Origin of the sequence: Duganella sp. LjRoot269 (genome assembly GCF_964254095.1) — a bacterium.
Lineage (GTDB): Bacteria > Pseudomonadota > Gammaproteobacteria > Burkholderiales > Burkholderiaceae_D > Rugamonas > Rugamonas hordei.
The window spans coordinates 4,155,439-4,211,589 of record NZ_CAXUSL020000001.1 but is presented as its reverse complement, the minus strand read 5'-3'; the positions used below and the strand labels follow the sequence as shown (position 1 = coordinate 4,211,589).

Genomic DNA, 56,151 nt, shown 5'->3' with positions numbered 1-56,151 from the left:
GATGTGCGTAACGGGCCTTTCAAATTTCGCTTCTGACTGGCTTGTTAAGCTACTGCGTTTTGTTGCGAAAGACATGGCCCATCTTGATGAGTTTGTTGAGCCAGTTTTGCGACAATTGTGGGGCGCTTATGCGGATGCCGAAGGCATCACTTCAACGGTCTATCACTTTGGGTATTCGCTAGAGGAGAAGCGTTACGTAGCATTTGCTTATCGTTCAGAAAATGATTTCGTGTCGGAGCGATTGGGCGATGGGTTGAGAACAAAGCCGGGATGTGAATTTATGATCGAATCGTTGCAAGACTTCGCTCGTGCAGTACGCCGGCAGCGGCAGGAACAAGAGGGGTTCCCCCTCGAAAAACGCGTCTTTATCGGCGGAGAAATCCAGATGACGATACTGGAAAATCGGCAAGTCACCATCGCTACTGTAGATCGGTTTGAGGATTACGACGAGATGTATGAAACAATCTGCGAGCAATTTCCTCTGAACTGATGATTGGCAGTGGCCGATAACAACCATGAAACAGAGATATTTCGTCCATAAGTGCCGTCGTTGTGGCGTTGAGAAGCTAGTGTTGGCGACCAAGACTGCTGTTGTTCCTTCTTGCTGTCCCGGTGCCGGTCGCATGGCCTACGTTGGCGTGCGAGAGTTGGTAGCGCAGGACTTCAACTCTATGTCCGCTGTGTCCGATAGTCACCCGGTAGCGGCGCCGAGTTGATCTGGTCGGTGCTAGGAAGTTTCTGCATCAAGTAAATGCAGGGACGTGGTGGTATGTAGATGTCGCCGGCACCACAAGGCTAGAGTCAAACGTCGTAGTTGGACTATTTGACTTTTAGACCCCGCAGCACCGCCGCGTTGTGAGCAGCATCGATGGCGGCTACCAGAGTTTCACAATCCGGCTCAACAAGGCCGCCAGTGTCGGGTGAGAAAAACAAGCAGCCGAGCTTTTGCGCCAGCTTGCAAAGGAGAGCTGGGAACTGAATGCCATCGTTGCGCGCGTCGAAACGAACGACCACCGCCGCAGTGCTCGGTGTCTCAAACACTACGTCGACACGGCTACCATTCTCCGGGCCGAACACGAACCACTCATCAACCATTTGCCAGGGTGGACCGAGATAGTCGAGGAGTAGTTCTCTCGCTTGCAGCAGCTTGTCACCGGCTAAGAGCGGAGGTATCCATCCGTCGTTGGCCGTATCCGGCAAATCGTCTGCGGTTTGAATCAGGTGTAAATCAACCTGCCAAATGGCCATTGTGGGGCTAACGCCTTATCGAGAAATGTCTGAACGGTATAGTTGATCTCCGACTATTTTTCACCAAACCAATTGGCATGTCAAACATTAGGGAGTGCGTGTTTGGGGAAGTGATTACCTCCCCCCAACAGCAATTGATTCGTTGCCTGGCTTACCGACAAGACGGCTCAAGAATCAAACGGTCTCGCAAAGTCTGGTTCAGAAAGCGAACCAGCTTTTCTGCCTTCGCTATTCTGGCCCCCTCACGCAGCGCCACGTAACTCATCGGCAGTAGCGTCGCGCAACCAAGTGCAACTGCGGCGATAGGATCGACGTCACCGAAGGCGCCGGTTCTTGGAACGAACAGCGGCATGAAGGTCGATATGAAGCAGGTCAAGTAACCCAAGGAGTAGAAGAGCTGCCACGAAAGCCGGACTCTCTTCTTTTTGTAGCTAGGTTTGAACAAGATTTCGACGCTCGTATCTGTGCCGATGCAGTCTAATACAGGCTTTCCGGCTGCGTAGTCTCGGAGTGCCTGACCAGTTGGGTCTGCTTCGATTAAGTACTTCACCTCACGGGCGGTCATGTTGCGATCGCCAGCAATCATTTGATACCCCAGCTCGCGAAGGGATGGCTGCAGTTCCGAATCCTTGAGGTCGTCAAAAAATCGCTTTCTCGATGCGTACTCATCAGCAATGCTCTTCCGCCGCCCTTGATCGGCATTCCAAAAAGCGACTCCCAGTGTGACGGCCGAGGCGGCTACTGGCGCTACTTTCAAAAGAAGTTCAAAGTTCATGCTGCCAGCCTTTCGGGGATGAGTTGCTCAATGGTGAGAAACTGACTGCCTATAGTGCCAGCCAGCTGATGGAGGAGCGGTGCGCTTTGTATTGAGCATTCAACAGGAAATGATTTTGCGCCAGCTGTCAGTAGCCAGATGGTTCGTGTAATTCCATTGGTGAAATGCAGGCTCAGCTCCTCTTGCTCCCGTGTGCCGACGTAGCGCTTGAAGAAGAGCAGCCAACGCTCGAAGACTGGATACGTCTCAATCGTTCTCCGGCAGTCCACTGTAGCGAGTGGAACTGGATTCAGCTCACCGCGCTGAAACCCATCTTCGGCGTCAGAGAATTTATAGTCAGAGGGCCAGGTACTTGGATCGCCAACCGCGATATCAAGATGGCTGCTGTTTGGTTGTCGCCACAAGTTGAGAAAGCGTTCCGAGTCTACAATGACTACCGCTCGCATATCGTTGCGGTAATTCGTCCGCGTCGCGCACATGAAGACCTGATCACGATGCGCGGTCGGGATTTTGAAGACCGCTCCGTGCGAATAATGAACCTTTTGGATTCCCTGCAATAGCTGCATTTTGCACTCCCATATGGCAACACATGTTGCACAATGGAACTTATCACAGCTACTAAAAATTTGTTCGAAAAAGATAATTTTTATGCAGTAGCAGCGTAGTGCCTAAACTCTCGCCGCCATTTTTGCTTTTTGCTCTCGAATTATCCGATGGGCATCGATCAGCGCGGTTCCGTACCAGTCCTGATATTTGCTTTTCGTCGAATTTTTGTAGTCGATGTCTCGGAGTGCATCCCACCAAGGCGAACCGGAACGTGGCTTCCCTAAAATCGAACCAGGGAAGTATTCGCCATCGAGGAGCTTGTCGAACTCAGCGGGCTCCAACGTTTGACCGATGCAATGGAATCTTGGATTTGCCCCCCAAAGCTCTTCGATTAAATTAAATAGGCTGAGTAGTTGTGCGCGACCCTCACCGCCGACATGGGCGCTGACATGGCAGAAGGTGTTTAGGTGGAGGTACCTCCAATCGCCGTACTGCAGAACAATGAGACATTCTCCATGATCAGAACTACTTCGTACGAAAAATATCCGCTCCGGGTTGGTGGAGCGAATCAGTTCTATGGCTTCGTACGCCTCCGGAAAGAAGGGATCGGAATGGTAAAAGGGCTGGCCCTTGCCGTGCAATAGCCACTCCAGGTTGATACAGAAAAGGTCGGCCATTTGCTTCAGCACTGCGATCGGTGGTTCGTCAGCACCGCTAAAATAGTCCTCAAGGTGGGATATTTTTTCTAGCCCAAGCTGTTCTGCGATCTCAGAAATGGTGAGCTCCTCTGAACCTGAATCGTCATTCAGCATAGACAGAAGCCGACGCAGTCTCGCGGAGCGTTGGTTGCTGGATGCGTAGCCCTTAGATTCGGGCGAAGCCTGGGCAACGAGACGGTCGTCAATAAAGAAATCAGGAAAGTAATGCTGGGCGATATCTTTGTGCTCGGCGAGAAGGGCGGATAAGTCGTCCCATCCCATAATCGTTACTGGGAATTTTCGTTCGGCCACGCGCTTCTGAGTCAGTGCTAGGACCTGGCCCTGCAGATTCGCATCCCGACGTGCGGTGGTTGCAACTATCAGATGATGAAGCGGAGTCGGCATCTGATCGGCCTTAACCACTTCGTCGAGCACTTCCGCGTAGGTGAGCCTACGGGTTGGGCCGGCTCGGACTTTGCACTGAACTGCGTGCAACTCGGTTCCTCCCCCGGGTCTACCCACGATGTCGATGCCGCTTTGCTTCTGACCCGGGACACCATAGAGCTGCGCGGTGTCGTCGTTCCAGTAACGTCTGAACAGCGCTAAGCACACGTATTCAAAGTCGTGCGATTGGGTTGGCGCTGGAATCGGTAGTTGATGAATAGTCATGGGATAGTTCGAGATTTAAGAGCAGGGATGTCGCCAGAAGCTTATCGTTGATCTAGCCCTTTGCCAAGGTTGCCGTTGTAGAGTTAATGTTGGTGCGCCTATGTTTTCGGAAGCTTTGCTTATTTTCGAAGTGAACAGTTATATATGCGAGTCATTGTTCTGTACGATTCCTAATTCTACGAGTAAGTTCGTCAAGCCTGTCGAGTCGATAATTTGGTGCAATCCTTCAGGAGGTTCAGAACCGTTTGGCAAAATAGGACAACACTGTTTTTTTGCGCTACTAATGACAACGCGCCCATCTCGTGTTAGCTGAGTATCAAACAGAAAGAATGGTTGGCGTCCGCTGCGGCGCCGATTGTCCAGGAGAGTTAAGTCTATCTTCTTCTTATATCGTTCGTCGCATCGAGGACCAAAAATCACACCAACAATATCATTAGTTTTATGATGCAAAATCCTGTCGCGCTGACTAGCTCTTTTTTCTTTAGTCATTGATTCTATGGCTGGATCGGACCTCTCTACTGAAAATAGTCGATGTTCAGACTCATACTGCCAAAAAGCGTTTTTCTGTAAAAACGCCTCTTGTACCTTCGCTTTGCCAAAAACAGCACACTCTAAAATTGGAATAAGTTTTTCATCATTAATGTAATTTAACTTTAAGAATTCAAAAGACGTCGCCGACGTGTCAAATAGGTTGTGGCGAAGCAGGATCGAGCTAGATTCTTGGCTCTGATATATCACGGCGCATCCTTTGAAACCATCTGCATAGTGCGCCCACATCATCGGATTCAGCGCCGAGTCAGAGAAAGAAACGCTATAAAACAAGTGATCAACTGCTCGAGCCAAGAGTGCTGATAACCAAAGAATACAGTACTCTGCTTTGTCTTTGGTTGGCATTTCGGCCATGAATTTTTGACTTTCTGGTCCGGCAAAGTCTGGTTTAACGTGGCTCGAAAATATGTCTAACAGGGATTCTTTATTTTTCTCAATTTCTTGGTGCAACGAGCCTGAAATTGAGTCAAATCTTAGATTTTTAAATAGATTATTTAATTCTGATGCTAGAGAGTGGCTAAAAATATCTAGAAAATAGGCAAGGTTCCAGCTAGACGGTTCAGGTTTTATAGATAATAAAGCCGCCCATAGCTCCTCGCTGTCCTCGAAATAAAAAGATGCCCTCAGATCATGTGGGTCGTTGAGTTCATTAGTTGCCGAGAAATAAAGTTCATTATATCTAATGGATTTTTCGAAATATATATTTGGTCTGTAGTATTTGAAAAAATACATCATTTTCCTAAATTGTCTTTGTAGTTCCGGGGGCGGCGGCTTTGGTTGCTTGCTGAGTTAGTGACTTGAGCGACTTCTAAATATCGCCCAAGTCAAGATAAAGGCAAAAATTGCTATTTGGACATTGGAGGCGAATTTGGTGCGGCGGTGTGTGATTGCATGTGGAATAGCTTCGGATTCAATCCAGCTCGGTCGAATCTATAACGCATGTAGCTAGCAATATCGTCTTCATGCGAAGAAATAATTAATTGCCGGTCCTTTAGCTCACATCGTAACAGGTCAGTGAGTGATGCAATGTTAATGTCATCCAGAGACTGCGCCGGATCGTCAATCAGAACAAAAGAGCTTTCGGAATACACTCGATTGAGCGAAAGGAAGAATGCCAAACTAAGTGCAGATAGTTGGCCTGTGCTCATTGATAAAGTCGCGTCGTGCTCTGATTGCTCTGCAGTTGAAAATTGAAGCTGCTTCCCGTCGCCGTCCAGAATAAACAGTCCCAAACCTCGTTGATAATTCTGTATTAAACGTCCGCTATAAATATGGAAAATTAATTCGATGTTGGAAATTGTTTTTGCCGCGTACTCTCGTTCAGCTTCGACAAGTGTGTTTCTCAAACGGTTTACGCGTTCTTTGGCATTTTCAGCAGCTTTGAATTTTTGAGTTCTTTCTAAAAGGTCTTTCTGATACGACTGAAGCGTAGAATTTTGTTTTTGCCTGTGTTTCGACGTGATATAGAGGCGTTTGCGCTGAACACTATCTTCTTCTATAGCGTAAAAATCATCATATTTCACAAAAAGCGAAACTAAAAAGTCATTCCATCCCGCCGCTGGCTCTTCACCCTCTGGCTTTTTCGTTGCTCGGATTTTTGACACCACATCTTCTTTTCTGGAAAGCAATTGAGCTGGATCTGTTGTAAATTCATTACTATAGTTGATGCTCGCTTTGGAAAGAGCATCATCGAGCGCTCGAATCTGCTCGAATCGGCTCACGTTTTTATGCAGTTCTAAATATAGATTAGGCGCAAATATGCTGGTTGTAGATTGAACCTCGGACGCAATGGTTATCTTTATGGGATCCAATTCTTGAGATATCTCTAAGTGAATATCTTGAATTTGTATCGCCAGTGCTCCTAATTCCTCATTCAACCTATCGGTGGTTTGCTTGACGGCGTCGGCAAGATTGCTGATGGTTTCCCAATCCGTTCCACAGAGAGCGCAATGAGTGTCGTCTTCTCCCATTACGTGTCGGTGGCTCTCAACCAAAGATGTTCGCAGACCGTTGAGCTTAACTATCTCTGCGGATCGACCGTTCATTTGTTTTGTCAATGAATCACGATCAATAACTTTACTTCCCAGTCGCTCACTTAGACTTACGCCTGCGGCTTGAATACTTTCAAGGTCCTCTGCTGAGATTGTCGTTGGCGATTTCTCAAGCGCTGACTGGGCTGTCCGGAGCAGTGTCAACCTCTGACTATAGGTATTTAAATTTTCATATCGGTCCAAATGCTGACCTATTGACATCGTAACCAACAGCAGTGAATCGTTTTGCGCAATATAATTTTCAATTCTTATGTTTTCTAAGCGTATCTGAATTTCCGCTTTCGTCGATACAAGGAGAGACAGTGTACTTAGCGTATTTAAATCGGCTGCGAACTGCTCTTCATTTAATTCGGAGTAAGGGTCCAGCGAATTCCAACTTGGAACAGGCTCTCTGGTGGGAATTTTTTCATAAGTATTGGTTTCGCCTGGCGAAAGGTCAATTTTTGACAAGTCTTCTACTTTTTGTTGTAGTTGTGTCAGTTCCGAGCGCTCGGCAGTGGAGCAAAAATTACCTATGTTTCGTTCAATATCTTTGCAAAATTCTATTTTGTCTTGGACGTCTTTTGTTTTCAGCAAAAGCTCAAGAGACTCTTTTCTTTCAGTAGCCTTTTTTGCAAAAATAAACTTACTTTGCCCCTGCTGTAGATAATTGAGCATTGAATAGTTTGAGCAAAAATTTTCGCCAAAATATTCATCAAAATAGCTCGATTTTAACGCTTGACCGAATTCCTCGCTATCAAATGATGGCATCTGATGGAGGCTAAATATTTCGAAATTATCTGGCTTGTTATTGTCTGATTTCTCGAGATCGGACTTCTTTGCTCGACGAATGAAAAATACTTGGTCACCTGACTTGGTATCTGTTAACTCTACGCGAATTTCAATATCTTTGTCGCCGGTACGAGTGTTCCAATACAGGTTGTCTTTATATTTTTTCTTTTGTTTGCTAGCCACCACCGTGTATAAATCGGAGACACGTGTTATTTTCCCGGTCAAGAGGAGTTCGATTGCATCGAACACGGATGTCTTACCATATCCGTTTGGTCCGTCTAACGTCAGCAGCGAGCTGGTCTCGAAGTCGAAGGCAAGGGACGGAAAGGCTTTAAATGCCTGAATCTTTAGCTTTGATATTTTCCAGTTCTTCATTTATTAATTCCTGTGCAATTTTTTCTGAATCCCCGAGGGCAAAAGAGGACACTATTTTATTGTAGTCTGAAGTTAAATTTTTCTCTGCCAATCTTGCTGAAACTGTGTTTTCTAAAGTTTCCAAATCCTTCTTTGAGCGAGGTACATCTAAAAAAGGAAGTTTTATAAACGCTCGAGCTACGATGCTATAAAAATTCGGGTCCAATGGATTTTTTTTATAATTTTTGAATGAGTCTTTATCGATTATGATTGCCTGGAAATCTTTAAACCCTTTTTCTGTAATGGCCAGTTCTTCGGCTTCATCGTAATAGAGGAAATATTTTTTAAAGTAGTTTGGATCTTCTTCTATTGCCAGAGCTGTATCTTCCACTTTTTTGAAATCAGCTATTTTTTTTAGTTTATGTATCAAAACCAGATCGCAATTTTTGTGAAATGAAGGCTCTTGCTTTAATAAATCTGGGAGAAGTTGTATAGTCTCGTCATTTATTTTTATTGGACTTGAGACTTCTTCAATTTCCCTTAGTATCAAATATCGTTCTGCGCGTCCGTCTTTTCTACTAAAGAATATGGAGCAATCGCATTCTTCTACCAGTGAGAATGCGTGAAAATGGGCAGCCTCTGTAAGTATCTTTTTAAGCATTTAATTCTTTCTTGGCGGCATCTATGGAAATTATTGAAACTTGAAATTCTTTAATGATGTTCGCGGCTTGCTGGTCGGCTGACAACGTTGGCGTAACCTTATACTTTTCAGGAGGTAGCTCAATATTGGTATGGGTGTCGCTGGTTATTAGGACGTTGTATTCAAATAAAATGCTCGCCAAGTTAGGGTCATCTCTAATCTGTTTTATTAATTGATCTTGATATTTCGGCGCATATTTGTCAGTCATTTTTATAGCGGTTGGCAAAAATCGCCTTGCTAGCTTAACGTAATGCGGAATGCCTTTTAGTGAAATTTTCTGAGTTATTTCCGTTACGATATCGGTATAATGTCTTATATCCTCTTCTCGTACTGGTTCTTTTTTGTTTCCAGGACGAAGTGAATTTAAGACTGAAACAAGATCTTTCGCATCTAGTTTGCCGATGAAATGATATATTCTTTCAAAATCTTTAATTTGATCTGTTGAGAAATTGTCTGAATTGTCTGCGACGTAGGTTTCAAATATATTTGTGAAGTGAATTTTTAATTTAATTAGCTGATATTGAATGTCATCCGATTCGTTGAAATCTGTTTTGATGATTTTTTCTAACTCATTGCTAGAAATAGTTAATTTGTATGCCGCTTCGTTTTCGCTGGAGCCTGAATGAACTGCCGCATGAATTTCTATCACTTTGGATGTGATAAATTCAGATAGGTGACAATGTTTTTTGTCCACAAGTACGTCTGTGCAGGGGAGCGAATTGCTTTCAAGATAAAGTTTAATTTTCTCTTTCGTGATGTCTTCAATTTCTGAAAGTGGACAATAAGATTTCGTTTTGTAGAGATAAAATTTTACGACTTTCCCTGCTGAATTTGTGTAATCGCTGCTGTCGTCAATTTCATTGGCAACATGGAAATATCGAGATGTGCTTGAAACACAGTCAGTATCGACATTGCTTGATTTTTCTAGAGCAGTTTTAAAAGTAGAGCGATATTTTGATAACTTAGCTTTCACTTGGTGGACGGATATGGCAGTTCCTTGATTGTAAATTGCGAAGTCATCGGTACTATCCAATTGCAAATTAAAGCTCGTTAAAGTGTTGCCTTGAAATTTTTTGTCGCAAAGTAGGGAAACTGAATGGTATAGCGCAACCTTGCCTTGGTAGGTAAAGCCACCCCACGAGGTTATGGCACTATCTGGGATTGTCACAGTCACTTGGGCTCCACGTCGTTTGGAAATATGGTTGCGAAATTGAGCATCAACGGTGGTAACTAAAATGTCATTGATGGAAATAATTATTATTGTCGAGCTAACTTCGGTGATATACGTCAGGCATCGAACTCAGTATCATGCGAATAGCCAGATTTGAAATCGGCCTCGGCATCTGCCTGCTCGCGCACACTATTCAAACTGTCGAAGTATGTGGCACTCAACTTTGGTAATTCGAGTTGCTCATCGTCGCGTTCGATATCCTCGACACGAAACTGAAATGCGCAGGGCGAATAACCCGTAAGAAGTGCGGCTTTGTATGCCATTTTGTGTCGTCGATGCATATGCTCGAGCAAGCCATATCGCTCGATATGTGGAACGAAGGAGTGGCCTTGGTATGTTAATGCGTACAATGCGAGAAGCAGCAAGGAGCCTTCACTCATCTGGCCTTTGGCAATTTGCGCGTATATATGCTGCTCGGTTATAGACAGCCCCGAGTTGGCGATGTGTTCATAGATTTGCAGCAATGTGCGATAGTAGGGGCCAAATGCTGAGGGGTGTCGGTCATATACTCTCACGTAGAACTCTTGCATCAGTTTGCGCAAGGTGTCAGTGTCCGAAGCCCCTTGCTGCTCTGGATTGACAACTTCATAGAGACTGGCGGCGAAGCTATCAAGAGCCCGAGTTCCCAACCTGGTTGGACGAGTCGCGTCATTGTTCTTGCTCCCTTGTCGCCGTTCTATCTTGTCCGCCGCCGACGAGCTAAAACCCAGCAGCTGAAAGAACAATGACTCGAACTCTTGTTTGTGTCTGTAGGCGCGCTCCCGTTCAGCCTCCTCGCGCGCTCCTTTCAGAGACTGATGCTGCATAAAGCCAGCCCAGAAGACAAATGCTCCTGCCAGAGCAGTGAGCAATGCATTTAAGCTGCCGAAGGCGTCTCCGGTTTGGCCATACTCCGCAAGAAGTTGAGTACGGTCGGGCAGGGCATCTTCCTTACTCGCGCTTGGATTGGTCTGTGGTGTTAGCGACTTACCTGTTGCAGTCTTGGTCGAAGTGATTAGCCGCTGATGAAAGAATGGAACGCCGTAGCTACTCCACCCAATCCAAAGAACCAGGGCGCAAGCGATAGCGATGGATAAAACTCCCCAATGTGCCGAAGGGAGACGATCCCGAACAGATTGTTTAGACAACAATTTACCCTCTAGAAGTTTGATTTCGGACAATTTAGCCGACTCTGTGTGGTGGTCGGCTTGATTTTGGCGCATGCTCTTGGTAACCAGTCATTGTTGATAACAAAGTTAGTACCGTTTGTCAAATTTTTTTGCACTACAGAAACTTTCTTTTTGGAAGTGTCAACTTGAGCGATGGAGCAGAATGTCTAATCCCACTTTCGACTTGCATAAGCTGGGCTGGAAAGCGTTTGAAGATTTGATCGCGTGCGTTCTGAAGGAAGTACTCGGTCAGACATACCAGGTTTTTTCGTGCGGTCCAGATGGCGGCCGTGATGGCGCGTTTTTTGGCACCTGGCTATCCGATACGGCACCCGAGCCAATGTCGGGAAGCTTCACTATCCAATGCAAACATACCAGTAAGCCTGGATCGGGGTTGACGAAGGCGGTTATCAAGGATGAAATCGCTAAGGTTCGCCGGCTCTGTGAGCATGGCCTGGCTGATAATTATTTGCTCTTTACCAATCACGACATTGGCGGGCCATCTACAGAGACATTAGAGGCAGAGTTCCGTCGTGCAGGTGCTAAGAACACTAAGATATTTGGGGCTAAATGGATTGATGCGGCGATCGCTAGCCATCCGACACTTCGAAGGCTTGTACCTCGTTTGTACGGCTTGGGAGACCTCACGCAGATCATTACTCATCAAGCCTACCGACAAGCCAAACAAGTGCTCGATTCAATAGCCCCAGACCTGGCCTGCTTTGTGCCGACCGATGCCTATCGAAAGTGCGCACATGCATTAAAAGAACATGGATTTGTCATGCTGATCGGAGAGCCGGCTTGCGGGAAAACCATGATTGCGAATTTATTGGCGCTGTCGGCTGCGGACGAGTGGGGTCTCCAGACACTAATATTAAATGGTCCGGAAGATTTTGACCGGAAGTGGAATCCTGATGACCCGGGGCAGTTCTTCTGGGTGGATGACGCTTTTGGGTCCAATCATTGTGACTTTAATAGGGTCAATGAATGGAACCAGCGGCTTCCGCAGCTCAAGGCCGCGATTCATCAAAATGCTCGGGTGATCTTCACATCGCGCACATATATTTTTAAAGCAGCTCAGAGTCGCTTCAATTCACACAAATTCGATCTTCTCACCGATAATCGAGTAACGATTGAAGTTGAAAAGCTTTCAGAATCAGAACGGGCATTGATTCTATACAATCATCTTAAGCTTGGAACCCAGAACGTGGCCTTTCGACAGGCAGTCAAAAGTTTCTTACCTGCAGCGTCCGCTACACCTAAGTTTTTACCTGAGATTGCGCGTAGATTTTCCAACCCGAAGTTTACTAAAGGGATGGTGCGAAATGAAGCAGGAATACTTGATTTCTTTTCGAACCCAACGACAGTGATGGTAGACATTGTCGCAGGCCTTGGAAACGCGGAGCGAGCCGCACTGGCACTTGTGTTTACGAATGGGGGCAGCCTTTCAGTGCCACTGGCAGCTGACGACGAAGACATATCAAATATAATTGCCGCGATGCAATCTAATATTGGTGATGTAAAGGCGGCGCTAGTTTCCTTGGACGACTCTTTGCTGCGTAAGGCAATAGTAGATGGCGTCATGTGTTGGCAATTTCGGCATCCGACAATTCGCGATGCATTTGCGACCAACGTCTCGAACAATCCTGAGTTAATCGATATTTACCTGTCCGGTGTTAAGGAAGAGAAGCTAATTCAAGAAATTAGTTGCGGTGACTTGGGAATTGAAGGCGTTAAGTTAGTTGTCCCGGAATCGCTATATGGGCGTGTATTGGAGATCTTGCACCCCCTCAAAGAGAAGTACTTGTCGAGTCCTGTGCTGGCTTTTTTAGGTTCACGATGTGATCCTTATTTCCTAAGCCTATGGTTTTCCGGTAATGATGAAAAAGAAAACCTCTTTGAACAAATCTATGGAACGAGTCAGCATACCCCTGTTCTCAGCATATTTGGGAAATTGAATATCGCAGGCTTCCTGTCGAACGAAATGAGACTGAGGATAGCCAAGCGCCTTAGGAATCTTGCTGATCTTGACTACTCCGATTGTTTTATTGATGAAGATTTTGTTGGAGTGTTACTTACTAGCGAAGAGAATGAGGCTAGCTTGGTAAACCAAAAGGATGTCCTCTATTCAAGCGTAGATGACTCGTTGGATGAGGTTGAAAAGGCTTGGCAGGTGCATGACGACGTTGACGATGCCTTTTATGACATTCGAAGGCTGATTGAACGAATTCAAGAGCTGAATGAAGAGCGTTATGGTCAAGAAAGCTATCAGGAAGGAGAGTCGGAGCGCGCCCAGAAAATCCTGGATAAGATCGATACTAGGATAAAGCTTATGAAAAAGAGGCAGGCAGAAGCGCCCGCCTATGAGGAGCTAGCAACGGAAGACACGCCTCTTAGCATTCTTTCGGGTGGACGAAGCATTTTCGACGATGTCGACGAGTAAAGCATTGATGCTTGCCATGGAAATGTCTTAGCGTAGCCTCGTTAAAGGCCACTCGCCCTTTGTGGCAAAAGGAAGAATCCAAGGCTCGTTCCGCTCAGAGTAGACCCAGCGCATGCTGTTAGATGCCGTGCGGCGGTTAATCTCTTTAACCGCAGGGGAGGTCGCTTGCATGAAGGTGCCGTTGGCTTTCGGCGTCCGGGTTGCCCATAACGTAATTTTGCTAGAGATTGGGAATGTCAACTCGGATTCTGGACTTCCGATGCCTTCAAACTCAAAAAAGAAAACTGGGTTGTCTGAGGTCAGAAACTGAAGAGTGTCGTGGTAGAGAAATACCCAGTTCATGGAGAGTAAGGCGTTGATTGGCAGGTGATCGCTTTCGGAGTCGATGCTCTCACACCAAAGCGACGTAGATGGATTTTCTATGTGGGTCTCAATGGCTGTTGCAACCCGTGTCTTCAAGTGAGCCACCTTCTCTTCGAGATGGGGCATGGCCTCTAAGGCCGAGTCGAGCTCAGAACCTATCTGAACACCGAGTTCCTGCGCTACCGCTGGAATTTTAGCCAACGCACGCTCCCGTGCTTTCGGAACTCGCTTCCACAAAATGAGGACGTATTTCGCCAGTGCGCGTGATTGTGTCCCCAGGCGTGGTGTATGAGTCGTGATTCCTGGGAGGCTGGGCTCCCGCTCAGTTAATCACGGCCGAGAGCCGCGCCGACTGAGTTTCATATAGCGACTGCAGTCCTTCGAGCTGCATGTAGCGCCGCTGTAGAGACCATTCGTCGTTCTGTTCCAACATGATAGCGCCGACGAGGCGGATGATGGCGCGCTCGTTGGGAAAGATGCCGACGACGTTGGTGCGCCGTTTGACCTCGGCGTTCAATCGCTCCAGAGGATTGGTGGTGCGCAGCTGGACTCGATGCGCGCTGGGAAACGCCATGTAGGCCAGCACGTCGTGCTCAGCGGCGTCCATCATCTCGGCCAGCTTGGGCAATTTGGCGCGTAATTGGTCGGTGACGCTGCGCCATTTTGTACTGGCCGCCTCCGCCGTCTCCTCGGCGAAAATCGTGTTGATCAAGGCCACCAGCGCTTAGCGCTGGCCCTTGTTGGCGTGCACCAGGGCGTTGCGCATGAAATGCACCCGGCAACGCTGCCAGCTCGCGTTCATGACTTTGGCGACGGCCGCCTTGAGTCCTTCATGGGCATCCGAAATGACCAGCTTGACGCCGCGCAGCCCGCGCCGCGTCAGCCCTCGCAGGAACTCGCTCCAGAACGGCTCGGCTTCCGAGGCTCCGGTTGCTATGCCGAGGATCTCCCGCACGCCGTCGGTGTTGACCGCCACAGCGATTATTACGGCCACGGACACGATCCTTCCTGTCTGGCGGGTTTTGACGTACGTCGCGTCGATCCAGAGATAAGGCCAATCGCCTTCGAGTGGCCGGTTCAGGAATTCATTGACGCGTACGTCGATCTCCTCGCACAGACGCGACACCTGGCTTTTGGAGACGCCGCTCATGCCCATGGCTTTGACCAGTTCATCAACCGAGCGCGTCGAGATGCCTTGGATGTAGGCCTCCTGAATCACCGCTGTCAGCGCTTTCTCGGCGGTGCGGCGCGGTTCCAAAAAACCGGGGAAATAGCTGCTGCTGCGCAGCTTGGGGATTTTTAGATCGACGGTGCCGGCGCGGGTTTCCCAGACGCGGTCACGGTAGCCATTGCGGCTGTTGATACGCTCTTCGCTGCGCTCGCCGTAGGCGGCCTTGCAAAGCGCCTCGACATCCATCTCCATGAGCCGTTGTAAGGCAAATTGAAGGGTTTGTTTGACGAAATCGGCATCGGCACCCTTGGCGGCAAGTTCCGTCAATGCCATAGTAGTGGGGCTGGTCATCGTGGTCTCCTCTGAGTTTGTTGAGTTCGCAAACCCCAACCTACCCATGAATCACGATGGCCGCCTCAACAAAGCTCAAGCCTCGGTGCCGAACTCGGCACCACCTTCATACACCACGCTGCGGGGCACAATCTGTTGCGGCAGCAGGGGCTCCCAACGAGGTTGAACGGGGCGGGGCGACTGAACTGATGGCGTTCGTCGAGATGAGCCTCCTTTGTCGTGTCAAACTACATATGCATATCGTCCAGGAATGTCCAAGGCCCAGGCCAGCACGGCGCAACTCGATCTTCTTGCTGCGACCGAACACTATCTGGTGGTGATTTGTCAGGTGCCATTCGGAGTAATCGGTAGCGAGTGAGCCTGGTCACTTCGGTAAGTTGAAAAATCGGACCTTTTAGGGGGGCGGGACCGTTCAGTCGACGCTGAACGGTTTTTTGATCTAGACACTCGCGGCTATTTCTTTTGAGTTAAGAATTGCAACAAAGCGTCAGCTGTCGCATCGGGCTGCTCTTCGGCAACCCAGTGGCCTGCGCCTTCTATTTGACCTGCGCGAACGTCATTTGCCACACGCTTAAGATGCTCGCCAATGATAGGGCCGAAACTGCCTGCACCGCCGATGCCCAGGGCAGGAATTGTCAGCTTGTTCTTTGCAAACTCTTGGTTGGCAATCACGTCCTGGGGAAACGCTCGGTAATATTCGAATCCACCGCGCACTGCGCCCGGAGCGGAGTATTTGCGGGCATAGACGTTTTCCACACTTCATCGGTGAACGCTCCTGCATTTACGGCTTCGGAATTGTGGAACCACGACAGGAACACTTTCTCGCGGTCCACAATCAGGCTTTCGGCAACGTCACGGTTGCCGAAGAAACGGAAATGCCACACGCGATCCGACTTCAATAGATACTGCAACGGCTCGATGCCCGGCAGCGGTACATCTAGTATCGACAGGGTAAGCACCTGATCACGGAACTGAGCGGCGTAAGCATAAGCCACCATTCCTCCCATGTCGTGGCCGAAAACGTTCACCTGAGGCCCCAGTTGCAATGCTGCCACTAGATCGTGGATGTCCTTGGCCATATTTGGTTTTCTCGTAGCCTGCTAGTGGCTTATCTGTATCGCCAAAGCCGCGCAAATCGGGAGCCAATACAGTGTAGCCGGCCTCGCTTAATCGGGGCATCACAAAACGCCACATGTAAGACGTTGATCCCCAACCATGCAGTAGCACAACCACTGGCCCGCTGCCTTTGTGCAGTAAGTAGTGGTATCTCACACCGTTGACCGTAGCTTTGCCTTCGACAATTAATGGGGATGCCGTCGATGTCGTTGAGACGCTAGGCGCCGCCATAGCCTGTTCTGGCAATACAAATACAGCGAAGGCTGACAGCTGCCAAAATCTTGAGGCTAGGTTTCATGGATATTCCCCGCAGAAATTTGCAAGGGGGGATCAACGTCATCCAGAAATTCGATGCGACGCGGTGCTGCTAGACGCTCAGGAAGTTCCCGCTCAAACTCAGAGCGGTAATGGCGTAGTAGGTGGTGTTGTAGGAAGTATTCGCGAGTGCAGCTCCAGCTTTCGTAGACTATCAGTGTGTTGCTATCGTTTTGTGAACGATGCAATGTGCAGTGTAGAAAGTCGGGTTCGTGGGACATATCCTGTAGCACGTGCCGCACGGCCGCTTCTAGTTGTTCGTAGCGTTCAGCTTTGGCAGGCAGGTGAACTATAAAGGTCAAACGGCTCATTTTGAATCCTCCTCAATCGGCTGGCATCTTGCGGAACCCTATAGCAAAACGGTTCCAGGCATTGATGGTGGTGATGGCGAATGTAAGATCAGTCATTTCTTTCGCGTTGAAGTGTGCGGCTAGATGCTCGTAATCGGCGTCAGGCGCATGTGTCGTGGAAATGTTGGTTAGGCTTTCGGTCCAAGTCAGAGCGGCTCGCTCGCGATCCGTGAAGAAAGGGGTTTCGCGCCAAGCGGAGAGTGCTGTCAAGCGGCGCGCGCTCTCACCGGCCTTAATTGCATCAGTGGAGTGTAAGTCAATGCAGAAAGCGCAGCCGTTGATCTGGGAGGCGCGAAGCTTGATTAAGTCCAGCAAACGGGAATTGATGCCTAGTTTGTTGATGGCCTTTTCCAGCGTTAGCATGGCACCAACGACATCTGGGGATGCCTTGTAAAAGTCAATACGGTTATTCATTGCGAGCACCATAGCTGCTAGTTGGGTGGCCCCATCACGAGGATATGGGGTTGAGAAGGCGTGACCAATTCGCAAGACTTGGCCCGGAACATTCGGAATGAATTGGCGTGGTGGTATGCAGCCACCACGCCGATCTTGATTACGCCGCGAAGCCGCCGTCGATGAGCAGGTCCGCGCCAGTGACAAAGCCCGCTTCAGGGCCGGCCAGGTAGGCCACCATGGCTGCGACTTCGTCGGCGTGGCCGTGGCGCGGCAGCGCCATCAGGCCGTGCAAGGCGGCGGCGAAGTCACCATTCGCCGGATTCATATCGGTGTCGATCGGACCAGGAGCCACATTATTGATGGTAATGTTTTTGCTGCCCAGGTCGCGAGCCAGACCTTTCACCAACCCGGTCAGGGCAGCTTTGCTCATTGCGTAAGCCGCGCCGCCAGGGAACGGCATGCGCTGTGCGTTGGTACTGCCGATGTTGATGATACGACCGCCTTCGCGCATGTGAGCGGCTGCTGCCTTGGCAGCGACGAACACGGAACGGACGTTGATGGCGACGGTCTTGTCGAAATCTTCCAGAGAGAACTGGTCTACGGGACCCATCAGCAGCACACCAGCGCTGTTGACCAAAATGTCCAGGCGACCAAAGCGCTCGGCGACGCTGTTGATGGCATTGGTCAGTGCGGTGGCATCGGAGGCGTCGGCGCGGATCGCCAGTGCGGTGCCGCCGGCAGCCTCGATTTCAGCAACCAGTGCTTCGGCAGCGACAGCCGATGCGGCGTAACCGATAGCGACTTTGGCACCTTCGCGGGCCAGACGACGTGCGGATGCAGCACCGATACCGCGCGAGCCGCCGTTGATGAAAGCAACTTTGCCGTTGAGATTGGTGTTCATGATGATTTCCTTTCGGGAAGAGTGAGTGTGAACAAAGTATGGCCTTCGCTTGCTTTTCCCGGTAGTCTGTAATATGCACGTACAGTTTCAACCTTTGGTATAAAATTGGTGTAATGTTTACCGAACTGAGCAGCTATTTGGACGCGTTTGTCATCTCTTCCGATGAGGGGAGTTTTTCTGCGGCTGCGCGCCGTTTGGGCCAGACTCCAGCTGCCGTCAGCAAGAGTGTAGGGCGGTTAGAGAGTCGGCTCGGTGTTCGCTTGTTTCAACGCAGCACCCGCAGTCTATCCCTGACCACAGACGGCGAACGCCTTTACGCTCAGGTGCGCCTACCATGGAGCGAGATTGGCGATGCCTTAACCGATTTGCGCCAGGGTGCAGGCAAACCGGCTGGCACTTTGAAAATCTCGATGGCGCACACTGTCGGCCGCAATTACTTACTGCCCTTGCTGGAGGACTTTGTCGCAAGCTATCCCGATGTCGTGCTAGATCTGCATTTCGATAACCGCCAGGTGGATTTGGTGGCCGAAGGCTACGACGTCGGGATAGGGGGCGGCATCGAATTGACCGAGGGTTTGATTGCGCGTGAGCTGTCGCGCGTGCGCATCGTGCTGGCTGCGTCGCCGGCCTATTTGCAGCGCTATCCGGCGCCGGCCCATCCGTCTGAGCTGGGGCGGCATCGCGGACTGTTGCGCCGCTCTTTGGCCACCGGCAGGTTGATGGCATGGACGCTGCACAACGACGTCGGCCAGGAGCTAGTCGCTAGCATACGTCCGGTTGCTGTGCTCGACGATCCAGAAGCCATCGCCCGCGCTGCCGCCTGCGGCATGGGTGTTGCGATGCTGCCATTGCCACACGCCTTGCCTTTCCTAGACAGCGGGGAATTGCTGCGCGTGTTGCCCGGCTGGCACGCCGAGACGCTGCCGCTGGCTATCTATTATTCCAGCCGCAAGCTAGTGCCGGCCAAGGTGCGGGTGTTTGTTGATTATGTGGTGGAGCGGTTCCGGGCCAGCGGACATCCGGCGCGCTTTAGTCAGTCGTGACTATCGCCACAGGGGCAAAGACGCGCTTGAAATGGCTCTGTCGCATTAAGCAGAATCCTTAAAACTTGGCCACTACATGTAGTATCGAATCAAGAGGGCGAGGCCACATGTCGTATGCCAATTGCGCCAAAAAAGAATTAATGCGACAGAACCCCTATCGCTGCGTACGCAGCCAGCCTAGTAAGACCTGGTGAAATTCGGCTGGATCCTCAATCTGCGGTGCGTGGCCCTTGCCGGGAAACTCGATCAAAGTACCATGGGGGATTTGCTTGATAACCTGTTTTCCGAGCACATTGTAGTGGCCGATCTTAGCTTTTACTTCCGGTGAAGCGATATCGCTGCCAATCGCCGTGGTATCCGCATCGCCAACCATCAGCAGCGTGGGCATGCGCAGTTGTCCGAACTCATAGACTACCGGCTGGGTAAAGATCATGTCATAGATTAGAGCGGAGTTCCAGGCCACTAGCCTGTGGCCAGGTCCCTGGTTCAGGCCAGCTAGCATATCGACCCAGCGCTCGTATTCCGGCTCCCACCGCCCGACGTAGTAGACACTGCGCTCATAGTCGCGCACACTTTTGGCGCTCAGTTTGAGTTCTCGCTGGTACCACTGGTCGACAGTCCGATACGGAACGCCTTGCGCTTTCCAATCTTCCAGCCCGATCGGATTGACCATCAAAAGTTGCTCAACCTGTTGCGGATATTGCAGGGCATAGCGAACTGCGAGCATGCCGCCTGTAGAGTGCCCCATCACCGCCGCGTGCTGGACGCCCAGTTGTTCAAGCAAACTGTGAGTATTGGCTGCCAGTTGCTGGAAGCTGTATTGATAATTTTCCGGCTTGCTCGAGGAGCAGAAGCCTACCTGGTCCGGCGCCACCACACGGTAACCTGCCTTACTCAAAACCTTGATACTGGTTTCCCACGTCGCCGCACAGAAATTTTTTCCGTGCAAAAGCACAATGGTGTGTCCATTGGGTGTGCCGCTGGCCGTAACATCCATATAGCCCATGTGTACATGTTTACCCTGGGACTCGAATTCGTACGTTTTTAGTTCATAGGGATAATTAAATCCCTGCAGCTCGGGCCCGTAAGTTTGGGTGGCAACATCAGACGCTGCCGCCACACCGACGACCAATGAGAGCCCAGCAGACACTATAAGGCGTAATGTCGTTCGGAACATATAAAAAGACTCCATAAATTGAAAGATCAAGCAAAGTCCCCGCTGGTAGCCGTGCAGGACATTGCCGCCAAAATCGCTGTAATACACTGTAAGCGTTGGCTACCTAGTTAGGTAGGTACCAGACACCTTAGGGCACCTCGAAAAACCACCCCAGCTCTGGCATGATGTCGGGAACCCGATACTGACCTGATTCCAATGATCAAGCATAGCCTGTTTGCCGACCAGGAACGCGAAGCGAAGCTCAACGAGCTTGGTGATACGCTGCGGGTGTTGGAACAGCATGTCGACTTCGCGGCGCTGGCCGCTGCGGTCGATGCTGCCGCACCGCGCCCCAGCCGTGAACGCGGCGGCCGCCCACCATTTCCAACCGAACTGATGGTGCGCGTGCTGCTGATTCAGCAGCTCTTCAATTTGAGCGATGAGCAAATGGAGTTTCAGCTGCTTGACCGCCTCAGCTTCCAGCGTTTCGTCGGATTGCGCCACAGCAGCAAGATCCCTGACCGGACTACGATCTGGACTTTCAAAGAACGCCTGATCCAGGCAGGCGCCAGCGAAAGCATTTTTGACGCGGTCAATCGCCAGCTGTCGATGCACGGCTATATGGCACGCGGCGGGCAGATGATCGACGCCAGCATTGTGCAGACGCCCAGGCAGTCGATCAACAAGGAGGAAAAGGCCATCGTGACCGAAGGCGCGATGCCAGCCGACTGGAAGCCCGCGAAGCGGCGCCAGAAGGACATCGACGCCCGCTGGACCAAGAAGCACGGCAAGTCCTACTTCGGCTACAAGCTCTCGGCCAACGCCGACAAGCGCTACAAGCTCATTCGCAGGATCAAGATCAGTACCGCCAGCGAGCACGATACCTTGCACTTCGAGGCGGTGATTGATCCAGGCAACACTAGCCGCGACATTTATGCCGACAAGGGCTATGTCGATGGCGAACGCGAAGCGCGGCTGAAGGGGCAAGGCTGGCGCATGCATATCCAGCGCAAGGGCAGCAAGGACAGGCCGCTGTCCGAGGCGCAGGAGCGGCGCAACAAACGCATCGCCAAACCGCGTGCCCGCGTAGAGCACGTCTTTGCCGGCCTGGCCCAACTGGGTGGCAAGGTGCTGCGCTCGATTGGCCTGGCGCGCGCGACGCTGCATCTGAACTGGAAGGCCGCTGCCTACAATTTGCAGCGTTTTTCCTACCTGAAGGAGGCCAAGATCGTGGCGTTCTGACGCCTGAGGTCCGCCCGGACCGCCGAAAAATGGCAAACACGGGCACCCGAAGGGCCAGGGGCCTGGGCCGATCAGCGGCAGATCGCCGCCTACGCAGCGATTTTCTCAGCGCTCCGGCCCAAATCTCCGGTTATTCGAGGTGCCCCTTATACAGATGGGTAATTCATGAGGCCGCATCTCTGCTATGTGGGGCTCGCCAGTGTGCCGCTCCAGCGGACCTTTCGTCTATTTCGCAAAGAAAATCAATGGCTTAAATTTTGTTTCAGGCTCATCAAATTTCTGTGCAATTCAGGGCTCCATTTACTGAAATGCTATAGCTTAGCTAAAACGCGGGCGATTCTTAGTTACTAATTTGTAGTCCAGTCATGCCGAGCATGATAACGGCGGCGATGGCAGCTCCGATGACTATCCCGAGCTTCGAGCCGAAGTTGGCTCGCTTGGGTGGCATGCCGTGAGCAATACAGACCACACGCGCGGCGAGAACAAGATGAGTAATAATAAGAAAAACTCCGAAGTAATAGTGAGGTACTAATCGAATATTCCAGGAGTCGTGCAGCAAGCCGGTAGGGGCTCCAGTCGCAAAATTCCAGTCCGTCTTTATCCCTGCAAATCTACGCGCATAAATGAATACAGAGTTCATGTGGGCAAGAATAAAAAATACAAGGTACCCACCAGATGCCAATTGCAGGCTTTTGTAAAAATCTGCCGGTCGATGGCTGTTCATTCGCAGCAGCACCAGCCCAGAAAGGACTTGAAATAGAAAAAGAAGTACAACGAGAGGCTCAATAGTTCGTGACCGATATATTACGCGGAAGATGTCCATCAAGTGGCGATGTTCTGTCTCACTTACAGCTCCCGCTAAATGGTTGGTCAGATGCATTGCTAAAAAGAGAACTAGGATTGCCACTGCGCTTATTCCGTGCGCTACACGAAGTCTTGGCGATGAAAATTTCTTTGCATTTGGAGAGGTAGTCGTGACCGAGGTTCGCGAGTTACGCGCGGTGATTAATGCGATGACCGATGCTATAGTCCAGAATATAACCCACAAAGTTATGTCGGAAACAGCTTGTCCCTCCATATATGTTAAGACCCCGTCAGCAGTGAACATTGGAGGCGCGGCGACAGCTAGCCATGCGATGCTCTTTAGACGAACTGTTGAAGCGATTGGATGCGTTTCTTTACCTAGATCCCAAGCGACAAAAAAGGCAAGAATCGGCACAGACATTGCCATGGCTAGCATAAGTGTTGCCAGAGACACTTCCGTGTCTACGAGCAGGCTAAAGCCTTTGAGGAAGAAAGGGTAAAAAAGAGCAGCGATAGGCGGGGCTGCATGCCACCACTTTATTGAAGGGTCGCTTGCCATTTTTGATTTCGAGAAACTGAAATGCACAGGTGCCTCTGTACTGTGATAAAAGCTCATAATAGTCTGCGGCGGTGCTTCCGTAGGGTGCCAATTGTTGGGAAAGTAAAGGGACCAATCCTCGCCCTGCCCACTTGCAGCCGCGCCACGCCCCGCCAGACCCAGCGGACCCATGTCTTGACCTTTTATTCGTGGTATAGGTTACATACCTACATACATGTGACAGCGATGGCATTATCAGTTATTTTGAAAATATGGAGTTAAAAATGCAGAAGAATATCGGGTTGCTCGATCGACGCGCGCCTAGTCTTGGCCGTTGCATTGGCCCTATTTTTTATCCGGACTGATGTATGACGCTGGCTTGGGCTCATGTCGCCAGTCATGTTGGCGACTGCATCCCTGTCTTGGTGCCCCATCTACCGAGCGCTGAGTATTCGCACGAAGCAGGATGACAACAAGGAGTGACGCATGAGCCGCCTGGGAGTTGTCACTAGGACCGAGCTTTGGGACATAGACATCCGAGTAGCATTGGTCAATGCCACTCCATTTCCGCCATAGGCCCAATGTGGATAGTCATCCCTAACCGGAAAATACAGGAAACAAAGATACATGTATAATGAATCTTATTTGCTGGTCGTGATAACAACCCCGGAGAAGCTATGACTCATTACTCAACCGATACGAGGCTCCTAACTTGGGCCTCTACTCCTTGGAATCGCCGTCGTCTGGTCCAAGTCTCGCCATTTGTACGTCCAGTTCTTCGTGCGCGCTCGCCGGGTATATTGAGTCGTTTAATCGATTGGATAGGTGTCCGCAGACATTCAGCAATCAGTTTGCTCAAGGGACGAAACCTTAAGTGGCGTAATTGCAGCGAGGACCGAGACGTGAGCACGGGAGGGGAGGTTAGCCAAGGACCCAAGGGACGGTCTCACGGATCTAACGGTGGGTGCAGCCTGTGTTGCGGCGCTCACTTTGAAATCGGGGCGGTCTCTATTGGACAAGAATGCCTGTGAATGCTATGCCGCCATGCCAGCCGGACTGTGCAGCGGCGCGGGTCGGATAATTTGAGTTGTTTTGGTAGTAGCCATGGGAACGTCGCTCGTATGCGTATCAGTTTTGCCCCTTTCTGGATACGATAAGATAAGCAACACGAGCGAGTACCAGTAGGAACATCGGTTTGGCATCAGCGCTTTGTGACACAGATCGGCCCCGTGAATTGCGCGTTATCGGTTTCGGCGATCACCTCGAACCCCGCTTGCCGTTCGAGCAGATGGCGGTAATCGGAATACTCTGCCAAATCGGACTCCAATCATGAGCTAAAGTTTCCTACAGGTGCTTGGGTAGGCATCACCTGAAGCTTTCTCTCCGCCTGAGGACTTCATAGACGGTAGACGAAATGCTTCATGGCAGAATATTCAGATAATCACGCAATTATGGAAGGGCGTCTGCTACCGGGTAGAGCTGAGTGTTCTCCATGTGAATGCGCTTCGATAACGCGTTAAAGATCCCCTTCGTTTGTTCAGTGAACACGTTCGCGGCGCCGCTAATTGACGCACTGCTTGCCCATGCCTTCATATGGTTATCGAAGGCGAGCGCAAGATCGCCCATTTCATCGGAGTAGCGTTGCGCGAGTGCGCGCGCAGCAGAGTCGTCGCTGCGCAACATCGATGGATAAAGACTTTTATCTTCCATGGCCAAATGAAGTCCCACTAACCCGTGCATCTTGCTGAGCTGGCGACGGATTCGGGTAGCATCTTCCTCCGAAACAACTGGGCCTAATTGCTGGTTGATCTCTCGAGCAATCGACAATATCTCCACATGTTGCTTTCTAAAATTATCTGTACGTGCCATTATTTTTCCTTTGGATGAATTAGATTTGTCGTTTTTTTTCAATTCTCGATTACTGCACGCGGGCTGAGTCACCTCCAATTTTTAATCCAGTTTCGAGGATGATAGTTGGCGTAAGTAAGCCAGAATGCGCGGATACCATCCTTCCGTTGGCGTCATACCAATAACTGCGCGGAAGCTCACCGTGCCATTTCGGATCAATTTGATACCGAAGTTGTTCCGCCGGTTCATCACCGAAGGCCCAATTGATCGCACGCGCTCCCAAGTGTGATGTCGCGGTGCCGATTGCGTCCGCATTCTTCGGATCGTCAGCTGACTCGATAGCAAGCGTCACGATATCGAAGTCAGGCCCGCCCTTTGTAGCAGCGAGGTTTTTCATGCTTGCGTGGCAGTAGGTACAGTCCAGCGACCAGACCACGAGAACATAGGGGTGGCCAGCTTCGCTAGCGATTATCCGGGCCATACCATCCGATTCGAAAGCACTGATGTTTGGCGCCGCAATTGCACCAGCGCACAGTGTGATTACAGCGGGGAGGCCGACCATCATCAGAAGTCTGCGAATCATGAGCAGCCCCCAGGCAGTCTGACTACGAAAGCGTCTTTGAGCTCGGTACGCCATACCAGAAATATGCGGCCTCCTTTGGTGACAAGTCGCGGCTGATCGGATGCGCCCGTTGTAGACGCCAAGACACACGTCTTCCAGGTTAGGCCCGCATCTTGCGAGCTCATCCCATTAACATGCGTGGTGACGCCGTCAAATTCCTTCCATACGACTTCGATCTGGGATTCACTAACTGCAACGTCTGCATAGCCTGCTTGGTCGGTGCCCAAGCGCATCGGCACACCGAGGTTCCCGTCACGATTCTGGCTAGCGTAATAAAGTCCCCCGTTATCGGTCCCGCCGGAATACCAAGTTTGATGACGGCGACCGTCAGGACCGAAGGCGAGCGAGGGCCCTTGGTGTGGGCACGCGTCAATTGCCCAGTTATCGAAGCTGGCTCGTTCGAGTTGACCAAGCTTGCCATCTTGCGTCAACTCGACAATTGCGTGATCTCGGATATTTGGTGCGAAGATATTGCGCCACAACAGGGTAGGACGCCCCCGTTGATTGACTGCTATGGAGCTACGGCAGCACTCGCAGGTATGATCGGAAATTTTGTAGTCGCCACTGAAGCTCCTGCCACCGTCCTTTGACACCGCATAGTACTGAGCGGCGCCAGCGTATGCCACCCCACTGTCCTTTGCGTCTTGTTGGTCACGCTTGTCTACCCAAGTTACGTAGATAATTCCTTCGGAATCGACTTCCGTCGATGCAAAGCCGTGCGTGATGACCTGCTTATCGCGGTGGACCGTCAAAGGAGCACTAAAATGGGCTCCGCCGTCATCTGAACGTATGAAGCGCACTTCGGACGTGTAGGGTTTCTCTAAAGGTCGACTGTACGTAACGTAGATCTCGTCGTGCCAACCGAAGTTAACACGGGGGCGCTCATCTCCGCTTGCAATAACCGGCTCGGAGCTGATGTGTGATTTGCTTCCCCAGGTTTTTCCATCGTCGGCTGACTTCTGGAGTACAAGATTCCCGCCGCGATCGGAGCTGTATCGACCTACCATCCACAGAACGCCATGACTATCGAAAGCGGCGGAGCTGCCGAGCTGAGCCTTCATTTTGTGGCTTGCTGGGTGGGCCACCGGCGCTGTGTCAGTTCCTGCGCCATGGGCGTGTTCCGGCTCCCCCGCTTGCGAGCCGGCAGCCATGACCAGCAACGTGGAAAAGACAACCGCCAGGGACGAAGGCCCATAAGTATTAAAGTTAGTCATACGTGTTCCTTCTTATCGCATATCAAACTGAAGCTCAGCAATAAAGGTGCGCTGGGTGTAGGGATGGAACGCCCAGTACTTTTTATTGCCGATGTTATCTATGCCTATGGAGGCGCTCCACTGTTTATCGAAGTGATACCGCAGTCGTGCATCGGTAACGAAGTAGCTCGATACGCCGGTGTAGTTTGAGCCGTTCGGATCGGAGTTATCCAAGGTTCCCCATTGCTTGCCACTGTAACGGGCACCTAGGCTGACCGACCAGACATCGGTCGGGTGGTAGCTGGCCAGCAGCGTTGCACGTTGCTTCGGCACACGTGGCTGCTCCTTACCCAAACTGGCCGGGAAGTTCGGGTTGTCGATGATGGTTGAATCGGTATAGGTGGCGCTGGCGTTTAATTCCAGGCCCGTCCACAGGACGTCATCGGCTTGCGCGGCTAGCTCTAGGCCCTTTGTGCGGATGAGGCCTACGTTCTGGATGTTGGTAACATTAGGAGTGACATTGACATTGCGCTGCGAGTACAACGCATCGTGCGTGGTTTCATGGAAGTATGTCGCCCTCAGCAAGCCTTTTTCGAGTTTGCGCTCGGCGGTCAGTTCGGTGGTCACAGAGCGTTCTGGTTTCAGGTTCGGGTCGTTGTTCATCAACGTATCGCCGATGATTGCGCCTTGGAAGAGTTCAGACACGGTCGGATAGCGTACCGCACGGCCGGCCGAAGCCTTGACCGTCCAGTTGTCGTCCAGTTCGTGGGACAGCGCGAATTTCGGCGAGAAGCTCGTTTCGCTACGTTCGGCAAATTTCTTGGTCGATGTACTGCTACCCAGGCTACCGTTATAGGCTTCCCAGCGCTCAAGGCGCCCGCCGGTGGTTGTCTTCCAGTTTTGAGCGAAGCGCCATGTATCCTGTGCATACACGCTCTCTAACCGAGTATCGCCATTGAAGCTCGATACCTTTGTACCGGCGGTAGCGGAGGTCCACTCGCCAGTGTTGGACACCAGCGTGCGCAGGCGGAAGCTGTCGCGCTGCACGCCGAAGTCGACGATATGGCTATTGTCAGTATACGGGTGCCAAATCCCTTTAGCCGCGAGCGTACTCCAGCCGCTGCCACTCGCGTCGGTCAGCGTTCCGACCTTCGCTCCTGGAGTAGATAAGAAAACGGTCGGCGTGCGAACTTCGTCCTTCTTATAGTCGTAGTTACTGACCGCAAGTTCCCAGTCCCACTCGCCTTTGGTATGACTCTTGAGCGAAAGGCCCTGCATCCAATGTTCTAACTCACCGGTAGCTGGCGCAAAGTCCGCCGGCGTCAGGGTGTACTGGCGGCCTGCAACATTGATAACGCCACTGGTGACCGAATTGCCTGCACTGTCGCGAAGGTACGAGTTGACATGGCGGTCCGCGTCGTTCTTCCACCAACCCAAGGTGTAGCTGGCGCGCACGGTCGGCGTGATGTCGTAAGCAAGTTTGATTTTCGCATGGTCTTGAACGGTATGAATCTGGTTAGTATCACCAAGAATCAACCAGTCTGCGTTCGACGGATTTTTGTCTGCCACGGCGCCAGTGACTGGAGTACCGCCTTTACCTGGCGCACCGGCACTAACCAATTTATTTGCAAACGCGATGGGCTGGCCATCGTTGTCCAGATGGCTCAGGCTGACCCACCAAGACAGGTCACCAGCCTTGTTGCCAACGGATAGACTACCTTGGCGGCCCGCAAATCGCTCGTTTGTGCCATATTGCTTGAAGCCCTGACTAAACCCAGATAGTCGCGCATGCGCTTCTAGCGAAGTGGGCATCCGGGTCAAGTAGTCCACCACCGCACCGGCGGAGTTACCAGGATAGGCGGCGGAGAAGGGGCCGTACAGTACATCGACCCGTTCGATTTCGTCAGGCGTGACCATGCCCCAGCGGGGCGTGAAGGTGGCGCCGTTACCGAGTAGGTTGGAGAGCAATATGCCGTCCGCGTAAACTAAGGACCGCGCGCTGTTGCCTGTGCCAGATGCGCGGCTAGCCAAGACGGCGTGGTCATAGTCACCGATGTAGCGCTTGCGAACGTTCAGGCTAGGGAAGTACTTCAGCGCGTCCTCCGCATCAACGACGTTAATGCTCCTTTCAATTTGAGCGGCGGTAATGCCTTCAATAGTGGTTGGGATTTGTGTAGGCAGCGATGTGGGCCGGCCAGCGCTAATAGTGACCATTGACATAGTCTGCGCAACACCTGCGTCGGCCTCTGCGTCCGCAGCATAAGCAGTACGTGCGTGCAGCATGGCTGTGGTCATCGCCGAGAGTGTGAAAAGGGTTGCGAGGCCGCGTTGCAGATCGCAAAGTTTGGAGTGATTTTTCGAAGACATTGGAATTCCTTTGCATTCGGACGCGGCATCATTGGCCGAGAGTCCGAATCGTTTAGACGTGACCTCCCCTGAGTGCATAGCAATCGATATTTTGGGGATGCAGTGAAAGTGTCAAACGAGCGAAGGTGGTCCTCGTGGGCTGGATTTGGTACTAAATATGCCCGGTGCGACACAGACTTTGCCAGGTGCGGGCAAAGTGTCATGCGAAGGAGGTAGAAGAGTTGGTACGTAAAATGCTGTGAGGAGAGCAGTCGCAGCTGGATGACACACGCAGACTTTGCAGCAAGCGTGGCCTTTCATCATGCCGTCGCGTGGAGCCTGGTCCTGGTCCGACGCGCTTATGACATCCATCTCGGATCCCATTTGCATTGACAACATGGCGTGGCAAATCTCGAGTCCAGACGACGTTTTCACCTGGCCTTGGACCTGGGATAATACTTCCGGACTAAGCACGTTCGTGATGATCGCAAAGATCGCGATCATCAACGACAGTGCCCGATCTCGGAGTATTTTTCCCATAGCGAATTATAGATTTGCCAGCGTATTTATACAAGTAAAATAAATACTTCTTTATCGACGAATCAGCACTTTCTTAAAAATTTCATTTCTGGAGTAGGTGGCGCCAAACGATGCCGGGGAAGGAAAGTACGGCAAATAAGGCAGACGTGATTGCCCACACTTCCCAACTCTTATTTACCATCTTTCCAGACGCGGCCTCCAGCATCAGCGACGCTGACATCCATAACGCGTAACCCGCGACCCAGCCTATAAAGTCATTCCACGCCGGGTGCCAACGACGGACCGTGGCAAGCCGCAAGAAAGGCACGTTGGCCAAGATCAGTGCAAACGCTAGATTTAGAACTACTGCTTGAGTGATATCCACCGACCACCTCACAGACTACCGTACGAGTGCAAGCCGGACAGGAACATGTTCACGCCCAAGAAAGCAAACAGCGTGATAACGAAGCCTACCAGGGACCACCAAGCGAGGAGAGCGCCACGAACGTTCTTCACCAAGCGAGTATGTAGCCACGCTGCGTAGTTTAGCCAGACGATCAGCGCCCAGGTCTCCTTCGGGTCCCAAGACCAGTAGCCGCCCCAAGCTTCCGCTGCCCACAGCGCTCCAAGGATGGTCGCGATCGTGAAAAATACAAAACCGAGCGCGATCGCCTTGTATGAAAGTTCATCAAGCCACACACGGCTCGGAAGGCGACTAGCGAAGAACGGGCGGTCGGCCAACAACCATGCCGCGCCGAACATCGCAGCCATAGAGAACGCGCCGTAGCCGATAAAGTTTGCAGGCACGTGAATCTTCATCCAATAGGACTTCAATGCCGGGATTAGCGGCTGAATCTCGTGTGCGCCCATACCGTACTTAAACATGAACACAATCGCTGCACTGACCAATGCCATGGCGAACAGCCCCAACTGACGGCTGCCGAAGTGCTGCTCTATATGTAGATAAAGCATGGTGGTAAGGAAGCTGAATAGCACGAACACTTCGTATAGGTTTGATACTGGTATATGGCCGATGTCTGGTCCCATCAAATATGACTCGTACCAACGCGTCAACAATCCGGCAAGTGCGAAAAGGCTACCGCCCCATGCAGCGCGCGTGCCGAGGGTCATCCAGTAGTTGGATTTGCGGATCCAGCCCAACGCGTACAGAACGGTGGAGGCCCAATAGCTCAGCCCCATCCACATAATGGCTGATTGGCTCGACAGAAAGTACTTGAGCAGGAAAACGTGGTCCGCTGCAGCCAACTGATTTTTGTAGAGTGCAATCGACGCGAGCGCAAGCACCGCAGCGCTGATGGAGAGCGGTTGAAGGGCTGGCCACGCAACCGCCATACAGCCAAGACCGATTGCGCTCGCCACGAGGATCGCGGTATCGAACATGTCCATTTGCAATGAGTATCGCAACAAAGCGAAACAGGTGGCGCAAACTAGCACGGCCAAGAATAGGCCGTGTCTAAGAAGGCCGCTCCGACGTTCAGAGTCGGTAAAAAATGAGTTTGAATACGCAAGCATCTTGGTTACCTCATAGGTGCCGGTTAGGGATAAGTGAAACGTGAGAGCCGCACAGCAATTGCGCTATCGCGTCGGTGTGTCGATCAAATTCAGTTTGCAGGGCAGGGGTGTGACGATTGGCGCTGAAAGCAAGCAACAGGTTTCCGCCTTGGGTATGGAGCCAGATGCGGCGCTCTCGAACGAAGTACATCGCGATGACCCCCATAGCGAGAAGAGCCGCGCCTAGATAAACCAACGCCGCGCCAGGTGCATGAGTTACCTGCAATCCCGTTGCATTGACCTGTTCGAAGCTCTCGAATGCAAACAGTGCCGGAAGCTGCATCTCTAGAGTGTCGTTGTACGCGCTCAGGGCATCGTGGACGAAACGTGGCGTCGTTTCGGCATCTTGCGCCAATAAGAGTGAAGCTGACCGCTCCAACAGCTGCAGGTATAGCTGCCCAACCTTGAGCTCTTGCTCGCTATCGCCATTTGTCTGCACCATGTCGACCAAGGCACGATAACCCTTGGAATAAAAGCCTGCCATCAATGCTTCGGATGTCTTTTCCAAGGTTGAAGCGAGACGCACGTTGACCACTTTCACCGCCACTTCTTTTGCGACTCGGGCACGCGATTGTGGGTCGCCCATCGCGTTGATCAGGCGCGTGTAGGCTGCCAACGAGCCGTTCGCACTGGTAGGAATTCGCAGATAGCGCATGTCATCTTCTTGCGCGTGCTGACGTCCGATCAAACGATATTTGGCGCTATCGATTTCTACGGCGCGCTGATATACCAGCCATTCGTCCGACTGGCCGAGCTTGTCTCTGATCCGGAAGGCGATCGAAGGTCCGACATCGCGCGTCCGATCACCCGGTTTACCCCGAGAGCTCCAGTTTTTGTCCCCGACGTCATCTTTGTTAAACACATTGATTGCCCGTAGCTCAGTGAACTCTAGGGTTGCAGGTTCCCCATCTATCAACAGAGGGGTCCCGTGGCCAATAGTACCGCTGATAATTTGCTGTTGGACCGAGCTGCCCTTGGACGGGAGCATGCCGAGCTTTACTTTGCTGCCGCCATCAGCAAAGCCCGACTGAAACAGAGTCACGCCGCGATAGGTGTATGGATGGTTGACTTGAAGCGTCGCCGGGACTACTTGTTCCCCGTCGATAATTTCGATGTCGCTCGCAAAGTCCTTCGGCTGCCCATTTGCATAGTGGTCTATTCGGAACTGCTTCAGCCTTACCGCAAATGGCAATTCTTGTTGCAGGTAGCCTTCGCCCATTTGAATCAAAGCTGTATGCGCCTCCTCACCTTGAGGGATAGTCATGCTCGCGCGGTACGAGCCTTCTGTCGCGTCCAGTTTGCTTGCGGCAGGTACTTGGTCGGTGGCCAGGTCGCGGGTCTCAACCTTTACGTCACCAGTCCAAAGTCGGAGTCTCAAGAATACGTTGCCGTCGATGAGTCCACCGACACAGATCAGTACCATTGCGCCATGAACGAGTAGGTACCCAAGACGCCTAGCACTTCCAGTACGCGCAGCCAGCATGGATCCCCCGGCGATAAAGGTATGTTTGTACTTGAAGCCTTGCGACGTAAGATAAGATGCCAAGCCAGCCTGTGGTGCCTTTTCAGTACCTAGATTAAATTCAATATGATGCTCAAGTCCGCGTAGGCTCGCTAAGCTTTTGTTCTCCCGATAGGCGCGCATATCGCGCAGCATAGATGGGATATTCTGCCAAAGGCATAGGGCAGTGGACGACGCCATAAAGGCGAGCAGTACGAAGAACCACCACACGTGATAGACATCGGTCAATCCACATAGTCTGAAGAACGTGGCCCAGAACTCGCCGTAGCGGCTCACATACACGACTGCAGGCTGGCTTTGTTCGAGGACCGACCCTGTGGTTGCGGCGACAGCCACTACGGTAAGGATCGCGATAGCGAACCGCATGGAGCGCAAGAGATTTAAGAGCGCTTTCATGCCAATGCCTCCCAATTGACCGAGGCCGCGCTAGGACGAAGCGCGAGCCAATAGACTGCGGGAATAACAATGAGAGAGAACAGTGGCGCGGTGATCATGCCTCCAATAAGCGGCGCGGCGATTCGCTTCATTACATCGGCACCCGCGTCATCGGAAAGCATCACCGGGAGCAGCCCGCCCAGGATGACGGCGACAGTCATTGCCTTCGGACGCAGACGTAATAGAGCGCCTGCCAGAATCGCAGAGTAAGGATTGCCTGGTTGTTCCTCCAGCGCTTGATCCAAATAGAGCAACATCACTATGCCGAACTCGGTAGCGACGCCGGCCAGTGCAATCAACCCGATTACCACTGCAACCGACAATTGATATCCAAGGAGATAGGTCAGCCAGATTCCGCCAATTACGGAGAAAGGAAGGCAAGCCAAAACGAGTACTACCTTACGCACATCACGGAAGTGCAGGAATAGCAGTGCCGAGACAAGCAGCAAAGTCATTACGATTGCACTCCACAGGCGAGCTTTCCCTTCCTTGAAGTTCATATATTGACCTTGCCAAGACAAGGTATAGCCCGGCTCTAAGACCAGGTGTTCATCCAGCAATTTCTGTGCTTGTTCCAAATAGCGACCCGCATCGGCATCAGAAAGGTCTACGAACACATATGCAACTGGGCGCGCGTTCTCGCTTTTAAGTTCCGTAGGGCCGTCTGCGATTGTCAGGCGCGCGACTTCACGAAGTGGAACTACCGAACCACCGGCACCTTTTAGGCGGATCTCTTCTAGTGTCCCGAGACCGTCTCTGTCACCGCGCGGGAAGCGGAGCGTGACTGGATAACGCTCGCGGCCGTCGATAACAGTGCTGATGCTTTCGCCGCCAACTGCCATTTGTATGGCGCGCTGGATGCCTGCAACCGAAAGACCATACCTGGCAGCGTCTTCGCGCAAGACTTCAACATCGATATAGCGTCCCGACTGGACTCGCTCGGCAAACACTGAGCGAGTTCCAGGAAGCGTACGCAACATGGATTCGACTTGCTTAGCCTGATTCTCGAGCGTAGCCACGTCGGGTCCACTGATTTTTACGCCCAATGCACTGCGGATACCCGTCGATAACATGTCGATGCGCGTCTTGATCGGGAAGCCCCAAGAGTTCGTCAGCCCGGCGAGGCGCACGGTCTCGTTAAGTTTAGCGATTAGCTCCGCGTTATTCTTGCTTGAGCCGACCGGCCATTGGGACTTAGGCTTGAGCATAATGGTCGTCTCTAACATCGACAGCGGCGCCGGATCAGTCGCGCTATCTGACCTGCCGGCCTTGCCGAAAACACGCTCGACTTCCGGCATGGCCGCGATGATGGCATCAGTGCGCTGTAGTAGATCTGCGGCTTCGGCAGCAGATATCGCAGGAAGCGTCGTCGGCATATATAGCAAATCGCCTTCGTCAAGCGGTGGCATGAATTCGCTGCCGATGCGGCTAAAGGGAATCGCTGCTGTCGCTAGCAAGATAGTCGCCAGGACTAAAGTAGCCTTGGGGCGAGTTAGCGCAACGTTCAGTACCGGCCGATAGAGTCGTTTGAGGAAGCGATTGACTGGATTCGCGGACTCGGGCGGAAGCTTGCCATTGATCGCATAGCCCATTAGTACCGGCGTGAGGGTGATGGCCAGCATTGCTGCAGCTGCCATGGCATAGGTTTTAGTGTATGCCAGGGGCGCAAACAATCGAACTTCCTGTCCGCTCAGCGTGAACACTGGCAGGAAGGAAATGGTAATGATGATGAGTGAGAAAAATAGCGCAGGACCAACTTCAGTAGCCGCCTTACGCACGACCACCCAGATATCGTGGGCTTCCTGTTTCTCGAGATGGCGATGCATGTTTTCAATCATGACGATGGCGGCATCGACCATCGCACCCACAGCGATAGCAATACCGCCAAGCGACATGATGTTGGCTGACACACCTTGAACACGCATGATCCAGAGTGCTGCCAATATACCGAGGGGCAGCGTTACGATAGCGACCAAGGCAGAACGCACTCGGAACAGGAAAACGCCGCAAATTATGGCCACTACGATGGATTCTTCGAGTAGCTTGTCACGCAGTGTATGTACTACGCGTTCAATCAGGCCAGAACGGTCATAAGTCGTAACGATCTCAACGCCTGGCGGTAAGCCTTTCTTCAGCTGTTCCAGGCGTTCTTTCACGCCAGCGATTGTGGTGATCGCGTTCTCACCGTGACGCATAACGATGATGCCGCCGGTTACATCACCCGCGCCGTTGAGATCAGCGATGCCTCGACGTTGCTGTGGACCGGTAGTAACATTGGCTAGCTGCTTTAAGCGGAGAACTCCGGCGTCGGTCTGAACAGGGATATTGTCGAAGTCGGACGGGTTTTTTAAATAGCCGTTGGAGCGCAGCAGGTATTCAGCGCGGGCCATTTCGATGGGGGCGCCGCCACCTGCTTGGTTTGCATCCTTCACGGCTTGCGAGAGCTGCTCCATGGTCACGCCGTGTGCGGCCAAGCGGGCAGGGTCTGCCTCGACCTGGAATTGGCGAGCCAGCCCGCCCAGCGTCGCAACTTCTGCCACGCCGGGAACGGATTGAAGTTCCAGCTTGAGGTAGAAGTCTTGTAATGCGCGCAGGCGGGCCGGGGAGGTCTTGCCCGATTTGTCGACAAGTGCGTACTCAAATACCCAGCCTACGCCGGACGCATCAGGTCCCAGTGTTGGCGCTACGCCGGCGGGCAACTTGCCAGTCGACTGACTGAGGCTCTCCAAAATGCGCGAGCGTGCCCAATAAAGGTCGGTCCCGTCTTTGAAGATCACATAAACATAAGATTCGCCGAACATTGAAAATCCGCGAACGGCCTTCGTGCCCGGAACTGAAAGCAGCGACGCGGCCAACGGGTACGTAAGCTGGTCTTCTACCAGCTGCGGCGATTGGCCCGGCAGGTCGGTCTTGACGATAACTTGCACATCGGACAGGTCGGGAAGGGCGTCGAGTTTGAGTCGGAACAAGGATTCGATGCCGCCTATGAGAAGCAATAGGCACAAAGCAAGCACAATCAAACGATTGCGTACCGACCAGTCGATGATGCGGGCTATCATGGCTTCATCCCCATCATCGAGTGATCATGCATGGTCATAGGCATCGGTGCCGCGTCCATTTGCTTAGCAGGCGTATTGTTGTCCAGGCGTGCTTGCAGTGTCCGCATCGACGCAGCACCATCCAACAGGAACTGGCCATTCACAGCGACCTGGTCGCCTTGTTTAAGACCAGACTGGACAGCTACCAGCTCACTACTCTCAACACCAAGCTGAACGCGTGCGCTGCGGAAGTGCTCATTTGCTTCAGCGATGACAACGAAGTCGCCATGGCCAGTGCGAATCACGGCATCACGAGGAATAGTCAGGCTTCGCTTGGAATTGGACTGGATGTCCACATCTGCGAATGCTCCTGGGCGAAACGCACCACGTGGGTTATTCAGAGACATGCGCAGCTTTGCGGTGCGCGTGGCCGGATCAATTTGTAAGGTACTTGTGTTTACTTTTCCGGTCTGGATGATGGTCTTATCAATCCCCGAGCGGAATACCATATTGTCACCGTTATGCACCCATTCGAGTTGATCTGGGAACAGCGCTACCTCGGCCCAAACCACGCTGTAGTCAGCATATGCGAGGATTTGCTGCATCGGGTTGACGTAATTGCCCTCGTGCATAGCCAGTACAGTCACGACGCCATCATGCGCGGCGCGGACAGGTATGACGTCGATAACGCGACGGCTTTTTTCTAGCTGGTCGATCAGATCGGCGCTCATGTCGGCAGAGAGCAAGCGCTCCCGCGCCCGGAATTTTTCTTTGGATAAACTGCCAACCATAGCGCTATTGGAGCTCACAATGGCCATGCTGTCTCCCAGCAAGCCGTCCTTGCGCACGAGTAGATCAATGTATTCGCGCTGACGCTGCTGAAGCTCGGGCGAGTAAATCTCGTAAAGGACTTGGCCACGACGTACTGGCTGGCCTACGCCTTGTACGTTTACACGCCGAAGAAATCCTTCAACTTTCGGGTTGACGGAGACCGTGGTGCTTTCGTCGGCACTGATAGTTGCGAAGGCGTGTATAGAGCGGCTGATTTCAGTCACGCTGGCGGTGGCCATCTGAACACCCATGCGTTTTTGGGTGGCGGCATCGACGTGAAGCATGTCCGCGTGCTTGACCGTTTCACCGCTATTGGTCCGTACTAGCGCCATGTTGCAGATTGGGCAGTTACCTGGATGGTCCTGAAGCACTTGAGGATGCATTGAACACGTGTACTGGGCCTGCGAAGTGTCCATCTTTGGGACCGATGTGCCTGATGCTGCCGGCTTTGCTGGTGCGGCCGCGCCGCGACCAAGCCCGTATCCAACAAGAGACGCAGCGGCGACCGTTAGGCCTATACCGGCCAAGAACTTTCTTCGTGTAGTACCCATGATTTCACACTCACCTTTTGTTGATTGAATGGCGGGCCGAAGCCCGCCATGTGCCTAATTAGCGCACCAGGATGTTCTCGCCGCGACCCATTTTCGGATCAGCGTCTTTGGTGAACTGCAGAATTGCGATAGCGCCGCTGAGTGCTTGACGCATCGAGTGGGTTACCAGTGCATTCGCGCCTTCGACTGGCGAGATGATGTCGAACGAAGATGCATCGCCAGGACCTACGACGTAGGATTGCAGACCGTGCAGTACGTTCTTTGGATTGCCGCTTGGGTACACGCGGTCCCAGATACCAGCAATAGCGTGGAAGGAAGCGAATTCGTTCACGCCAGCGTTAATGAAGTACACACGAACGCGCTCACCAGGTTTGGCCTGCAGCATGCGGGTAGCTGCTGGATCGTGAACTGGGTCGTACTTGAAGACACCGCCGTTGAACATGACGTTGGTCCACTTGTTCGCCATCATGGATGCAGGATCATCTGGGTTGGCGTACAGTTCGGACTGAATCAAGACGTATTCGCGGTCTGCCTTAGGCATCGCGGCTTTGTCTTTTGGATCGACGATGATGGCGCCGTACATACCGCGAGCGATGTGCTGGATCATTGGATCCGCACCGCAGTGGTAGTAGAAGATACCTGGGTAATCAGCGCGGAAGGTATAGCTACCTTTCTCGCCCGGCTTGACTTGCTCGAAGTCCTTAACGACGTCGGCACGTGCAGCGTGGAAGTCCATGGAGTGCGAATTCTTGCTGGACTTGTCGTTGGTCAGAGTGAACTCAACAACATCGCCTTCTTCAACGTGGACTACCGGACCTGGAACCATACCTTCGTAGGTCCACGAGCGGTACATGGTACCCTTGTTGTCAATTGGGGTTTCGACTTCTTTGGCCGTCATGTTGATTTTGACGGTCTTGGCGTGCACGGCTGCCGAACCCAGCAGCGCCAGTGCGACTGCTATACCAATGCTTACTTTTTTCATTGTTTTCCCTAATGTTAGTTTATTCGTTGATTACTTCGAGGTCGTCTTGCTCACGACCCGCAAGTAGGTGACCAGCTCTTTTACTTCGTCGTCGTTCAGTACTCCTTCCCATTTCGGCATCAAAATTGATTTACCCACTGCCAGGCCGCCACCCTTGATTGCTTTGAAGAGGGTCTCGTCCGGGGTGTCACCCATTGCCTTGGTATCGGTGTGGTCACGAGGTTTCACCGCCATCGATGCGCTGTTGATCCCGTTACCGTCACGGTTAATGCCATGGCATTGGACGCAGTAGGTGTTGTAAAGCTTGACGGCATGCGCAGATTCCTCTGCCTTGGCCGCATCGACTGAGCACAGCGCGATGCCTGCTGCGACCAGTGCGTAAAAATGGTTCTTGGTCAGAAAGCGCATTATTTCTTCTCCGATTTCAAGGTGCTGATATAGCCGGTCAGCTTTTGAATGTCGGCATCGTTCAACCCCAGCGATGGCATCCAGGTATGCGCATCGAACTTCTGTGGATTGTTGATGTACGCATGCACGAAGTCCGGCTGCAGGCGATCTCCACCCGTGTACAGTTCAGGACCAGAGGTCGGCGCTCCGCCAGCTTTGGCGGTATGGCACGAAGTGCAACCGCGCAGCTTGGAAAATAGCATCGACGCCATGGAGCCAGGGGGCTCGTTCTTAAATGCGCCTGCGGTAACCAGGCCTTCGCCCTTAAGCGCCATCAGTAGGTCTGCTGCGATTGCGGCATCGGCTGCAGACAGCTTCGGGTGGGCTGCAATTTGGGCCGGATCGATGGTATCGACCGAGTGGTCGGCGCCGGCCTTGACAGCTTTGGTGTACATCACACCGCCGCCGCGAATGGTCGTTGGGTTTTGCAGCCAGCTAATCAGCCACGGCTTATTGAACTTCGAACCGGCGTAGTAAAGGTCTGGACCTTTACGTTCCCACAGGCGCTCAAGTGACGCTTTTTCCGGCTTCGTCACTGCGTGGCAGGCGACGCACTGCTGGCTGAGCAGGTCGGCGGCGGATGCCTCCGTTCCCACAGCCATGCTGATGGTTGCAAGCCCCATCATTGCGCCGATCAATATCTTCAATCGCATTTTCAACTCCTACGTTATTGGACGGCCTGGCCCTTAAAGCCGTCATTCGTGTAAATACCCGGGCCTTTCTTGAGCGATTCTTCGTAATAGAAGTTCGGCTCAAATTTCTTGTTCTTCCAGTCGTAGAAGTCGTCAGGTTTGATTTCGTTATATTCCAGGACGCTCATGATCCCGCCCATCGGACGGTCACCATTCATTACGTGCGAGTCGACATGGTCGTGGATCATCCAGCGGCCTGGGTTGTCGGCGGTGAAGATGACGTCGTAGCGTTCACCAGGTGCGACTGCAATGGTGTCTGCTTTGTATGGGGCCGGCAGTGGGAAGCCGTCTTTGAAGGCGACGGTCATCACGTGACCATGTAGGTGAATGCTGTGTACCAAATCGCCGGCGCCGATCAGGCGCATACGGACCACATCGCCTTTGTTGACGCGGAGCGGTTGGTTGTCAGGAAATGATTTACCGTTAATGGTGAAGAAGTCGAATTTGTCACCTGGCAGCCCGCCGAAGCCTGGCTTGTCAGCCCACTTCGAGTCCCAGTCGGACAGCATCATGATGAATTCCTTGGTGACCGTCTTTTCAAGCGCAGTTGGCTTTTTAGGGCGAACGATGAAGGGACCCCACATACCACGCAGTACGACGTGCTCGTTGACATTCACGTGGCAGTGGTACCACATCGTGCCCGATGGCTCAGCGGTGAATTTGTAGACGAACGATTCACCTGGTTTGATGGCTTCTTGGGTGGTGCCGGCAATGCCGTCCATCTTCCAGGTACCCTTTTGCAGCATGCCGTGCCAGTGAATCGAGTGGGGCAAGGCCGTTACGTTATTGACGTTGACTTCAATCTGGTCGCCTTCGTCAACGTAGAACAAAGGACCTGGAACTTGGCCAGAAAATGCGAAGGTGTGGTACTGCTGCTTTTCCACCAAAGTTATCTTCGTATCTTCAATGTTCATGTCGTACTTGCGTACAGCGGCCAAGGCTTCAGAGGAGATCGCAGCGGTGGCGGCGAACACGGCCGCGAACGCAGCAAATCTGCGAATGGTGGAAAGGTGCAGTTTCATTGATACTCCTGTGATGAGTGGTTTTGGGTAATAACAACCATTTGAAATGCATCTTTAAAGGCATTAAAAATGGCCTGCGGGCCGCCTTCATAGACACTCTTAATGTGGTAGATAGTATACTTGTTTATAGTGAAAAGCAAGTATGAATTTTCCCAAACGCAATTTTCATCGCGGCGCGAGATCAGATCAAGACTACTTTCCTTGGTAAAACAAGGGCTTATATGCTGCCACTGCTGTGCAAGTCGCAGGGACGGGGAGTGCAGAAAGGGGCAGTGGTAACGCAGATACTTGCTAGAGAACGAAGGCTTATCTTAATTCTGTTTATGCATTGGACAACTAGGGTTCGCGAGTAAGCTGACAGGCAGCTCAGTGCTAGACGTCTGCAACGCGATGGGCTGTCGTGGCATGTGAATGAACGGAGCGACAACGTACTACGGAAGAGTTGTGCGTGTCCACCTGGTACTGATCGGCAGCCGGCCATGCGAGCTAGTGAGGGTTAGCAAAAACGCTGCAAACATACTTCGGCGCTAAAATCATGTATGATGTATTCGCTGTACATGTTTATCCTAATACGGACTGGACAATAATGCGCCTTACAACTTTTACAGACTATAGCCTCAGGACACTTCTTCACTTAGGCATGAGTCGCGATCGCTTGGTGACTATCCAGGATATCGCCGACACGCACAACATCTCCAAGAACCATTTGATGAAGGTGGTGCATCAGCTAGGCGTTGCTGGATACATTGACACAGTGCGTGGTCGAAATGGTGGGTTGCGCTTAAAAATGGAACCGTCCGATATAAACCTTGGAGCGGTTGTCCGCGCTACTGAAACAGACTTCCACATGGCGGAGTGCTTCAACGCAAGCAGTAACACCTGTCCGCTTGTGACGAACTGTAGACTAAAACACGCGCTTGCGACAGCAACGTTTGCATACCTTGCATCTTTGGATACGCAGAATTTGGCGATGCTGTTACCAGACAAGCAGGAGAACGCAGCAATGCCGATAAAATTCCACCGAGCTCCTGTTGCTGCCTAATCGATCCCAGTAAACTCAGCTAAATTGGGCCATGCGGCTGAAAGTATTTCGGCCGCATGGATACTTCGTCATCACCGATGGAAATCCACCTGGAACCTGACCGGTCCGACGACCGAGACTTCGTGTTCAATTCGCGGCTCCACAACCCCAAACTTCTCCGGCGTCAAAAGAATCTCTTCCGCCGGCACGCGTTCATCCGTGATGCGGTACAGGAGACTACCTTCAAGTATTGTGATGCGGCCCCAAGTGCCTTCGGCAGTGGTGTGGCTGCGTTGGAGTCCGGCTGGCACGGTTTCTTCCGTAAAAACGGGGCTGCTTTTGTAGTGAGCTACGCCCTCTGGCAGAGATTTCATGATGTGTCCTTCAGAGTGATTGTGTAAGGTGATTATGCACCTATTGCGTAAACAAGTAAATTAAATGCTTGATTAAATTTGTTGCCCGGCATATGATGAACTCTATGTATCGTTCAGACAAAAGCCCATGTACTCAGCCAGCACCAGCGACCTTCTAATCCGAAGTCAGGGTGTGAATTGGCCCGTGCAGTACTGCAAAAAAATCTCGGCCAGCGACATTATGGATGGACTTCGCCGGACGGAGTTCCGCGCGTTTTTTCAGCCGATCGTCGATGTTCGTAGTGGGAGAGTGGCTACACTCGAAACCACGGTACGCTGGGCACACCCGACGTTCGGGTTTCTCTTGCCGGCGGAATTTCTCTGCGAAGCAGACCAATATGGGCTGCTTGATCAGGTGGCGGTTCAATTCCTAGACGATACCATCGCTACGGTCGTCAATTGGCGCCGCCAAGGGTTCTGCGTGTCACCAGATCTTTACGCACCCGTGCAAGCACATTTGTCTGGTGCGGTATTGAGGGATGAGTTTACGCGTAGGGAAATGGCAAAAAGCGTCGCTCTATCTGGCCTTAGCGAATTTTCCTTGATTTTTGAAAACGACTTACATGCAGACTCGCTGAATGAATTGCGCTCGTGCGAATTTAGCTTGGACGACTGTACGGACACTCATGAAGCGCTCACGTCGGCATTCAAAAGGGGCCTGGTGCCACCTGGTGCAATGACAGTGTGTGGCGTTGATACTTTATTGAAGTGGTACGTTTCCCGTGAATACGGTGTGTCGCACGCACAAGGTGATTTTATTTGCCCAGCACTGACTGCGCGTGACTTAGCTGCGGGACTCGTCCACTGGCATCAGTTTTTTCGCGGTTTGCATGCTCTCGACGAATTAGTTCACCCAACTTAACCCAGTAGTAATCAAAAGGACCCACCATGTTACTTGCCTCTTTTACTTTAAAGGATTCCACAAATTCTGGCTTCGGCGCGGAGATTGAGAATAGTCTTCAGCAGCTCCCAGGCGTCAGCGACGTCCTTATCGGCGATGTTTATGATACCTGCAGCATTGTTTATGATGAAATGAAGATCTCATCACAAATGCTTCGAAATGCGCTGCGGGCAGCTGGATATGACAGCAATCTCGAAGAGATCGTGCCAAAGAAGAGTTCCTCTTGCTGCGGTAGCTGCAGTTGACCGAACGGAAGCTTAGAGGGACTCTCGGCGCAATCGCTTAAGAACCACGAAGTTCTAGGCATGTGCCCAGTTTCCCGGGCTTGGCGCTTATAGTATGGCCTTGCGGAACCCTATCCCAACCCGGTTCCAGCAATTGATTGCGACGATCGCCAAGGCCCAATTTTCGATTTGCTGTTCGTCGAATACAGCGCTCATCAAAGCGCGAGCCTCATTGATTGCGGCTCTGTTGTTCAGCTGGGTCAACGCCTCGGTCCACGCCAGCGCAGCGCGCTCTTGAGCACTGAACAAGGTGCTGTCTCTCCACAAAGAAAGCGTGAAAAGGCGACGCGGTGCTTCGCCAACTCGCCTTGCTTCGTCGCTCTCTATGTCGACGCAGTAAGCACACCCATTTATTTGTGAGGCACGGAGCTTTACGAGCTGCAAAAGACGAGGGTCCAGCCCCAGACGGAGTACCGCAAGCTCGAGTGCAATAAGTGCATTTAGAGCGTCCGGGGATGCCTGGTGGTAGTCGAGGCGCTGTTTCATGCAGGAGTCCGAAAATTTTATAGGTACGTTGAAAGTCGAGGGCATCACAAATGAGCTGTGCAGCCCCCACCCATCTGTTATGCAGCTGGCATCCTGCGTAAGCCCACAGCCAAGCGGTTCCTGCTGTTGATAGTGGAAATAGCTAGAGTCAAGACGGCCGATTCCTTTGAGCTGAAGTTAGCAACTAGGTATTCGTAGTCAGCGTCAGGCGCGTGGGCCAGCGGCAGCCGGGTTAATGCTACGGTCCAGCCCAGTGCTGCGTGCTTGCGCCGTGAAAAGAACGGAGTCTCTCGTCTGCCGGAGACACCGTGCAGGCAGTGATCGGGCCGGCCTTACGTGCATCTGTAGTATGCAGGTCCACCCAGTAGGCACGCCGTTGAGCTACGAAGCGCGCGCTTTGACCAATTCCAGCTGCGACGCCTCCAGGCCCAAGTTGTTGGCTGCGCCTTCCAACGCGGACAGGGCTTTGATAGTTCCCGGGGATGCACCGCAGAAATTCAGGCGAGTCGACAAATTTATTTCCTTTAATGAGGGTGCAGAGTGACTCTATTGTAGGAGGGGTAAAGTGCCCTGCGGGTAGCCAATCCTCGTAAAACTTAGGGCGCCATTAATGGGGGGCGATATATTTTTTTGTCTGGCCGACAATGATGTAAGATTTTAGTTAAACTATTGTCGGTAGGAAATCATCGTGGTGTCGATGGAGGGCAAATCATGGAACTTCACCTGATCATCGAGGGCGGCAGGGATTTATCTGAGCAGGTGTACAGCCAAATAATCCAAGCCATACGCTCGGGCCGCTTAACGCGAGGGCAACAGCTACCACCTACGAGGCTTCTGGCGCAGCAGTTGGGTATATCTCGTAAGCCAGTTGCTGATGCCTACAGCCGACTCACCTATGACAGAATTTTGGTTGCGCATACTGGTAGGGGCACCTTCGTTGGCGAGCTCGGCGGGGCGGGCGCTCGGAGAGTGGAGGGGGCGCAATTGGCCTCTCGAGACACACTGGAAAAATGGATGGGGTGGGATACTCCCTTCAGACAGCCGTTCGCGCACGGGCGCTCTGAATACGAGTTCATTGGTGGCACCCCGTCACCGGCTCATTTTCCGCAAGAGGAATGGCGGCGGTGCATTTTGCATGGCCTACGTCAGGACTCGGTTGATCGGGGCCGCTATGCTCCAACCGAAGGCGTTTTAGAGTTAAGGGAGGCGATTGTCCGTCATGCTGGTTATGCCCGTGGCGTGCGGTGCGCAGCGCGACAAGTCGTCGTCACCAACGGGGCACAGCAGTCGTTGGATTTGCTGGGACGAATACTATTAGAGCCAGGGAGTGTGGTTGCAGTAGAAGACCCAGGCTATCCAATTGCGCGCTCTCTTTTCAAGAGTCAGGGTGCAACCGTCGCTTGTGTGCCAGTCGATAGAGAGGGTATTGTCCCGAGCAAAATTCCGGACAATGCTCGTCTCATTTACGTCACGCCGGCTCACCAGTTCCCACTGGGTATGCCAATGAGCTTGGGGCGGAAGACTGCGCTGCTAGCGCGAGCGCTCGAAATCGGCGCCATCATTGTAGAAGATGACTATGACAGCGAATTCCGCTACGAAGGGAGGCCGCAGGACTCATTGCAGAGCATCGATACCCATGGCTTGGTAGTGTTCCTGAGCTCACTTTCTAAGGTCATGTTGCCTGAGTTGCGTATCGGATACGTTGTAGTTCCTGAGTCGATATTGCCGGCACTGTGTATTGCGAAGCACCTCTCGGATTGGCATACCGCCAGCATGACTCAGCATGCGTTGGCAAAGTTTATTGATGACGGTCATCTGGTAAAGCATATACGCCGTGGCCACTCTATTTATGCAAGCCGGAGGGAAGCCCTTTTGCGCGGCTTCGCAACCCACCTTGCGCCATGGTTTGAAGTAGTTCCATCAACGGCCGGATTCCACATGGCTGCATTTGCGCACAAATATGTGGATATTGATCTACTCATACGTCTCGGCCGTCGCGCCGGCGTCGGCCTTTACTCCCTCGAGGGATTCTATTTCGAGGCACAACCGCGTCAAGGGCTATTTTTAGGTTTTGGCTCGATCGATACGCTAGATATCGACACTGCCATATCGCGAGTGCGAGGCATCTTGCTTCAAATGGACTGCGGCGCGGAAGTGTTAGAAGTGTCGGATTAGAACTAGGCCAAATGATCCGTTGCACTGCACTGCGCAGCGATAAGCGCTACAACTCGCCTGCGTTCCAGGGCCGCCATGTAAGGTATTGAACCGCTGCTTAATGCATCATCATGTACCAGAACTGGGCTATGCGGCTTAGCCTCGAGCCGTCTGAGTGCACGAAGACAGCTATCCTGCATTCGCTTCGTGGACTACGAGATTTTCGCCGAATTGGTACTCCGATCGGGCGATGCTGCCCGCTACAATTACCACACACTAACCCACTGAAGGAGATCATCATGAATGCACGTGCTAACTTTTATACCGCTTCCCCAGATGCAATGAAGGCAATGATGGCACTGGAAACGGCCGTTGGGAAATTGGGCCTGGAACAACCGTTGCTGGAACTGGTGAAACTGCGCGCGTCCCAAATAAACGGCTGCGCATTCTGCGTTGATACCCACACAACCGACGCTCGCAAAGCCGGCGAAACTGAGCGTCGCCTGCATGGAGTCTCGGTGTGGCGTGAGACTCCATTCTTCACCTCGCGCGAGCGAGCAGCACTGGCTTGGACCGAGGCCTTGACCCAAGTCTCAACCACGCACGCTCCAGATGCTGACTATGAGCTTGTGAAGGCTAATTTTTCGGACAAGGAACAAGTCGACCTGACCTTAGCTATCGTCACCATCAACGCGTGGAACCGCTTCGGCGTTGGTTTCCGTAAAATGCCAGCGGCCTAAGCGAGGTACGAAATGAAAACGACTGGATTCTATCGTTTGGCCGCAGCGCTCGTGGTAAGCGTCGGTCTAGTGGGTGCTGTTCAGGCGCACGACGTCCCGCGAGATGGTAAGGAGGTACGCGCAATCCTGCAAACCAAGCAGCTACCGGACGTAGCTCACACGAAGGGCCTGATGCTTACGGTGACTTACGCGCCGGGCCAAAAGTCGATTCCTCATCTTCACCCTGGATCGGTGTTCGCATACGTGGTGGAAGGCGAAGTGATTTCCAAGCTCGACGACGGTGCCGAGATCACTTACAAAGTTGGCGATTCTTGGTACGAGTCTCCGGGTATGCGTCATGTAGTATCGCGCAACGCTAGCGATACCAATCCGGCTAAGCTGTTGGTGGTATTGCTGCTTCCAGACGGTGCCCAGGTATCCGAGCCAATACCTAAGTGAATATTCTCATCAGTGCTCCCCGTTCTTGTAGGTTGCCGCCACCCAGTATCGTAGGATGCCACCATACGTTCTCGTAGACCGCAGCCGGCGCCTAAAACATTGTGACACGGGCCGGCTGTGCGGAAAATGGAACTGGTCAGCCGGCAATGGCTCGTTACTTCTTCGGCTTGGTTGACCTGTTCTATTTCTTAACGTTGGCGAACGTTGCCACCGCATAGTCTCACCAGTAAGCTAGATCCGATAAAGCTACACGCCGCCATCGAAGACCATTTGATGCTCGCGCGACTTTTGCTGTGTCCGGTAGACGCGCTGCCAGATTGTTACCGCCATATTCACTGGGGGCTATGTAAGCGTGCGGCGCATCCACCTGAATCGCCCCGGAAATTTAGGAGGTCGATTGGTGTGAGTCAGGCGACATAGCCTGCTCGGAAAGTTGTCAATAGTAGTTTGCCTCAACTCCGGCCGGCGGTATATAACCAAGCGGTTCGAGTAAACGATGGTGATTGGACCAGATCACCCATTCCAGCGTCGCCAATTCGACGGCCTCGCAAGTCTTCCAGAAGCACGGCGATGTATCAGCTCTGCCTTGTACAGGCCGTTGATGGTCTCGGCCAACGCGTTGTCATAGCTGTTGCCCTTACTAGCCACAGAGGGCTCAACCCCGGCTTCGGCCAAGCGCTCACTATAGCGAATAGAAACGTATTGCGAGCCCCTGTCGCTATGATGAATCAAGGCGTCATCACGCTCTAGTTGGCGGGCGTACAGCGCCTGTTCCAGAGCAACCAAGACGAAGTCAGTGCGCATCGAACTGATGACGCACCAGCCCACGATGCGCCGGGCAAAGACATCAATCACAAAGGCCGCATAGACAAAGCCTTGCCAGGTCGAGACGTTGGTGAAATCGGACACCCAGAGTTGATTGGGCCGCTGTGCCTTGAACTGGCGATGGACCCGGTCCAGAGGGCAAGGCGCTGCCGCATTGGCAACGGTGGTCTTCACGACTTTACCCCGCATCACACCGCGTAGGCTGGCGCGGCGCATCAAGCGTTCGACGGTGCAGCGTCCGGCCTCGATGCCTTCACGACGCAGCGGGCGCCAGACCTTCTCTGCGCCATAGACCTGCATATTGGCTTGCCAGACGCGTTCAATTTGAGGAGCCAGCACCTCATCACTCTTTGCGCCGCTGCGCGGCGTAACGCCAGTAGCCGGACGGGGCGACCTGCAAGACTCTGCAAATCGATTCGACCCCATGCGCTTGGCGGTGCTGGTCGATGAACGTTCTCACGATTTGAAGCGACGGTCGAGCTCCGCCTGGGCGAAAAACGCGCTGCCCAGGCGCTGGATTTCATTCGCCTTGCGTAGTTCCTTGTTTTCGCGCTCCAACGCTTTGACGCGCTCGCTTTCGGTCGTCGTGATGCCTTCACGCTGGCCTGCGTCGCGCTCACGTTGGCGCACCCAACGGCGCAAAGTTTCGGATGTGCAACCTATCTTGGCTGCGATGGACGTGATGGCCGCCCACTGCGACTCGTACTCGCTGCCGGCCTCTTGGACCATGCGCACGGCGCGTTCCATCACTTCGGGGAATATCGGGCTGATTTCTTCATGGTGGCTCCATTTCTCAAATGCTGGAGCTTCCTTCAAACCCGGGGCGATTCATACCGTAATAGGGGGGGCGAGTAGACCCGACTCTCGCCCTTGCTCCGTTCATCGGCTAATACCCAATAACGCCTCTCAGGAACAGTCGCAGGCCCCGCTGGGCTTGAGCATCGGCATGGAGTGACTGCATCTGATAACCGTTGTTCGACAGCCCTGTAATGCAGTTGAGAAAGTGGACGCACAATTCCTCTGGCGTGAGGAATGGATCGAACAGGATTTTGGCCTCGGGCAGCCTGAACAGGGGAATGAGCTGTGTTGCCAGTTGACATGGTCCAGCATCACGCCAGGCTGTACGGGCTGGTTCGTCTCCCTCCTTCATAATCACCGCGTGCAGGCGCATTAATCGTTCGTCCTGTATCCGACTTACCAGGTGCCTGGCCATCAGTTCCAGTTGCGAGACAAGGTTCTCAGTAAAGGGTACTGCGAGTAGTTGCTGGCGATGGCGATAATGCTCTTCCTCTATCAACGACGCGAGTAGGCCGGCCTTGCCGCCGAACTTCACGTAGATGGTGCGCACGGCAACGTGGGCGGCGCCGGCAATTGCCGCCAGCGAAGAGCTGGCATAACCATGCTCGGTGAAGAGGTCGAGCGCGGTGGCCAGCAAGAGGTCCCGACGCGCAGCCAGAGTGGTGCGCGTCGGGCGGCCATGGATAATAGGCCGGGTCATCTCAATGCGCTGCTGATGCCGCGTCCGACACCTGACCATGCATCGGTTTGGTCAGCCAGATCAGCGGGATGATGGCAATGAAGATCACGCCCGAAATCCAGAACACGTCATTCAGCCCCAGCATGGCGGCCTGGGCCACCACGCTCTGCTCGAAGCGGGCATAGGCCTGCTGCGGATTCAGATGCAGCACAGTCTGCAATTGCTGCAGGCTGTCGGTGAAGGCCGGGTTGTTGACGTGGGCCTGGTCGATCAGCCGCGAGTGGTGCAGGATGGAGCGGTCACTCCACGCCGTACTGGCGATGGCGGTGGCCGCAGCGCCGAAGAACACGCGGGCAAAGTTGGACAAGCCCGCTGCCGCCGGGATTTTTTCCGGTGGCAAGCCAGACAGGATGATGGCGGTCAACGGCACGAAGAACAGCGCGGTAGGGATTCCTTGCAGCAGCGTCGGCACCACCAGCGAGAACAGGTCGACGTCGAGGAAGTAGTTCGAGCGCAGGAAGAACACACCGGCAAAGCCAACGAAGGCCAGGGTGCCCAGCACACGGGCGTCCGAACGCGGCATCAGCTTGGCCATCACCGGCGCTAGCAGCACCGCGAAGATCCCTAGCGGCGCGGTTGCCATGCCGGCGTCCACCGAGCGATAGCCGAGATATTGCTGCATCCACTGTGGCAGCAGCACCAGGTTGGCAAAGAACACGCCGTAGGCGACGGAAATTGCCACCGTGCCGCCGAGGAAGTTGCGGCCCTTGAACAGCCGCAGATCGATGATCGGATGGGCTTCTGTCAGCTCCCAGATGACGAAGAAGATGAAGCTCAGCACGGCAAACACGGCCAGACCCACAATGACGGGAGATTGAAACCAGTCCAGATCCTTGCCCTTGTCCAGCATGATTTGCAGGCTGGCGACCCAGGCGATCAGCGACAGCAGTCCGACCGCATCAAACGGCAGCTTGCGGGCTGGGGTGTCGCGGTCCTTGTAGATGGCCCAGGTGACGGCGGCGGCAAACAGGCCGACCGGGATGTTGATATAGAAAATCCACGCCCACGAATAGCTATCAGTAATCCAGCCCCCCAGCGCCGGGCCGGCGATGGGGCCGACCGTGGCGGTCATCGCCCACAGCGACAGCGCCAGGCCGCTCTTGGCCTTGGGGTAGGAGCTGAGCAGGATCGCCTGGGACAAGGGGATCAGTGGCCCGGCCACCGCGCCTTGCAGGATGCGCGCCGCCAGCAGGATCGGCAAGGTCGGCGCTAGGCCGCACAGCCAGGAAGACAAGACGAACAGCAGGATGGCGATCACGAACAGCTTGATCTGGCCCATGCGCTGCGTCAGCCAGCCGGTCAGCGGGATGGAGACGGCGTTGGCTGCGGCAAACAGCGTGATGACCCACGTTCCTTCGTCCACCGATACGCCGAGGTTGCCGGAAATGGTCGGGATAGCCACATTGGCGATCGACGAGTCCAGCACGTTCATGAAGGTGGCCAGCGCCACCGCGATGGTGGCCAGCACCAGCTTGCCCCCCGTCAGCGCTGGAGGCGGGGTGGGTGGCGACGCTGCGGGCGCTGCCGGTGTTTTCGGAGTGTCCATGATGGCTCCTTAGTTGGCGGCCTGGTTGCTGGCGATGATGCCGGCAATTTCCGCGTCGGCTTCCTTGCCGTAGTGATCGAACACCGAGGTCTGGAAGGTACTGTTGACTGCTGCGCGCAACTGCGAACCTTGACGGTCATGGGTATCCACTTCGACCGCCATCGACAGGCCGAGGCGCAGCGGATGGTCTTTCAGCTCTTTCGGATCGAGCGCAACCCGCACCGGCAGGCGCTGCACCACCTTAATCCAGTTGCCGGTGGCGTTTTGCGCCGGCAGCACGGCGAACGCGCTACCGGTACCTGCCGAGAAACCAATCACCTTGCCATGGTACGTGACATCCTTGCCATATAAATCTGCATGAAGGGAGACCGGCTGGCCGATATGCACGGCTTTCAGCTGGCTTTCCTTGAAGTTGGCATCCACCCACACCCCGTCCAGCGGCACGATGGCCATCAACGGTGAACCGGCAGCCACGCGCTGGCCAAGCTGTACCGAACGCTTGGCGACATAGCCGGTGACCGGCGCCGGCACATTGGCGCGCGCATAGGCCAGGTAGTCGGCACGGACGCGGGCGGCGGCGGCCAGCACATTCGGGTGTTCGCTGATCTGTTGCTGGGCGGTCTGGGTGCGGTTGGAGGCCAATTGTTGCTCGGCAGTGGCCAGCGCCGCCTTGCGTTCCTTGACGGCGTCACGGGCGTGGCCTAGGTCCTCGGCCGACACCGCACCGGCCTGGTCGGCTGCCAGGCGGCGCTTGAGGTCGTCTTCGGCGCGCGCCAGCTCAGCTTGGCGTTGGGCGATCTGCGCCTTGAAGACGCTGTTGTTGACGTAAAGGGTGCTGACCTGCTGCACCGCCTGCGCCAGCGCGGCTTCCGAGCGCTGCAGCTCGATGCGGGTATCGGCGCCATCCAGCTTCACCACGCTGTCGCCGCTGCGCACAATCTGGGTGTCATCGGCGTTGATGCCGGTGACGGTGCCGCTGATCTGGGCGTTCAGCTGCACCAGGTTGCCGTTGACGTAGGCGTCGTCGGTTTCCTCGAAATACTGGGCCACGCTGAAGTAGTACGCGCCCCAGGCTGCGGCTGCCAGAACAGTGACGCCGCCCAGAGCGATGAGCGCTGCTTTACGTTTGCCGTTGCGGGCTGGTTTTGTTTGGTCGTTCATGATGTCACCTGGAGAGATTAGTTAATCAATGGTTGTTGCGATGGTTGCGGGTTGCCGAAGCCACCGCCCAGCGCGGCGGCAAGGCCGATCTGCTGGTCGCGGCGCGCCATGCGCAGGTTGGCCAGCGTCTGCTGGGTGGCGATGACGGTGACGCGGGCTTGCAGCAAGTTCTGTTGCGTATTCAGGCCGGCCTTGTATTGGCTGGCGGCAAGCTGCCAATTGCGTTGTGCGGCGTCACTGGCCGCCTGGGCGTCGAGCAACTGGACGTCGGTGCTGCGGACGCGGGCAATTTGCGTGGCAACGTCGGACAGCGCGCCGACCAAGGTCTGGTTGTAAGCGGCAACGGCCTGGTCAAAATCGGCGTAGCGGCCTTTGAGCTGGGCGCGCAGGGCGCCGCTGTCGAAGATCGGCAGATGCAGGGCCGGGCCGGCCGAGATGGTGCGGCTGGAGGCATCCAGGAAGCGGCCAAAGCCAAACGCGTCAAGGCCGATGGCGGCGCCGAGGTTGATGTCGGGGTAGAACTCGGCCTTGGCTACCTTGATGTCCTGCGTAGTGGCGTCCACCTGCCAACGGGCAACGGCAATATCCGGACGGCGCGCTACCAGGTCGGCCGGCAGGTTATCCGGCAGGCGGTCCCGAGGCGCGGCGCCTTCAGCCAGCTGTGGCCGGGTAATTTGCAGGCCACGGTCGGGACCAGCGCCCAGCAGGGCGCCAAGCTGATAGCGCACGTCCAGGATCTGGCCGTCGAGCGCTGCCAGCGAGGTCTGGCTGCCGGCCAGCACGCGGTTGGCATTTTGCTGTTCCACCTCGGTGTCGAGGCCGGAGCGGACCCGGGCGATGCTCAGCTGGCGCAGTTGCTGGCGCTGGGCGATGTCATCGCCGGCCAGGTCGCGTTGCAAGTACAGGCGGGCCAGTTCATTGTAGGCACGCGCGATTGCCGTGCTGAGCGTCAGCTTGACCTTTTCCTTTTCTGCTTCCGCCAGCATCAGGCGCGACACGGCGGCACTCTCGGCGGCCTTGTGCTTGCCCCACACATCCAGCTCGTAGGACGCGCTCAGGACCGCCTTGTTCTCGGTCTGCCAAGAACCGGCCACCGGCGGCGGCACCAGCGCATTCGAGGTGTATTGCTGGCGCGTGATACTGGCGTCCAGGTTGACCTTTGGACCGGAAGCGGCACGTGTGCTGTCGCTGACGGCCGCCGCAGCGGCCACGCGGGCGCGGGCTTGCTCCAGGGTGGGATTGTTCTTCAGCGCCTCGGTGATCAGCGCCGGCAATTGTGCGTCGCCATAGTGGCTGGCCCAGTCGGCCGCCGGCCAGTTGCCGTGTTCGCCTGGCAGCGCCTGCGCCGATTGGTAAGTGTCTGGACTGGCGATGTGGTGATCGCTGCCAATGCCTTTGAAGCTGGCGCAACCCGGCAGGATGGCCGCGACCACGATCGACAGCAGAAGTACTTTGGGTTTTGTCTGAGTTTTCATAATCTGACTTGTCAGTTACTTGGTTAAAAAAAACGGGCCGGACTACTTCCGTGGCACGCAATCTCAGGCGCTGATGAACTTGGCCAGCAAGCGTTGGAATTCACGGAATTCCGCAGCAGTGAAATCTTTCAGGCGCGCGTTGATGACATCCGGCGCCCGTTGCGCGATTTGTTCCACCAGGTGCTTGCCATGGCGTGTCAGCTGCAGGTTGATGCTGCGGCGGTCATCCACACTACGCACGCGCTGAAGCACATCCTGCTTCTCCAGCTTGTCTAGCATGCGGGTCATCAGGCCACTGTCGATATCGAGCATCTTGCTCAGTTCGAACGGCGTGCCGGCCAGCTTACGCCCCAGCGCCATAATAATGCCCAGCTGCTGGGAAGTGATCTCGATGTCCCGTAACGATGCATCTATTTCCGCCAGCAGCACGTTGCGCGCCCGTGACAGCGACAGCCCGATGCTGGTGGTTGGATCATAGTTTTCTGCGGTGTAGTACTTCATGGCGTCCTCCGTATGCTTCCAATGTATTTGATAAGTCAGACATTGTCAAGGCAGATTTTGACTAATTTTTGTGCCAATATGAGCGAAAATTTCTTCAATTGGCGACGCGTTGCGGATGCAAAATAGCCCCATAATCTCTTTCCCTGCATACCGCTCCCTTCCTCTATCCAGCTCAGACGGTGATGCTCTTTTTTCGGGTGATGACAGCCCGCTGGAGAAAAAGCAGAACGTCCCGACGGGACAAAGAATGCTGTCGACCAGTTCGTTGTCCACTGGCGCCAGCCCGATCCTGTCTGCGCTTAACGGGACGAAGAGGTCAAGTGGCGTTATTAGTAATCAGTCACACCATTGCCTGGCAGGGTGGGAGGCCTGCCGGCCTTTCTTCCTACTATGAACGTCTCATTTTCCTCTTACTGTGCGGACGAATAAATAGATGATGAACGCAGTAACCACAGTCATCAATGGCAGGGAAAGCGCGCGCGCGGCAACGTTGCCTGCCAAGGCTAATTTCAAACATACGTTGAGCGCTGATGTCATCCCAAAGGTATATGCCCAATACGAGCGGGCGAATCGCTGTACCTTTAACCACGATATGAGCCGAAAGCCCTGCATCAATTGGAAGAGGCCATATCCTAGCAGCATTAGGACCCAAGGTCCTGTGATCTGCGGATTAACAAGCAACACCGAAGCAGCGCAAACGACTGCCGGCGCCGCCTGGATTCCCATTAGGGGACGACGCGAAGGTGCCAGACCTGGTCGATGCCAGATGCTATTTTTTATAACTGGTTCCAAAGTCAGCCAAGAGAAGACTCCCGCCCCAAGGAAGAGCCAAGCCAAGTCTGCTTGACCGAGCGCACCAAGTGCCGCAGCACTCGTGAAGTTTCCGGCGACGTCTGGTAGGTAGAGCGCTGGCGATACGTCGTTTATATCGCGCGTGCCTTGCCACAGTTTGGATGTGTGCCAAAGCGAAAAACCAACATGCCAAGATATGCCGGCGGCGGCTACTACACAAGCGCCGGCAAATGAGTATCTAACAAGTCCGGGCACCAAGGCCAAAGTGGATATGCCAATTAACGCCGCCTGACTGCCTTGAGACGGATCGTGGAACTCTTTTGCTATCAAATCGGGATCGCGTAAAAATTGAACCAAGTATGTGAGGATCAAACCACCCCAGACCACTAGGGTCAGCAGCAGTTCGGTTTCCGCTACCCCCTGAGGAATACCCCACAATTTGGAACCGCTAAGCAGGGCATAGCCGAGGCCGGAAAGACCCAGTACCATGCTAAACAGGCTAACCGGTATTGGATTGCCCGCCGGGGAGATCAGCACAGGCGTTACAGATTGTGATTGAGCTTGATCCATCATGGTCGCGAACAGCGTAAGCCGCTCCTAGGAACTGGCGCGTGATTTCTAATAAGTCCATTGTAGAATTCGGACGCCCCTGATGGGGTATCCAATCCGGAAAAAAATTGGGTGCTCAATTCGCTGGACCTGCATCCTCAGGGACAGGATCTGCGCGAACATCAGAGGGAAGCGCTGAATAGGCCGCATCCCAAAGAGCGACTCCATCCAAGAAGTCCGATTGCGGCATTGGTTTACCTATGAGGTAACCCTGCGCATAGCGGCACTCCAGGCGGCGCAATAATCGCCAATCTGCTGCGGTTTCCACACCCTCAGCGACCGACTGAAGACGTAGCTCCTTCGCCAGCGCAAGGCTCGATGCCAGAACCAGCACTTGCGCATCGTCCTTGCAGGCCGCAGTCACGAAGGATCTATCCATCTTCAACTCCGAGAATGGGATGCGGATCAGCTGCTGCATGCTCGAATACCCGGTACCATAATCATCGATTGACAGTCCGTAGCCTTTCATCCGCAGTCGCGCAAGGTTCTCCAAGCTATGAGGCAGATCCGACATCGCAGCTGATTCGGTCACTTCAAAAACGATGTAGCTTGGCGCGATATCGTTTCCCTCCAAAATACTGCTCAAGCGAGCTGCGTATCCCGGGTTGGAGAGCGAAGACAGGGAAAGATTAATCGAAATTTCGTATCGTTTTCCTTCCGAATCCCATTTCCGCCAGGCGAGGGCAGTCTTTGCCACAATCTGTTCGGTCAGTTGGTCG

General features: G+C 53.3%; 53 protein-coding genes, 3 pseudogenes and 1 other annotated feature (2 of these 57 cut by a window edge). Of the genes and pseudogenes, 11 read left to right on the top strand and 45 right to left on the bottom strand.

Features of this window, described 5'->3' with window-relative positions:
• Nucleotides 1-490: the 3' portion of a hypothetical protein gene (locus ACSQ3S_RS18870; protein WP_436143402.1), read on the top strand. It extends 131 nt beyond the left edge of the window; only the last 490 of its 621 coding nucleotides appear in the window; the start codon falls outside the window, past its left edge; it ends in the stop codon at nucleotides 488-490.
• A gap of 329 nt (nucleotides 491-819) precedes the next feature.
• Here ACSQ3S_RS18870 and ACSQ3S_RS18865 read toward each other — a convergent pair whose 3' ends face one another.
• From ACSQ3S_RS18865 to ACSQ3S_RS18825, 9 genes are all read right to left on the bottom strand, one after another.
• Nucleotides 820-1,248, bottom strand: a complete 429-nt coding sequence (locus ACSQ3S_RS18865) for a hypothetical protein (RefSeq protein WP_436143401.1) — start codon at nucleotides 1,246-1,248, stop codon at nucleotides 820-822.
• 151 nt (nucleotides 1,249-1,399) lie between these two features.
• Nucleotides 1,400-2,023 (bottom strand): hypothetical protein, encoded by a 624-nt coding sequence (locus ACSQ3S_RS18860; protein WP_436143400.1) that lies wholly within the window; start codon nucleotides 2,021-2,023, stop codon nucleotides 1,400-1,402.
• Nucleotides 2,020-2,589 (bottom strand): plasmid fertility inhibition factor family protein, encoded by a 570-nt coding sequence (locus ACSQ3S_RS18855; protein ID WP_436143399.1) that lies wholly within the window; start codon nucleotides 2,587-2,589, stop codon nucleotides 2,020-2,022. Before ACSQ3S_RS18855 ends, ACSQ3S_RS18860 begins: the two co-directional genes overlap by 4 nt.
• 102 nt (nucleotides 2,590-2,691) lie before the next feature.
• Nucleotides 2,692-3,936 carry a restriction endonuclease gene (locus tag ACSQ3S_RS18850; protein ID WP_436143398.1) on the bottom strand — a complete coding sequence of 415 codons (1,245 nt, stop codon included), beginning with the start codon at nucleotides 3,934-3,936 and terminating at the stop codon, nucleotides 2,692-2,694.
• Nucleotides 3,937-4,074: 138 nt separating this feature from the next.
• Nucleotides 4,075-5,220, bottom strand: a complete 1,146-nt coding sequence (locus tag ACSQ3S_RS18845; RefSeq protein ID WP_436143397.1) for a DUF2971 domain-containing protein — start codon at nucleotides 5,218-5,220, stop codon at nucleotides 4,075-4,077.
• A 110-nt stretch (nucleotides 5,221-5,330) separates the two neighbouring features.
• Nucleotides 5,331-7,682, bottom strand: coding sequence for an AAA family ATPase (locus tag ACSQ3S_RS18840; RefSeq protein ID WP_436143396.1), 2,352 nt, complete (start codon nucleotides 7,680-7,682; stop codon nucleotides 5,331-5,333).
• On the bottom strand, nucleotides 7,639-8,322 hold the full coding sequence (locus tag ACSQ3S_RS18835; protein ID WP_436143395.1) for an ABC-three component system middle component 1: 684 nt from the start codon (nucleotides 8,320-8,322) through the stop codon (nucleotides 7,639-7,641). Before ACSQ3S_RS18835 ends, ACSQ3S_RS18840 begins: the two co-directional genes overlap by 44 nt.
• Nucleotides 8,315-9,535: an ABC-three component system protein gene (locus ACSQ3S_RS18830; RefSeq protein ID WP_436143394.1), complete on the bottom strand. Its 1,221-nt coding sequence runs from the start codon at nucleotides 9,533-9,535 to the stop codon at nucleotides 8,315-8,317. The genes ACSQ3S_RS18835 and ACSQ3S_RS18830 overlap by 8 nt, the downstream gene beginning before the upstream one ends.
• Nucleotides 9,536-9,648: 113 nt before the next feature.
• A complete protein-coding gene (locus tag ACSQ3S_RS18825) occupies nucleotides 9,649-10,794 on the bottom strand; it encodes a putative phage abortive infection protein (protein WP_436143393.1) in 1,146 nt (381 codons plus the stop codon).
• Between the two features lie 109 nt (nucleotides 10,795-10,903).
• Here ACSQ3S_RS18825 and ACSQ3S_RS18820 point away from each other — a divergent pair, with 109 nt between their 5' ends.
• Nucleotides 10,904-13,183: a restriction endonuclease gene (locus ACSQ3S_RS18820; RefSeq protein ID WP_436143392.1), complete on the top strand. Its 2,280-nt coding sequence runs from the start codon at nucleotides 10,904-10,906 to the stop codon at nucleotides 13,181-13,183.
• Between the two features lie 27 nt (nucleotides 13,184-13,210).
• On the opposite strand, the gene ACSQ3S_RS18815 is transcribed toward ACSQ3S_RS18820, so the two are convergent.
• The 8 genes and pseudogenes from ACSQ3S_RS18815 to ACSQ3S_RS18780 all read right to left on the bottom strand — a co-directional run bounded on the left by ACSQ3S_RS18815 (nucleotide 13,211) and on the right by ACSQ3S_RS18780 (nucleotide 18,146).
• Entirely contained in the window at nucleotides 13,211-13,804 is a 594-nt protein-coding gene (locus ACSQ3S_RS18815) for a DUF4238 domain-containing protein (protein WP_436145050.1), read from the bottom strand.
• Nucleotides 13,805-13,868: 64 nt separating this feature from the next.
• A pseudogene (locus ACSQ3S_RS18810) lies at nucleotides 13,869-15,068 on the bottom strand (IS256 family transposase).
• A 453-nt stretch (nucleotides 15,069-15,521) separates the two neighbouring features.
• Nucleotides 15,522-15,740 carry an alpha/beta fold hydrolase gene (locus ACSQ3S_RS18805; RefSeq protein ID WP_436143391.1) on the bottom strand — a complete coding sequence of 73 codons (219 nt, stop codon included), beginning with the start codon at nucleotides 15,738-15,740 and terminating at the stop codon, nucleotides 15,522-15,524.
• Entirely contained in the window at nucleotides 15,737-16,147 is a 411-nt protein-coding gene (locus ACSQ3S_RS18800) for an alpha/beta fold hydrolase (protein WP_436143390.1), read from the bottom strand. The genes ACSQ3S_RS18805 and ACSQ3S_RS18800 overlap by 4 nt, the downstream gene beginning before the upstream one ends.
• Entirely contained in the window at nucleotides 16,032-16,415 is a 384-nt protein-coding gene (locus ACSQ3S_RS18795) for an alpha/beta fold hydrolase (protein ID WP_436143389.1), read from the bottom strand. Before ACSQ3S_RS18795 ends, ACSQ3S_RS18800 begins: the two co-directional genes overlap by 116 nt.
• Nucleotides 16,416-16,471: 56 nt before the next feature.
• The gene (locus ACSQ3S_RS18790) at nucleotides 16,472-16,810 is read right to left on the bottom strand and encodes a putative quinol monooxygenase (protein WP_436143388.1); all 339 of its coding nucleotides are present in this window, start codon (nucleotides 16,808-16,810) and stop codon (nucleotides 16,472-16,474) included.
• A gap of 12 nt (nucleotides 16,811-16,822) precedes the next feature.
• Nucleotides 16,823-17,263 carry a carboxymuconolactone decarboxylase family protein gene (locus tag ACSQ3S_RS18785; protein WP_436143387.1) on the bottom strand — a complete coding sequence of 147 codons (441 nt, stop codon included), beginning with the start codon at nucleotides 17,261-17,263 and terminating at the stop codon, nucleotides 16,823-16,825.
• A 139-nt stretch (nucleotides 17,264-17,402) separates the two neighbouring features.
• Nucleotides 17,403-18,146 carry an SDR family oxidoreductase gene (locus ACSQ3S_RS18780; protein ID WP_436143386.1) on the bottom strand — a complete coding sequence of 248 codons (744 nt, stop codon included), beginning with the start codon at nucleotides 18,144-18,146 and terminating at the stop codon, nucleotides 17,403-17,405.
• 113 nt (nucleotides 18,147-18,259) lie between these two features.
• On the opposite strand from ACSQ3S_RS18780, the gene ACSQ3S_RS18775 reads away from it, so the two are divergent.
• Complete coding sequence (locus ACSQ3S_RS18775) at nucleotides 18,260-19,189, top strand: LysR family transcriptional regulator (protein WP_436143385.1); 930 nt, start codon at nucleotides 18,260-18,262, stop codon at nucleotides 19,187-19,189.
• A gap of 154 nt (nucleotides 19,190-19,343) precedes the next feature.
• On the opposite strand, the gene ACSQ3S_RS18770 is transcribed toward ACSQ3S_RS18775, so the two are convergent.
• Nucleotides 19,344-20,366 (bottom strand): alpha/beta fold hydrolase, encoded by a 1,023-nt coding sequence (locus tag ACSQ3S_RS18770; protein ID WP_436145049.1) that lies wholly within the window; start codon nucleotides 20,364-20,366, stop codon nucleotides 19,344-19,346.
• Between the two features lie 195 nt (nucleotides 20,367-20,561).
• Between ACSQ3S_RS18770 and ACSQ3S_RS18765 the strand changes: the two genes are divergently transcribed.
• Entirely contained in the window at nucleotides 20,562-21,587 is a 1,026-nt protein-coding gene (locus ACSQ3S_RS18765) for an IS5 family transposase (protein WP_436143384.1), read from the top strand.
• 340 nt (nucleotides 21,588-21,927) lie between these two features.
• On the opposite strand, the gene ACSQ3S_RS18760 is transcribed toward ACSQ3S_RS18765, so the two are convergent.
• Nucleotides 21,928-23,121, bottom strand: a complete 1,194-nt coding sequence (locus tag ACSQ3S_RS18760; protein WP_436143383.1) for a hypothetical protein — start codon at nucleotides 23,119-23,121, stop codon at nucleotides 21,928-21,930.
• A gap of 195 nt (nucleotides 23,122-23,316) precedes the next feature.
• On the opposite strand from ACSQ3S_RS18760, the gene ACSQ3S_RS18755 reads away from it, so the two are divergent.
• Complete coding sequence (locus ACSQ3S_RS18755) at nucleotides 23,317-23,412, top strand: YgaP family membrane protein (RefSeq protein ID WP_436143382.1); 96 nt, start codon at nucleotides 23,317-23,319, stop codon at nucleotides 23,410-23,412.
• A gap of 966 nt (nucleotides 23,413-24,378) precedes the next feature.
• Here ACSQ3S_RS18755 and ACSQ3S_RS18750 read toward each other — a convergent pair.
• The 15 genes and pseudogenes from ACSQ3S_RS18750 to ACSQ3S_RS18680 form a co-directional block, all read right to left on the bottom strand.
• Nucleotides 24,379-24,798 carry a hemerythrin domain-containing protein gene (locus tag ACSQ3S_RS18750; RefSeq protein ID WP_436143381.1) on the bottom strand — a complete coding sequence of 140 codons (420 nt, stop codon included), beginning with the start codon at nucleotides 24,796-24,798 and terminating at the stop codon, nucleotides 24,379-24,381.
• A gap of 49 nt (nucleotides 24,799-24,847) precedes the next feature.
• Nucleotides 24,848-25,342: a TlpA family protein disulfide reductase gene (locus tag ACSQ3S_RS18745; protein ID WP_436143380.1), complete on the bottom strand. Its 495-nt coding sequence runs from the start codon at nucleotides 25,340-25,342 to the stop codon at nucleotides 24,848-24,850.
• 14 nt (nucleotides 25,343-25,356) lie between these two features.
• Complete coding sequence (locus ACSQ3S_RS18740) at nucleotides 25,357-26,613, bottom strand: exo-alpha-sialidase (RefSeq protein WP_436143379.1); 1,257 nt, start codon at nucleotides 26,611-26,613, stop codon at nucleotides 25,357-25,359.
• A 12-nt stretch (nucleotides 26,614-26,625) separates the two neighbouring features.
• Complete coding sequence (locus ACSQ3S_RS18735) at nucleotides 26,626-28,959, bottom strand: TonB-dependent receptor (protein ID WP_436143378.1); 2,334 nt, start codon at nucleotides 28,957-28,959, stop codon at nucleotides 26,626-26,628.
• Nucleotides 28,960-29,070: 111 nt separating this feature from the next.
• A complete protein-coding gene (locus tag ACSQ3S_RS18730; RefSeq protein WP_436145048.1) occupies nucleotides 29,071-29,442 on the bottom strand; it encodes a DUF2946 family protein in 372 nt (123 codons plus the stop codon).
• 118 nt (nucleotides 29,443-29,560) lie between these two features.
• Complete coding sequence (locus tag ACSQ3S_RS18725; RefSeq protein WP_436143377.1) at nucleotides 29,561-29,842, bottom strand: DUF2818 family protein; 282 nt, start codon at nucleotides 29,840-29,842, stop codon at nucleotides 29,561-29,563.
• 8 nt (nucleotides 29,843-29,850) lie between these two features.
• Nucleotides 29,851-30,858 (bottom strand): c-type cytochrome biogenesis protein CcsB, encoded by a 1,008-nt coding sequence (ccsB, locus tag ACSQ3S_RS18720; protein ID WP_436143376.1) that lies wholly within the window; start codon nucleotides 30,856-30,858, stop codon nucleotides 29,851-29,853.
• A gap of 142 nt (nucleotides 30,859-31,000) precedes the next feature.
• Nucleotides 31,001-32,947 carry a cytochrome c biogenesis protein ResB gene (locus ACSQ3S_RS18715; protein ID WP_436143375.1) on the bottom strand — a complete coding sequence of 649 codons (1,947 nt, stop codon included), beginning with the start codon at nucleotides 32,945-32,947 and terminating at the stop codon, nucleotides 31,001-31,003.
• Complete coding sequence (locus tag ACSQ3S_RS18710; protein WP_436143374.1) at nucleotides 32,944-36,045, bottom strand: efflux RND transporter permease subunit; 3,102 nt, start codon at nucleotides 36,043-36,045, stop codon at nucleotides 32,944-32,946. Before ACSQ3S_RS18710 ends, ACSQ3S_RS18715 begins: the two co-directional genes overlap by 4 nt.
• Complete coding sequence (locus ACSQ3S_RS18705) at nucleotides 36,042-37,139, bottom strand: efflux RND transporter periplasmic adaptor subunit (protein WP_436145047.1); 1,098 nt, start codon at nucleotides 37,137-37,139, stop codon at nucleotides 36,042-36,044. The genes ACSQ3S_RS18710 and ACSQ3S_RS18705 overlap by 4 nt, the downstream gene beginning before the upstream one ends.
• Before the next feature lie 45 nt (nucleotides 37,140-37,184).
• Nucleotides 37,185-37,271, bottom strand: a pseudogene (locus ACSQ3S_RS18700) (heavy metal-binding domain-containing protein); the annotation flags it as partial.
• A gap of 193 nt (nucleotides 37,272-37,464) precedes the next feature.
• Nucleotides 37,465-38,388, bottom strand: a complete 924-nt coding sequence (locus ACSQ3S_RS18695; RefSeq protein ID WP_436143373.1) for a multicopper oxidase domain-containing protein — start codon at nucleotides 38,386-38,388, stop codon at nucleotides 37,465-37,467.
• A gap of 30 nt (nucleotides 38,389-38,418) precedes the next feature.
• On the bottom strand, nucleotides 38,419-38,796 hold the full coding sequence (locus tag ACSQ3S_RS18690) for a c-type cytochrome (RefSeq protein WP_436143372.1): 378 nt from the start codon (nucleotides 38,794-38,796) through the stop codon (nucleotides 38,419-38,421).
• Nucleotides 38,796-39,488 (bottom strand): c-type cytochrome, encoded by a 693-nt coding sequence (locus ACSQ3S_RS18685; RefSeq protein ID WP_436143371.1) that lies wholly within the window; start codon nucleotides 39,486-39,488, stop codon nucleotides 38,796-38,798. The genes ACSQ3S_RS18690 and ACSQ3S_RS18685 overlap by 1 nt, the downstream gene beginning before the upstream one ends.
• 14 nt (nucleotides 39,489-39,502) lie before the next feature.
• Nucleotides 39,503-40,549: a multicopper oxidase domain-containing protein gene (locus tag ACSQ3S_RS18680; RefSeq protein ID WP_436143370.1), complete on the bottom strand. Its 1,047-nt coding sequence runs from the start codon at nucleotides 40,547-40,549 to the stop codon at nucleotides 39,503-39,505.
• A gap of 586 nt (nucleotides 40,550-41,135) precedes the next feature.
• Between ACSQ3S_RS18680 and ACSQ3S_RS18675 the strand changes: the two genes are divergently transcribed.
• Entirely contained in the window at nucleotides 41,136-41,591 is a 456-nt protein-coding gene (locus tag ACSQ3S_RS18675) for an RrF2 family transcriptional regulator (RefSeq protein WP_436145046.1), read from the top strand.
• 71 nt (nucleotides 41,592-41,662) lie between these two features.
• On the opposite strand, the gene ACSQ3S_RS18670 is transcribed toward ACSQ3S_RS18675, so the two are convergent.
• Nucleotides 41,663-41,944, bottom strand: coding sequence for a DUF1971 domain-containing protein (locus ACSQ3S_RS18670; RefSeq protein ID WP_436143369.1), 282 nt, complete (start codon nucleotides 41,942-41,944; stop codon nucleotides 41,663-41,665).
• A gap of 127 nt (nucleotides 41,945-42,071) precedes the next feature.
• Between ACSQ3S_RS18670 and ACSQ3S_RS18665 the strand changes: the two genes are divergently transcribed.
• Nucleotides 42,072-42,845, top strand: coding sequence for an EAL domain-containing protein (locus tag ACSQ3S_RS18665; RefSeq protein WP_436143368.1), 774 nt, complete (start codon nucleotides 42,072-42,074; stop codon nucleotides 42,843-42,845).
• Between the two features lie 26 nt (nucleotides 42,846-42,871).
• Complete coding sequence (locus ACSQ3S_RS18660; protein ID WP_436143367.1) at nucleotides 42,872-43,129, top strand: heavy-metal-associated domain-containing protein; 258 nt, start codon at nucleotides 42,872-42,874, stop codon at nucleotides 43,127-43,129.
• Nucleotides 43,130-43,216: 87 nt separating this feature from the next.
• On the opposite strand, the gene ACSQ3S_RS18655 is transcribed toward ACSQ3S_RS18660, so the two are convergent.
• A complete protein-coding gene (locus ACSQ3S_RS18655) occupies nucleotides 43,217-43,654 on the bottom strand; it encodes a carboxymuconolactone decarboxylase family protein (RefSeq protein ID WP_436143366.1) in 438 nt (145 codons plus the stop codon).
• A 711-nt stretch (nucleotides 43,655-44,365) separates the two neighbouring features.
• On the opposite strand from ACSQ3S_RS18655, the gene ACSQ3S_RS18650 reads away from it, so the two are divergent.
• From ACSQ3S_RS18650 to ACSQ3S_RS18640, 3 genes are all read left to right on the top strand, one after another.
• Nucleotides 44,366-45,829 (top strand): PLP-dependent aminotransferase family protein, encoded by a 1,464-nt coding sequence (locus ACSQ3S_RS18650; protein WP_436143365.1) that lies wholly within the window; start codon nucleotides 44,366-44,368, stop codon nucleotides 45,827-45,829.
• Nucleotides 45,830-46,107: 278 nt separating this feature from the next.
• Nucleotides 46,108-46,548, top strand: coding sequence for a carboxymuconolactone decarboxylase family protein (locus tag ACSQ3S_RS18645; protein WP_217946557.1), 441 nt, complete (start codon nucleotides 46,108-46,110; stop codon nucleotides 46,546-46,548).
• 12 nt (nucleotides 46,549-46,560) lie between these two features.
• Nucleotides 46,561-46,986, top strand: a complete 426-nt coding sequence (locus tag ACSQ3S_RS18640) for a cupin domain-containing protein (RefSeq protein WP_436143364.1) — start codon at nucleotides 46,561-46,563, stop codon at nucleotides 46,984-46,986.
• 436 nt (nucleotides 46,987-47,422) lie between these two features.
• Here the strand turns inward: ACSQ3S_RS18640 and ACSQ3S_RS18635 are convergent.
• The 9 genes and pseudogenes from ACSQ3S_RS18635 to ACSQ3S_RS18595 all read right to left on the bottom strand — a co-directional run.
• A pseudogene (locus ACSQ3S_RS18635) lies at nucleotides 47,423-48,590 on the bottom strand (IS3 family transposase).
• Nucleotides 48,197-48,313 (bottom strand) — a sequence feature (AL1L pseudoknot). (Overlaps the previous pseudogene by 117 nt.)
• Nucleotides 48,591-48,697: 107 nt before the next feature.
• Nucleotides 48,698-49,309, bottom strand: a complete 612-nt coding sequence (locus tag ACSQ3S_RS18630) for a TetR family transcriptional regulator (RefSeq protein ID WP_436143363.1) — start codon at nucleotides 49,307-49,309, stop codon at nucleotides 48,698-48,700.
• Nucleotide 49,310: 1 nt separating this feature from the next.
• Nucleotides 49,311-50,894, bottom strand: coding sequence for a DHA2 family efflux MFS transporter permease subunit (locus tag ACSQ3S_RS18625; protein WP_436143362.1), 1,584 nt, complete (start codon nucleotides 50,892-50,894; stop codon nucleotides 49,311-49,313).
• A gap of 9 nt (nucleotides 50,895-50,903) precedes the next feature.
• Nucleotides 50,904-52,055, bottom strand: a complete 1,152-nt coding sequence (locus ACSQ3S_RS18620) for an HlyD family secretion protein (protein WP_436143361.1) — start codon at nucleotides 52,053-52,055, stop codon at nucleotides 50,904-50,906.
• Between the two features lie 17 nt (nucleotides 52,056-52,072).
• Nucleotides 52,073-53,530 (bottom strand): efflux transporter outer membrane subunit, encoded by a 1,458-nt coding sequence (locus ACSQ3S_RS18615; protein WP_436143360.1) that lies wholly within the window; start codon nucleotides 53,528-53,530, stop codon nucleotides 52,073-52,075.
• A gap of 63 nt (nucleotides 53,531-53,593) precedes the next feature.
• Nucleotides 53,594-54,031: a MarR family winged helix-turn-helix transcriptional regulator gene (locus ACSQ3S_RS18610; protein WP_436143359.1), complete on the bottom strand. Its 438-nt coding sequence runs from the start codon at nucleotides 54,029-54,031 to the stop codon at nucleotides 53,594-53,596.
• 45 nt (nucleotides 54,032-54,076) lie between these two features.
• Nucleotides 54,077-54,304 carry a hypothetical protein gene (locus tag ACSQ3S_RS18605; RefSeq protein WP_436143358.1) on the bottom strand — a complete coding sequence of 76 codons (228 nt, stop codon included), beginning with the start codon at nucleotides 54,302-54,304 and terminating at the stop codon, nucleotides 54,077-54,079.
• Nucleotides 54,305-54,430: 126 nt separating this feature from the next.
• On the bottom strand, nucleotides 54,431-55,396 hold the full coding sequence (locus ACSQ3S_RS18600) for a dicarboxylate transporter/tellurite-resistance protein TehA (RefSeq protein ID WP_436143357.1): 966 nt from the start codon (nucleotides 55,394-55,396) through the stop codon (nucleotides 54,431-54,433).
• Between the two features lie 112 nt (nucleotides 55,397-55,508).
• Nucleotides 55,509-56,151, bottom strand: partial view of an EAL domain-containing response regulator gene (locus tag ACSQ3S_RS18595; RefSeq protein WP_436143356.1) — the 3' portion only. It continues 620 nt past the right edge of the window; only the last 643 of its 1,263 coding nucleotides appear in the window; its start codon lies off the right edge, out of view; it ends in the stop codon at nucleotides 55,509-55,511.

What these genes read in the sequence shown, in the direction of transcription:
- ACSQ3S_RS18865 (WP_436143401.1), bottom strand. Translation starts at nt 1,248, where the DNA reads ATGGCCATTTGGCAGGTTGATTTACACCTGATTCAAACCGCAGACGAT.
- ACSQ3S_RS18860 (WP_436143400.1), bottom strand. Translation starts at nt 2,023, where the DNA reads ATGAACTTTGAACTTCTTTTGAAAGTAGCGCCAGTAGCCGCCTCGGCC.
- ACSQ3S_RS18855 (WP_436143399.1), bottom strand. Translation starts at nt 2,589, where the DNA reads ATGCAGCTATTGCAGGGAATCCAAAAGGTTCATTATTCGCACGGAGCG.
- ACSQ3S_RS18850 (WP_436143398.1), bottom strand. Translation starts at nt 3,936, where the DNA reads ATGACTATTCATCAACTACCGATTCCAGCGCCAACCCAATCGCACGAC.
- ACSQ3S_RS18845 (WP_436143397.1), bottom strand. Translation starts at nt 5,220, where the DNA reads ATGATGTATTTTTTCAAATACTACAGACCAAATATATATTTCGAAAAA.
- ACSQ3S_RS18840 (WP_436143396.1), bottom strand. Translation starts at nt 7,682, where the DNA reads ATGAAGAACTGGAAAATATCAAAGCTAAAGATTCAGGCATTTAAAGCC.
- ACSQ3S_RS18835 (WP_436143395.1), bottom strand. Translation starts at nt 8,322, where the DNA reads ATGCTTAAAAAGATACTTACAGAGGCTGCCCATTTTCACGCATTCTCA.
- ACSQ3S_RS18825 (WP_436143393.1), bottom strand. Translation starts at nt 10,794, where the DNA reads ATGCGCCAAAATCAAGCCGACCACCACACAGAGTCGGCTAAATTGTCC.
- ACSQ3S_RS18820 (WP_436143392.1), top strand. Translation starts at nt 10,904, where the DNA reads ATGTCTAATCCCACTTTCGACTTGCATAAGCTGGGCTGGAAAGCGTTT.
- ACSQ3S_RS18800 (WP_436143390.1), bottom strand. Translation starts at nt 16,147, where the DNA reads ATGGCCAAGGACATCCACGATCTAGTGGCAGCATTGCAACTGGGGCCT.
- ACSQ3S_RS18795 (WP_436143389.1), bottom strand. Translation starts at nt 16,415, where the DNA reads ATGGCGGCGCCTAGCGTCTCAACGACATCGACGGCATCCCCATTAATT.
- ACSQ3S_RS18790 (WP_436143388.1), bottom strand. Translation starts at nt 16,810, where the DNA reads ATGAGCCGTTTGACCTTTATAGTTCACCTGCCTGCCAAAGCTGAACGC.
- ACSQ3S_RS18785 (WP_436143387.1), bottom strand. Translation starts at nt 17,263, where the DNA reads ATGAATAACCGTATTGACTTTTACAAGGCATCCCCAGATGTCGTTGGT.
- ACSQ3S_RS18780 (WP_436143386.1), bottom strand. Translation starts at nt 18,146, where the DNA reads ATGAACACCAATCTCAACGGCAAAGTTGCTTTCATCAACGGCGGCTCG.
- ACSQ3S_RS18775 (WP_436143385.1), top strand. Translation starts at nt 18,260, where the DNA reads ATGTTTACCGAACTGAGCAGCTATTTGGACGCGTTTGTCATCTCTTCC.
- ACSQ3S_RS18770 (WP_436145049.1), bottom strand. Translation starts at nt 20,366, where the DNA reads ATGTTCCGAACGACATTACGCCTTATAGTGTCTGCTGGGCTCTCATTG.
- ACSQ3S_RS18765 (WP_436143384.1), top strand. Translation starts at nt 20,562, where the DNA reads ATGATCAAGCATAGCCTGTTTGCCGACCAGGAACGCGAAGCGAAGCTC.
- ACSQ3S_RS18760 (WP_436143383.1), bottom strand. Translation starts at nt 23,121, where the DNA reads ATGGGTCCGCTGGGTCTGGCGGGGCGTGGCGCGGCTGCAAGTGGGCAG.
- ACSQ3S_RS18755 (WP_436143382.1), top strand. Translation starts at nt 23,317, where the DNA reads ATGTCGCCAGTCATGTTGGCGACTGCATCCCTGTCTTGGTGCCCCATC.
- ACSQ3S_RS18750 (WP_436143381.1), bottom strand. Translation starts at nt 24,798, where the DNA reads ATGGCACGTACAGATAATTTTAGAAAGCAACATGTGGAGATATTGTCG.
- ACSQ3S_RS18745 (WP_436143380.1), bottom strand. Translation starts at nt 25,342, where the DNA reads ATGATGGTCGGCCTCCCCGCTGTAATCACACTGTGCGCTGGTGCAATT.
- ACSQ3S_RS18740 (WP_436143379.1), bottom strand. Translation starts at nt 26,613, where the DNA reads ATGACTAACTTTAATACTTATGGGCCTTCGTCCCTGGCGGTTGTCTTT.
- ACSQ3S_RS18735 (WP_436143378.1), bottom strand. Translation starts at nt 28,959, where the DNA reads ATGTCTTCGAAAAATCACTCCAAACTTTGCGATCTGCAACGCGGCCTC.
- ACSQ3S_RS18730 (WP_436145048.1), bottom strand. Translation starts at nt 29,442, where the DNA reads ATGATCGCGATCTTTGCGATCATCACGAACGTGCTTAGTCCGGAAGTA.
- ccsB (WP_436143376.1), bottom strand. Translation starts at nt 30,858, where the DNA reads ATGTTCGATACCGCGATCCTCGTGGCGAGCGCAATCGGTCTTGGCTGT.
- ACSQ3S_RS18715 (WP_436143375.1), bottom strand. Translation starts at nt 32,947, where the DNA reads ATGAAAGCGCTCTTAAATCTCTTGCGCTCCATGCGGTTCGCTATCGCG.
- ACSQ3S_RS18710 (WP_436143374.1), bottom strand. Translation starts at nt 36,045, where the DNA reads ATGATAGCCCGCATCATCGACTGGTCGGTACGCAATCGTTTGATTGTG.
- ACSQ3S_RS18705 (WP_436145047.1), bottom strand. Translation starts at nt 37,139, where the DNA reads ATGCTTCACGTCGATGCCGCCACCCAAAAACGCATGGGTGTTCAGATG.
- ACSQ3S_RS18695 (WP_436143373.1), bottom strand. Translation starts at nt 38,388, where the DNA reads ATGAAAAAAGTAAGCATTGGTATAGCAGTCGCACTGGCGCTGCTGGGT.
- ACSQ3S_RS18690 (WP_436143372.1), bottom strand. Translation starts at nt 38,796, where the DNA reads ATGCGCTTTCTGACCAAGAACCATTTTTACGCACTGGTCGCAGCAGGC.
- ACSQ3S_RS18685 (WP_436143371.1), bottom strand. Translation starts at nt 39,488, where the DNA reads ATGCGATTGAAGATATTGATCGGCGCAATGATGGGGCTTGCAACCATC.
- ACSQ3S_RS18680 (WP_436143370.1), bottom strand. Translation starts at nt 40,549, where the DNA reads ATGAAACTGCACCTTTCCACCATTCGCAGATTTGCTGCGTTCGCGGCC.
- ACSQ3S_RS18675 (WP_436145046.1), top strand. Translation starts at nt 41,136, where the DNA reads ATGCGCCTTACAACTTTTACAGACTATAGCCTCAGGACACTTCTTCAC.
- ACSQ3S_RS18670 (WP_436143369.1), bottom strand. Translation starts at nt 41,944, where the DNA reads ATGAAATCTCTGCCAGAGGGCGTAGCTCACTACAAAAGCAGCCCCGTT.
- ACSQ3S_RS18665 (WP_436143368.1), top strand. Translation starts at nt 42,072, where the DNA reads ATGTACTCAGCCAGCACCAGCGACCTTCTAATCCGAAGTCAGGGTGTG.
- ACSQ3S_RS18660 (WP_436143367.1), top strand. Translation starts at nt 42,872, where the DNA reads ATGTTACTTGCCTCTTTTACTTTAAAGGATTCCACAAATTCTGGCTTC.
- ACSQ3S_RS18655 (WP_436143366.1), bottom strand. Translation starts at nt 43,654, where the DNA reads ATGAAACAGCGCCTCGACTACCACCAGGCATCCCCGGACGCTCTAAAT.
- ACSQ3S_RS18650 (WP_436143365.1), top strand. Translation starts at nt 44,366, where the DNA reads ATGGAACTTCACCTGATCATCGAGGGCGGCAGGGATTTATCTGAGCAG.
- ACSQ3S_RS18645 (WP_217946557.1), top strand. Translation starts at nt 46,108, where the DNA reads ATGAATGCACGTGCTAACTTTTATACCGCTTCCCCAGATGCAATGAAG.
- ACSQ3S_RS18640 (WP_436143364.1), top strand. Translation starts at nt 46,561, where the DNA reads ATGAAAACGACTGGATTCTATCGTTTGGCCGCAGCGCTCGTGGTAAGC.
- ACSQ3S_RS18630 (WP_436143363.1), bottom strand. Translation starts at nt 49,309, where the DNA reads ATGACCCGGCCTATTATCCATGGCCGCCCGACGCGCACCACTCTGGCT.
- ACSQ3S_RS18625 (WP_436143362.1), bottom strand. Translation starts at nt 50,894, where the DNA reads ATGGACACTCCGAAAACACCGGCAGCGCCCGCAGCGTCGCCACCCACC.
- ACSQ3S_RS18620 (WP_436143361.1), bottom strand. Translation starts at nt 52,055, where the DNA reads ATGAACGACCAAACAAAACCAGCCCGCAACGGCAAACGTAAAGCAGCG.
- ACSQ3S_RS18615 (WP_436143360.1), bottom strand. Translation starts at nt 53,530, where the DNA reads ATGAAAACTCAGACAAAACCCAAAGTACTTCTGCTGTCGATCGTGGTC.
- ACSQ3S_RS18610 (WP_436143359.1), bottom strand. Translation starts at nt 54,031, where the DNA reads ATGAAGTACTACACCGCAGAAAACTATGATCCAACCACCAGCATCGGG.
- ACSQ3S_RS18600 (WP_436143357.1), bottom strand. Translation starts at nt 55,396, where the DNA reads ATGATGGATCAAGCTCAATCACAATCTGTAACGCCTGTGCTGATCTCC.